The sequence below is a fragment of the Mesorhizobium sp. CNPSo 4661 genome (genome assembly GCF_057784215.1).
This window is the reverse complement of sequence record NZ_JBWGIO010000007.1, coordinates 166,686-219,877: the sequence shown is the minus strand read 5'-3', so window position 1 is coordinate 219,877 and position 53,192 is coordinate 166,686. Positions and strand designations below refer to the sequence as shown.

Sequence of the window (53,192 nt, the reverse complement as noted above, 5' to 3'; positions counted from 1 at the left end):
AGGAAGAGGTGATGGATGGGACGCGTCGTCTCTTCACCGGTCGCCCGGTTGCGCCAGCGCAACGCTTCCAGATTGCCTTCGCTGCCCTCCAGCGCCGCGACCTCGGTCTCGGTCAGAACCTCGATGTTGGGCTGCGCCGCGATGCGCTCGACCAGATAGCGCGACATGGTGGCGTCGAGGCTGTCGCGGCGCGCCAAGAGCGTCACCTTGCGCACCTGGCTCGCCAGATAGACGGCCGCCTGTCCGGCCGAATTGCCGGCGCCGACCAGCGCCACCTCCTGGCTTTGGCAAAGCCTGGCCTCGATCGGCGAGGCCCAGTAATGCACCGAGGTTCCCTCGAACTGCGCCAGGTTGGCGATGTCGAGGCGGCGGTAGCGCGCGCCGCTGGCGATCACCACCGCGCGGGAGCGCACCGTTTCGCCGTCGCCGATGGCAAGCTGGTAGGGGGCGCCGTCGCCGGCGTCGTCGAGCAGCTTTGCCTCGTCGGGGATGACCATTTCGACGCCGAATTTCTGCGCCTGGTTATAGGCGCGCGCCATCAGCGCCATGCCGGTGATGCCGGTCGGGAAGCCGAGATAGTTTTCGATGCGAGCCGAGGCGCCCGCCTGGCCGCCGAAGGCGCGGCAATCGAGCACGATGGTCGACAGCCCTTCCGAGGCGGCATAGACCGCCGCAGCCAGCCCCGCCGGTCCGGCGCCGACGATCGCCACGTCATAGACCTTATCGGCATCGATCGGCCGCAGCAGCCCGACGCAGCGGGCAAGCTCGGTCTCGCCCGGATTGTGCATCAGCTTGCCGTTCGGGCAGAGCACGATCGGCAGATGGTGCGGATCGACATGGAACCGCTCGATCAGCGTTTTCGCGCAAGGGTCGGTGTCGGAATCGAGCGCCCGGTGCGGCAGCCCGCTGCGCCGCAGAAACCCTTGCAGTCGCAGCACGTCGCCATTGCCGGGCGGGCCGATGACGACCGGCCCGCTGGCGCCGCTTTCGAGCAGGCCGACGCGGCGCAGGATCAGCGCCCGCATGATGCGCTCGCCGAGGTTCGCCTCCTGCACCATCAGGTCGCGCAGCCGCTGCGAGGGGATGACGATCGCCTCGACCGGCGAGGCCGCCTCGGCATTGACCAGTGACGGCCGGTTCGACAACTGCGCCAGCTCGCCGACGAAATTGCCCGCGCCATAGCTGATGATCGGCTCGCGCGGCCCGATCCCTCCGGCCTGGGTGATGTCGACCTTGCCCGACAGGATGAGGATCACGCCTGGCGAAACCGCACCAGCCGTGACGATATGATCGCCGGCGGCATAGGCGCGCGCCTCGCCGAAGCGGCGCATGCGCTCGATATCCGCGTCGGTCAGGATGGGAAACATCTGGTCGCGGCGCGCGGCAATGGTCGGGCTGACGGAAGGGGCCATGGGCGGACCGTAGCGTCCGGGGCGGCGGGTTTGAAGCGGTTTGTTGGGGGACTGGCCGGAAGGGGAGGTGGTGAACCGCCTTCGTACTTCGTCATTCTAGGGCGAAGCGACGCGAAGCGGCGCGCAGACCCTGGAATCCATGCCGTTGCGCCAAGGCGTTGCTGCGTTTCAGAATTCTGCACCGTTGCACTCTGCGGCAGAGGTCACGGCATGGATACTCGGGTCAAGCCCGAGTATGACGACGTCGCGGGGGGCTACGGCTAATCGCGAACGTCGTAAATCTGGGAAGCGCTATCCCGTTGGCAGTCGGGATGAATGGCGACCCCTTCGCTCTTGGAACTTCGGGATGGCCTGCCATCCGAAGCTCGAAGAGCGAAGGATGGTGCCCAGAAGAGGACTCGAACCTCCACTCCTTGCGGAACACGGACCTGAACCGTGCGCGTCTACCAATTCCGCCATCTGGGCTGGTGCGGGCTCATGTAAGCGGGCAAACGATATGTGTCAACGCGCTTTTTTCGTCGGCGCCGATGCTGGATAGCCGGGGCTCCGGTTCTGGCTTTGAGCCCGGACGAGTTAGTCGCGGAAGCTGGCGCTGCCCCTCATCCGCCTGCCGGCACCTTCTCCCCGTATAGTGACGGGGAGAAGGAAGCTTTGCCTCACCCCTCGAGCACGTCCTTCGACGCCACGGTGGAATCGGCATTAAGCTTGTAGATGACCGGCACGCCGGTGCCGAGCTCGAGCTTGACGATCTCCTCGCCGCTCTTGCCGTCCAGCGCCATGATCAGCGCGCGCAGCGAATTGCCGTGCGCGGCGACCAGCACCGTCTCGCCGCGCAGCACATGCGGCTGCACGTCATGCAGGTAATAGGGCCACACGCGCGCGCCGGTGTCTTTCAGGCTTTCGCCGCCGGGCGGCGCGATGTCGTAGGAGCGGCGCCAGATATGCACCTGCTCCTCGCCCCATTTCTTGCGCGCGTCGTCCTTGTTGAGGCCGGAGAGGTCGCCATAGTCGCGCTCGTTGAGCGCCTGGTCGCGGATCGTCTTAAGGCCGCTCTGGCCGACCACGTCGAGGATGTGCTGGCAGGTCACCTGCGCCCGCTTCAGCGCCGAGGTGTAGGCGATGTCGAATTTCAGGCCGCGCGCCTTAAGCTTTTCGCCGGCCGCGAGCGCTTCCGCCGTGCCCTGTTCGGTCAGGTCGACGTCGCGCCAGCCGGTGAACAGGTTCTTCAGGTTCCATTCGCTCTGGCCGTGGCGCACGAGCACGAGAGTTCCCGACATGTCAGCTCCTCTAGGGGTTGGGCAATTCCAACGGTTTCGTCCGGAACTGCCTAAGAAGGAAATACTTCAGGCTTGTGTCAGGAAAGTCCGAGCACATCCCGCATGGAATAGAGGCCCGGCTTCTTCGCGCGAGCCCAAAGCGCTGCCTTCACCGCGCCGCGCGCGAAAATCGCCCGGTCCTCGGCATGATGGGAAAGCGTGATGCGCTCGCCGGTGCCGGCAAGGATCACGCTGTGGTCGCCGACCACCGAGCCGCCGCGCAGCGCCGCGAAGCCGATGGAGCCGGTCTTGCGCACGCCGGTGTGGCCGTCGCGCACCCGCACGCTGTTGTCCGCAAGATCGATCCCACGTCCCTTCGCCGCCGCTTCGCCGAGCAGCAGCGCCGTGCCGGACGGCGCATCGACCTTGTGCCGGTGATGCATCTCAAGGATCTCGATGTCGAAATCCTCCGGGTCGAGCGCCTTGGCGGCCTGCTCGACGAGCACGGCAAGCAGGTTGACGCCGAGGCTCATATTGCCGGATTTGACGATCGTGGCATGGCGCGCGGCGGCGCCGATCCTGGCATTGTCGTCGGCCGAGCAGCCGGTGGTGCCGATGACATGGACGATGCGCGCCTGCGCCGCATAGCCGGCGAATTCGACGCTCGCGCTTGGAGCCGTGAAATCGAGCACGCCGTTGGCCTTGGCGAAGGCCGGCAGCGGATCGTCGACGATCGGCACGTTGATGATGCCGATGCCGGCAAGCTCGCCGGCATCCTTGCCGAGATGGGCCGAGTCCGGCCGCTCGATCGCGGCGGCGACGCGCGCGCCGGGCATGGTGTGGATGGCGCGGATCAGCGTCTGGCCCATGCGGCCGGCGGCGCCCACCACCACCAGGCCCATATCGCCGGCTTCACTCATGCGCTTCTCCTGACGGTCTTCTTGGCGCGGCTGCGCGGCGCCGGAGTTTGGGCCGAAGTTTGGCTTGCCTTGACGTCGTCGACAAGCCCCAAGCCTTTCTTGCCCTGGATCCGGTGGAAACGGGCATAGATGCTGTGCGGGTCGGCCATCAGCATTGCATGCGTGCCTTCCTCGACCAGCCGGCCCTCTTCCAGCACGATGATGTGGTCGGCATTGACCACCGTCGAAAGCCGGTGCGCGATCACGATGGTCGTGCGCCCTTCCATCACATGGGTCAGCGCTTCCTGGACGCGCGCCTCTGCCTCGTTGTCGAGCGCCGAGGTCGCCTCGTCGAGCAACAGGATCGGCGCCTGGCGCACGATGGCGCGCGCGATTGAAACGCGCTGGCGCTGGCCGCCGGAAAGGGTCGAGCCGCCTTCGCCGACCGGCGTGTCGTAGCCTTGCGGCTGCTGGCGGATGAACTCGTCGGCCGCCGCCTGTTTCGCCGCCTGCTCGATCTCGGCGTCGGTGGCCGACAGCCGGCCGTAGCGGATATTGTCGCGGATCGTGCCTTCGAAGAGATAAGGCGCCTGCGCCACATAGGCGATCGATTGGCGCAGCGAATGCTTGGTCACCTTAGCAATATCCTGGCCATCGACCTCGATCGAGCCCCTGTCGACGTCGTAGAAGCGCTGCAGCAGCGCCACCATCGTCGACTTGCCGGCGCCCGAGGCGCCGACCACCGCCGTCACCTTGCCGGCGGCGGCGGTAAAGCTCAGGTCCCGCAGCACCGGCGTGTCGGCGTTGTAGCCGAAGGTCACATTGTTGAAGCGCACCTCGCCGGTGGTGATCTTCGCCTCGACGGCGTCGGGGGCGTCGCCCTGCTTCGGCTCGAGGTCGAGCAACTCGTAGATCATGCGCGCGTTGACCAGGGCGCGTTCCATGCCGACCTGCGTGCGCGCCAGGCGTCTTGCCGGGTCATAGGCCAGGATCAGCGCCGTGATGAAGGAAAACACCGCGCCCGGCGGCTGCCCAAGCACCAGCGCCCGATAGCCGGAATAGGCGAGCACGGCGGTAACGGCGAGGCCGCCGAGGATTTCGGAAATCGGCGACAGCCGCTCCGCGACGCGGGCGATCTTGTTGTTACGCTGCTCGGCCGTGTCGGCCATGATGCCGATGCGGCGCGCCAGCTCGTCCTCCAGGGTGAAGGCCTTGACGATGGCGATGCCTTGCGTGGCCTCCTGCACCGACCCGTTCAGCCGCGAGTTGATCAGCACGGATTCGCGGTTGATCTTGCGCAGGCGGCGGGTGATGTAGATGACGGCCCAGATCAGCGGCGGCCCGATCAGCAGCGAGCTGAGCGACAACACCGGATCCTGGTAGATCATCACCCCGACGAGGGCGACGAGCGAGACCGCGTCGCGGCTGATGGAGGTCAGCGTCAGCGACAAGAGGTCACGGATGCCGCCGACATTCTCGTTCACCTGTGCCGCCAGCCGGCCGGAACGGGTCTCGTTGAAGAAGTTGACGCCGAGCTTCATCAGATGGTCGAAGCTGCGCTTCTGGTAGCGGGCGACCAGGTTGTTGCCTATCCTGGCCAGCGCCACCGCCTGGCCATAGCCGGCGAAGCCGCGCAGCACGGAGGCGCCCATGAAACCGGCGCAGATCCAGACGATCATGTCGCTGCGCCGTTCGTAGAAGATCTGGTTGATCATCGGGGCCATGATCCACGCCGTGAAGGCGGTGGTGCCGGAAACGATCAGCAGGCATACGACGGCGACGACATAGGTCCAGCGATATTCCTTGCCGTTTTCGGCCAGGATGCGGCGCAGCACCGCACTGACCTCGGTAGGCTGGACTTTCAGTTTGAGGGAACTTTGAACAGTCAAATCGGGGGCGCTTCGTGGTTTTCCGCGTGCAGGATGGGCCGCATTTCGGCATCCTCTTAGAGCAATTCCAGGAAAAGTGTGAGCGGTTTTCCGTCCGGAATTGCGTCAAAACAAAGGGATAGCCCCGGCTACGGCTTGCCTATGGCGAAACTTCGTCGCGGCGGCCGATCGCTACCCCCAAAGCCGGCGCGATCACGCCCGCCAGTGGCGTCCCGCCGTGTTCACGCCGAACAGCGACGGCGTCCTGGCATAGGCGGCAAGCCCGAGCAGCGCCGCCAGCGGATGGGTGATGACATAGACCGGCATTTCGCGCATCAGCGCGCTGTGCGGCGCCTTGTCCTCGAAGGCGGCGCGGAAATTGCCCGCTTTCAGCGCCGGCACGATCTTTTGCGCGATGCCGCCCGTCAGGAACACGCCGCCGCGGCCCATGAACACCAGCGCCAGGTCGCCCGCGGTGCGGCCGAGGCAGGTGACGAAGAGCGTCAGCGCTTCTTCAGCCACCGGATCGGATTTCGAAAGTGCGGCCGCAGTGACCTCGGCCGGCGTCGTCAAAGGCGTCGGCTTGCCGTCGGTCCTGGCCACGGCCCGATAGACGTTGACCAGCCCGCGTCCGCACAGGATCTGCTCGCCCGAGATGCGGCCTTCGAGCTTGTCGATATGCGGGAACACCTCGAAGTCGCGCGGCGTGCGCGGGCCGATGTCCATATGCCCGCCCTCGCCCGGCACCGGGATCCAGTGGTTGAGCGCATAGATCAGCCCGGCGACACCAAGACCCGTTCCGGGGCCGAGCACGACCCGGCTCGCATTGGGCTCCGGCGTGCCGCCGCCGATCTTTTCCATATGCTCCTCGCCGAGCGCCACCACGGCCAGCGCCTGCGCCTCGAAATCGTTGAGCACGACGACCTCGCTCAGGCCCAGATTGGCGAACATCTGCCGGGGCTTCACCACCCAGGGGCAGTTGGTGAGCGGGATCTCGTCGCCGTCGACCGGCCCGGCGATCGCCAGCACCGCCGAATTCGGCTGGATGGACGAGCGGTCGAGCACCGCCGCCTGGATCGCCTCGTCGATGGTCGTGAAATTGGCGGTCTGGACGATCTGCGGCTCGGTCGCTTCCGAATTGGCGTCGAGCACGATCGAGAAGCGCGCATTGGTGCCGCCAATATCGCCGATCAGGACCGGGAACCGCAGCCCCGTCTCGTTCTCGCCTGACATGCTCTTGATCGTCCTCGTTGCGGCGCCACTGCGCCGTTTCAATCGATTGACTAGCGCATGGCCCCGGAAAGGGGAAGCCCGCTTGCGCGTCAGTTCCCGGGCCGTGGGCGCGGCAGCGGGATGCCGATCTTTGGCGTCGGCGCGAAGGCGCTCGCCGCCGACGGCATCGCGGCGTTGCCGCTGGAGATCGTTTCCGCCGGCTCGCTCGGCTGCGGCTCGGCCACGGCCACCGCGGCGGCGGCGCCGCCGTGATAGGTCACCGCCTCCAGCGAGGGCGCGTCCGGCGCGCCGAGCACGTCCTGGCATTGCTTCGGCAGATTGGCCATCGTCATCAGGTCGCGCGCCTTGGGCGCGTCGGGGTTCTTGTTCGGCCGCCAGGGCTCCTCGGTGAACCACCAGGCCAGCGGCTTGCCGCAGCCATCGTCGTCCGGCGTCGTCTCCTGCGCCTTGCAGAAGGGCGAGCCCGGCTGGCAGCCGATGCGCATATGGAAATGATAGTCGTGGCCCCAGAATGGCCGGACCTTGCGCAGCCAGGAGCGGTCGCCGGTAACGGTGTCGCAGAGCTTCTTCTTGATGCCGGGATTGACCAGGATGCGCTCGACCTCCGGATAGCTTGCCGCGCGCTTGAGCAGCCTGGTGTGGGCCGGCGTCCACAGCGCGTCCTTCACCAGATGCGTCTTCTCGTCGACCATCAGCGTCGCGCTCATCGATTCGCGCTGCGCCATGCTCAGCGGCCGCTTCGGCATCGGCGTCAGCCAGATGTCGGCGTCGAGACCGATCTGGTGCGAGGCGTGGCCGGTCATCATCGGGCCGCCACGCGGTTGCGAGACGTCGCCGACCAGAAGGCCCGGCCAGCCATCGGCCTGGGCGTCGCGCGCCAGTTTTTCGATCAGCGCGATCATGGCCGGATGGCCCCAGCGCCGATTGCGCGACGGGCGCATCACTTCCCAGCCCGGACCCTCCATCGGCAGCGCCACGCCGCCGGTGAAGCAGCCCTTGGAGTAGAAGCCGAAGGATTGCGCGGGCGCCACGGCCGGCAGTTTTCGCGCACCGAACAGGTCCTTCGCTCGGGGTCCGGCCGAGATGGCGACAGCCGCCAGCGCGGCCAGCGTCACCAGCGCCAGGGCTGCGGTCAGGAACGGTTTGCGGTCAGGCAGAGATCGCAAATTCATCAGGCTGGGGCCCCTCTCCAGTCTATCCGTTTTGCCGCGCGGTCAGGCGAACCTGATCGGGAACGAATCATACCACGCCGCGCGTCCCGCATCGATCATGCGGCTTCAATCAAGGAAGGGTGATGCCGAAAACCGCTTCACATTTTTCGGCATCATCCTCTCATCGGGCTGCGCGGCGCGCCGTCCCGCCAGTTGCCCTCGGCCCACATCCGCTCCAGCGCCACCCGGTAGTTCGGGAACCGGAAGCGATAGCCAGCGGCCTTGATCGCCTGATTCGCGACGCGCTTGTTCTCGCCATAGAAAGACCGCGCCATGGGCGAAAGTTGGGCGGTCTCGAAAGGAATTTCGGGCGGCGGTGTGAGGCCCATCAGCCCGGCGGCATAGGTAACGACGTCCTGCGGCGGCGCCGGCTCGTCGTCGGTGACGTTGAAAATCCCGCCGAGATTGTTTTCAGCCAGAAGCCAAAGCGCGCCTGCGATGTCGTCGCAATGGATGCGGTTGAACACCTGGTCCGGCTTGACCAGCCGCCGCGCCGTGCCGTCCTCGAGATTGGCCAGCGCGTTGCGGCCCGGCCCGTAGATCCCGGAAAGCCGCAGGATCGCCACCGGCTTGCCGATCTCGCGGCCAAGCGTCAGCCATTCCTGTTCGGCCGCCACCCGCATCACCGAGCGCTTCGACACCGGCCGGCAGTCGCTGGTCTCGTCCACCCAGGCGCCGCCATGGTCGCCATAGACGCCGACGGTCGAGAGATAGCCGATCCACTCAAGCGCCGGCATCTTATTCCGCAGCGCATCGCCGGCGGCGTTGAGCACCGGGTCGCCGGCCTCGTCGGGAGCGACCGACACGATGAGATGCGTGGTCTTGGCGAGCGCATCGCCGAGCTCGGGCGGCAGCGCGCCGTCGAATTGCAGCGGTTCGATGCCGGCCGATCGCAGCGCCTCGAACTTTTCCGGCGCCCGGGTCGTGCCGGAGATCGGCTCGTGGTGCGCGTTGGCCCGCGCGAAAGCCCTGGCCGAATAGCCGGCGCCGAAGATGAAGAAGCGTCTTTCGCTCATCGATGAACCTCCTTCAATCGGCCTTTGCCGGATGTGCCGGTGCCGCCAGCCATTCCTCGCGGACCATCGCATCCGCCTCGGTCTTCGAGGCTTTGGCGGCAAGCTCGCCAAATTCGCGCTCGGAGAGCAGCCGCGACAGGGCCCAGATTGCCGCACCCCGCACCAGCGGCGCGGCGTCGTCGAGCAGACCGCGCACAATGGCGGCCAGCGACGCATCGCCGGAATTGCCGGCGGCGATCAGCACGTTGCGGATGAAACGGTCCCGGCCGATGCGCTTGACCGGCGAGCCCGAGAAGAAAGCGCGAAACGCCGGATCGTCGAGCGCGAGCAGCTGCGAAAGCTTCGGCTCACGCAGATCGGCGCGCGCGGCAAGCTTCACCTCCGAAGCCACCCGAGCGAATTTGTTCCATGGACAGGCGGCCAGGCAATCGTCGCAGCCATAGATGCGGTTGCCGATCGCCTCGCGGAACTCGCGTGGGATCGGCCCCTTGTTCTCGATGGTCAGGTAGGAAATGCAGCGCCGCGCGTCGAGCCGGTAGGGCGCCGGGAAAGCGTCCGTTGGGCAGGCGTCCAGGCAGGCGCGGCAGGAGCCGCAATGGTCGATCTCGGCCTGGTCCGGCTCCAGCTCGGCCGTGGTGAAGATCGTGCCGAGGAACAGCCACGAGCCATGCGCGCGGCTGACCAGGTTGGTGTGCTTGCCCTGCCAGCCGAGCCCGGCCGCTTCCGCCAGCGGCTTCTCCATCACCGGCGCGGTATCGACGAACACCCTCACGTCGCCGCCTGCCTTGGCCACGATCTTGCCGGCGATCTCCTTCAGCCGGCCCTTCATCACATCGTGATAGTCGCGGTTTTGCGCATAGACCGAGATCGCCCCGCGGTCGGGCTTGGCGAGGATATCGCGCGGGTCGCGGTCCGGGCCGTAATTCATGGCGAGCACGATGATCGAGCGGACTTCCGGCCACAGCGTCGAGGGCTCGGCGCGCCGCTGAAGCGTCTCGGCGATCCAGTCCATCGAGCCGTGGAAACCGTCGGATACGAATTCGGCGAGCCTTGCCGGCGCCAGCGGGATCGCATCCGGCCGGGTCACGGCGACGGCCTCGAAGCCGGCGCGGCGCGCCTCCGCCTCGATCAGCGCGCGTAAGGTTTCAGAAATCGAGGTCCGCATAATGCGATACCGGCGACAAGCCGCGCACCCGGTCGGAGAGCAGCGGCCGGAATGACGGCCGCGATTTCACCCGCGTGTACCATTCGCGCGCGGCCGCATGTTCGCGCCAGTCGATCTCGCCCAGATAATCGAGCACCGACAGCGTCGCCGCCGCCGCGAGGTCGGCATAGGTCACCTTGCTGCCGGCCAGCCAATGGCGGGTGCCGGCCAGCCAGTTGGTGTATTTCATGTGCTGGCGGATGTTGGCGCGCGCGGCGCGGATCGCCGCCGAATCCGGCGAGCCGCCGCCGGCGGTTTCCGGCATCACCGGCTTCAGCACCCGCTCGCGCACCAGATGCCGCGTCACTTCGCTTTCGGCCTTGCTGAGATACCAGTCGGTCAGCCGACGAATCTCGGCGCGCTGCATCGGGTCCTCGGCGAACAGCCGCTTGTCGCGCTTCAGCACCCCGCGCGTCTCGTCGAGATATTCGGCGATAACCATGGCGCCGACGATCGGCACGTCGCCTTCGGCCAGCAGGATCGGCAGCGTGCCGGCCGGGTTCAGCGCCAGGAACTCCTTGCGCCGCGTCCACGGCTTTTCCTCGATCAGCGCCAACTCCTCGCCATACTCGCCGAAGGCGAGGCGGACGAACCGGCAGGTGGCGAACATGGGATGATGGAAAAGCGTCAGCATGGTTCCGCGATGATAGGGCGCACTGGCGAATCGTTACCCGCGCCGGTAAGTCTTGGCGGCCCGTCATGCGGCCGTCACGGTGTTGCGACCTATAGGGGGACTTCCGCGCCGTGACAAGCAAGCCGTTGTCCCCATCTATCCCCGAAATCCTGAGGTTGCCATGGAAAGCCAGACCATCGTCGAAGCGCTGCTGCTTGGGCTTTTGGAGGGCCTGACCGAGTTCATCCCGGTGTCCTCGACCGGCCACATCCTGCTTGCCGGCCATTTCCTCGGCTTTCATTCCACCGGCAAGGCCTTCGAGATCCTGATCCAGCTCGGCGCGATCCTGGCCATCCTCAGCGTTTATTTCAGCAAGCTCTGGCAGATGCTGATCAAGCTGCCCAGCGATCCGCAGACCCGGCATTTCGTCATCGGCATCCTGATTGCCTTCCTGCCGGCGGCGGTCATCGGCGCGCTGGCACATGATTTCATCAAGACCATCCTGTTCGAATCGCCCAGGCTGATCTGCATCATGCTGATCATCGGCGGCGTCGTGCTGCTTGTCGTCGACCGCATCAATTTCAAGCCGGTGCATCACGACGTCGAGCGCTTCCCGTTGAGCGTCTATCTCAAGATCGGCCTGTTCCAGTGCCTGTCGCTGATCCCCGGCACCTCGCGCTCCGGCTCGACCATCGTCGGCGCGCTGCTGATGGGCGTCGACAAGCGCGCGGCAGCCGAGTTCTCCTTCTTCCTCGCCATGCCCACCATGGTCGGCGCCTTCGCCTTCGACCTGTTCAAGAACCGCAACGTGCTGACCTCGGCCGACCTGCCGATCATTTCCGTCGGCTTCATCGCGGCCTTCGTCACCGCGCTCATCGTGGTGCGCTTCCTGCTCGATTACGTCTCGCGCAACGGCTACGCGCTGTTCGGCTGGTGGCGGCTTGTGGTGGGTGGCGTCGGGCTGGTGGCGTTGATGGTCTGGGGGTGAGGCGGGCTTCGCCCACACCGCTTTGTCGAGTTCCCGCCAACCCCCCTCTGGCCTGCCGGCCATCTCCCCCGCAAGGGGGGAGATCAGACGCCATCGCGGCTTTCGCCAATTATCGACGTCGAAGAAGGGCGCGGCGCCTAACTGCCAATCTCCCCCCTTGCGGGGGAGATGTCCGGCAGGACAGAGGGGGGTGCTGTCCCGCCGACGCCCAAAGTAACCCTCAATTCCGTCCATAAAACGCGTTCTCGACATGCACCGGCCAGCGCCAGGGCAGCACCGCCACCATGTCGAAACGCATCGAAAGCCTGCCGTAATCCGGCTGGCGCGACAGCCACAAATCCGCGGCGCCCTCGATGCGGCGCTCCGATTCACGGCCGATTGCCTCCATCGCCTCGATCAGCGTGCGGCGCGTCTTGACCTCGACGAACAGCACGAGGTCGCCGCGCCTGGCGATCAGGTCGATCTCACCGAGCCTAGTGCGGTGGCGGCGGGCAAGGATGCGATAGCCTTTCAGCATCAGCGCCAGCGCCGCCAGCCATTCGCCGCGATGGCCGCGCCGATAGGCTTTTCGCCGGTGGCCGGCCGTGCGCTCAGCCATCTTTTTGTTTGACCCTGATCTTTTCCAAAAACCGGTTTCCACTTTTTGGGATCATGGTCTGTCCCTAAGCTCCAGGAGCCGCCGGTAAAGCGCCTGCTTCTGCCCGCCGGTCATCTTCGCCGCTTCCGCCGCCGCCTTGGAGGCCGGCATTTCGGCGGCGAGCGACAACAACAGCCGGTCGATGTCGGCCGGCTGGTCTGCCACGGCCTCCGCCGGACCGACGCAGATGACGATCTCGCCCTTGGGCGTGTCGGCGGCCGCATAATGGTCCGCCAACTCGGCCAGCGTTCCGGTGCGCACCTCCTCGAAGGCCTTGGTCAGCTCGCGGCCGATCGCGGCTTGCCGTTCGCCACCCAGCGCCTCGACCATGGCGGTGAGCGTCTCGGCCAGCCGTCTGGGCGACTCGAAGAAGATCAGTGTTGCCGGCACCTGCTTGAACGTTTCCAGCTTGGTCAGCCGCTGCCCGGTCTTCACGGGCAGGAAGCCGGCGAACAGGAAGGCGTCGGAGGGCAGGCCGGAAGCGGTCAGCGCCGCGAGCGCGGCCGAAGGCCCCGGGATCGGCACGACGCGAATGCCACGCTCCAGCGCCTCGCCGACCAGCCGGTAGCCCGGATCGGAGACCAGCGGCGTGCCGGCGTCGGAGATCAGCGCCACGCTCTGTCCGGCCGCCAGCGCCTCGATCAGCTTCGGTCCGGCCTCGCTCGCATTGTGCTCGTGATAGGCGGTGGTGCGCCGCCGGATGCCGTAGCGTTCGAGCAGCACGCGCGAGACGCGCGTGTCTTCGCAGGCGACGATGTCGGCGGCGGCAAGCGTCTCCAGCGCGCGCAGCGTGATGTCGGCCAGATTGCCGATCGGCGTCGCCACCAGATAGAGCGCCGGCTGAAGCGCCCGCGCCGCGATCTCGGTCTGTCCGATCAGATAGCTGCGTTTGTCGCCGGTCACCGAATGCCCCTCATTCGAGCAATTCCAGGAAAAGTGTGAGCGGTTAGGCTCGGCGACTTCGCCGTAGCCTTCCGTCCGGAATTGCGAAAGAACCAAATCTGTTTCGCATGGCTGACGCCCCGTTGCAAAACGTGAGGTCGGCATAAAGGAAATCGCCATGCCTTTGCCACAGTGCGGAACGAAACCCACATCGGCGAATTTAACCCCTGATTCCCCGGGAGGAGGCAGGACCGAACGATGCCCAATCGCTTCGACATTTTTATCAGCCGACTTGAAAGCAAAACCGCCCGCGAGGGCATGGCCCCACATTCGATCGCCGCCCAGCCCGGCGCGCGCCGCGACAAGGCCGACCAGAAGCAGGCTCGCAACGGCGAGGCGCATGGCGAGAAGACCCGCGGCAAGCACCGCCAGAAGCACGACGCTTAGAGAAATTCCAGGAAAAGTGTGAGCGGTTTTCCGTCCGGAACTGCGTAAAAACAAAGAGATAGGTCGTTGATTAATGCATATCGTTGCCGCAAAACCGAGGTCACTTTTGCGCGACATGCATTAGAGGTATCGTGCCGCCAGAGTCACCGCGAAAGCGCAGAACCATGTGACGCCGGTCGCCGTTCGAAACGGTTGCACCGGACGTGCGCCGACAGGGAATGATGCCAGCCCGCTGGCCACGCCGCGCCTGCTAACCCACCTTCGCGTAGCCGCTCAGAATTTATAGTTCACCTTGGCAATAACGCTGTTTTCGGTCTCATTGAACCTGATCGAGGGTGGCGAAATGCCCCCGTCGCCAGTCTTCTTCCCGAAATCGTAATACTTCCACTCCACGCCTGCCGTGATGTGGTCCGAAAAGGCATACTCAGCACCAAGGCCAGCTGTCCAGCCGGTACGTGAGCCGCCATTCCATGACTGATCAAGTAAGACGGTCTGATCAAACTTATATTTCGTGAAGGCGACGCCGCCAGTCCCATATATCAGCAACCGATCGAAGGCATAGCCAGCGCGCCCGCGAACCGAGGCAAGCCAGTCCTGCTTCGTTCTGCAAACACTTCCAGCTGTCGTCGAGCACTGATTATCACCTTTGACGGATGATCCGTCGAAATCAGCTTCTACGCCCAGCACGAATTGTTGGATTTGGTAGTTGTATCCGATTTGGCCGCCATAAACGACACCGCTGCCGTTCGTGTTGAACTCCGGGCCCCCAAAATCGGTCCACTTGCTGTCATTCCACGCTCCCCCGACATTGGCACCGACGTAAAAGCCGGTCCAGCTGTAGGATGCAGGCTCGGCCGTTTGGGCGGCAAGATCGGCAGCGAACGCCGGAGTTGCGAAAACAAGCGACGCCAGGATGGCAAAATTGGAAGCTCGCATGGAAGTTCCCTAAACGACAGGCGCTCTGATCCGGTAATCGGCAGTCTTGAGAATATCTCCGATGTGACCGCAAAGATGTTACTTTTCGGTCACAGGAGCGGACGAAAGAGTTAGCTCAATATCGGTGTCCCGTATCAAATGTTGAACCGACAACGCCACTTTCTAACGCTATCGACAACCATGCCCCGGATGCGATGGGAGAAGTCAGGATCGTGTTGATGATCTCGCGGACGCGGCATTCAGATATCTTGGGACCCTCACTTCAAGCAGCCGCACCAGTTCCGGGTCCATGAATTCGTAGTCGTCTGGAATATCCAGGCAGATCACCCTGGCGCCCTTCAGGCTCGCCCGGAAGTTCTTCTGCAGCTTGGCGCGATGCGCCTTTTCCATGACGAAGATGACGTCGGCCCAGGCGACAAGCTCATGCGTCAGCGGGTTGTCGGCATCATGATTGGTGCCGGCCGATTCGACCTCGATGTCGGGGCGCCTGGAAAACACCTGCTCGGCGGTGGGGCTGCGCAGGCGGTTTTGGCTGCAGACGAAGAGGATTTTCTTCAAGCAGCTACCTGGCCAAATCGGCAACCACCGCATCCAGCACGATCATGCCGGCGCTCGTGGCACGCAGCCTCGCATTGCCGACCGGCGCCACCAGACCTTCCTCCTGCAGCACCGAAAGCCTTGCGGTCGAAAGGCTGCGCCCGGCAAACGTCTCGTAGCGCTGCAGGTCGATGCCTTCGGCAAGCCTTAACCCCATCAGCAGGAACTCATCGGCTTCCTCGGCGCGGGTCAGGATTTCGCCGCCGGTGACGCCGTGCCCTTTGGCCTCGACCAGATTGGCCCAGGTCTCCGGCATCCTTTCCGCTATCGTCACCGTGCGGCGGCCGTTCTCGACGAAACGGCCATGCGCCCCCGGTCCGACGCCGACATACTCGCCATAGCGCCAATAGGTGAGATTGTGCCGGCTTTCCGCGCCCGGCCGGGCGTGGTTGGAAATCTCATAGGCCGGCAGGCCGTGCGCCGCCGTCACTTCCTGCGTCAGCGCATAGAGGTCGGCGGCGTGGTCGTTGTCGGGCAGCGTGAATTTGCGCGCCGCGTAAAGCGCATGGAAGGGCGTGCCCTCCTCGATGGTGAGCTGGTAGAGCGACAGGTGGTCGACGGTATAGCCGATCGCCTGCTCCAGCTCCGCCCCCCACGCCTCCGGCGTCTGGCCGGGTCGCGCATAGATCAGGTCGAAGGAAAGCCGCGGAAAAATCTCTCGGGCGAGGCCGATGGCATGCAGCGCCTCCTCGACATTGTGCAGCCGGCCGAGGAAGCGCAAATCCTTGTCGTTCAGCGCCTGCACGCCGAGCGAGACGCGGTTGACGCCGGCGGCACGATAGCCGCGAAAGCGCTCGGCCTCGACCGAGGACGGATTGGCCTCCAGCGTCACCTCGATGCCTGCCGGCACGGTCCAGTTCTTCGCCACAGCCTCCAGCACCGCGCCGACCGTTTCCGGCTTCATCAGCGACGGTGTGCCGCCGCCGAGGAAGATGCTGGTCACCTCGCGCGGGCCAGTGCGGTCGCGCATGGTCGCGAGCTCGGTTTCGAAGGCGCGGGCAAAACGCTCCTGGTCGACCGGCTGGTGGCGGACATGGCTGTTGAAGTCGCAATAAGGGCACTTGGCCGCGCAGAACGGCCAGTGGATATAGACGCCGAAGCCGGGGCTCCGGTCGAGCGGTATCGTCACTGCGCTCATGCGGGTCCTGATCGCGCCAAATCCAGGCGTGCCAGATCCAGGCGTGCCTGCGCGAATTTCTGGAAGGCGCGGGCGCGGTGCGAAAGCGCCGTCGCCTGGCCGGGCTTCCAGCCATGCTTTTCTTCCGCGCTCATCTCGCCAAAAGTCTTGTCGAAACCATTGGGCAGGAACACCGGATCGTAGCCGAAGCCGAGCGTGCCGCGCGGCGGCCACACCAGCCTGCCTTCGGCCTCGCCGCGATAATATTCGGCCTCGCCGTCGGGAAAGGCCAGGCAGATGACGGCGACGAAGCGGCCGGTGCGCTGGGAAGGGTCGGTCGCGCCGGCCTCCTCGAGCGCCGTTTCGGTCTTTTGCATGGCAATGCCGAAATCCCGGCTGCCATCTGGCTTCTCGGCCCAGTTGGCGGTGTAGACGCCGGGCGCGCCGTCCAGCGCGTCGACGCAAAGGCCTGAATCGTCCGACAGCGCCGGCAGGCCGGTCGCCTTGGCGGCCGCGTAGGCCTTGATGTAGGCGTTCTCCTCGAAGGTGGTGCCGGTCTCGTCGGGTTCGGCCAGGCCGTATTCCTTGGCCGACTTCGCCTCGAAGCCGAACGGCGCCATCAGGTCGGCGAATTCGCGCAGCTTGCCTTCATTGTGGCTGGCGATGACGATTTTCTGTCCGTTGAGGGAATGCATCAAAAACCCCAGATCCTTGGCTCGGCGAATTCGATCGAATTGCCCGATGGGTCCCGGATATAGATCGAATGCCCGCCCTGCGGCCACTCGAAATCGCTTTCGATGGCGATGCTCCTGGCCGTGAGATGCTTGCGCCATGCGGCGATCTCATCGGCGCTTGCGGCGAAGCAGAGATGTCCCTCGCCGGCCGTGCCATGCGGCGGCACTTTCAGGCGAGCGTCGGGCGCCGGCGGGATCCTCGTCGCCTCGGCGTTGAAGAGAAGCAGCACGCCATTGCCGCAGCGGAAGAAGACATGGCGGCCTTCGACCTTGCCGAGCGCCTCGAGGCCGATGATGTCGCGATAGAAGGCTTCCGCCGCGGTCAGATCGGTGACGTAGAGGGCGGATTCGAGGATTGCGGAGGGTATCACGAGGCCCCCCTCTCTGCCCTGCCGGGCATCTCCCCCTCAAGGGGGGAGATTAGCAGCTTCGATGCCGCCGCGCGTTCTGCAACGCTGGAGATTGGCGAAAGTCGGTGTGACATCCAATCTCCCCCCTCGAGGGGGGTGAGGAGCGGTCCGCGCAGCGGACGCAAAGCCAATTGCTTGGCTTTGCGAACGACGAACGCCCGGAGCGACAGCGAAGGGCCGGCGCCGGCAGGCCAGAGAGGGGGGCCCAGGCTCGGCATCCGAAAACCTACGCCACCGCCATCTGCTGCAGGCTAACCAGCCGCGAAATGCCCTTCTTCGCCAAGCCCATCAGCGCCGCGAACTGCTCCTCGGAGAAGGGCTCGCCCTCGGCGGTGCCCTGGATCTCGACGATGCCGCCCTTGCCGGTCATGACGAAATTGGCGTCGGTGCCGGCCGAGGAATCCTCAATGTAATCGAGATCGATGACCGGCTGGCCGTCATGGATGCCGCAGGAAATCGCCGCGACATGGTCCTTCAGCACCTTGGCGACGCTCACCATCTGGCGCGCTTCCATCCAGCGCAGGCAATCGTAGAGCGCCACCCAGCCGCCGGTGATCGAGGCCGTGCGGGTGCCGCCATCGGCCTGGATGACGTCGCAGTCGACGGTGATCTGCTGCTCGCCCAGCGCCTGCAGGTCGACCACGGCGCGCAGCGAGCGGCCGATCAGCCGCTGGATCTCCAGCGTGCGGCCGCCCTGCTTGCCGGCGGAGGCCTCGCGCCGCATGCGCTCACCGGTCGAGCGCGGCAGCATGCCGTATTCGGCCGTCACCCATCCCTTGCCGGAATTGCGCATCCAGGCCGGCACCTTTTCCTCCAGGCTCGCCGTGCACAGCACATGCGTGTCGCCGAACTTCACCAGGCACGAGCCTTCGGCGTGCTTGGAGACGCCGCGCTCGAAAGAGATGGCGCGCATTTCGTCGGCTTGGCGTTTGGAAGGACGCATCGAGGCCTCTTGTCTTTCTTCTTATTTCGGAATCGTGGCCGGCTTGTAGACGCATGCGGCGCAAGTCGCAAAGGAAAATGGGGTCGCAAAGGAAAACGGGCCGGTTGACCCCAAACGCAGCACCGTGGCCGCAAACGCGGCACTGTGACCGCAACGCGGCACTGGGTTGCGCCGGTGTGGCTTAAGTCTATATCTTTCAACAGGAGGTTTCTCGCCGGTATGAACAAACCAGTCGATCCGACGTCCCAGAGTCCCGGGTTTCAGTCGCCGGTCCTTCAGTCACTCGACATGCGCTCGCGCGATATTTTCCGGCGGATTGTCGATTCCTATCTGCGCGACGGCGAGCCGGTCGGCTCGCGCAGCCTGTCGCGCATCCTGCCCTCCTCGCTGTCGCCCGCCACCATCCGCAACGTGATGAGCGACCTCGAGCATCTCGGCCTGATCTACGCGCCCCATGTTTCCGCCGGGCGGCTGCCGACTCAGACCGGCCTGCGCTTCTTCGTCGACGCCTTCATGGAGCTCGGCGACCTTTCCGACGAGGAGCGCCGCGTCATCGAGGCGCAGGTGCGCGCCTCCGGCTCGGGCGCGACGCTGGAGCATATGCTGACCGAGGCCAGCCAGATGCTGTCCGGCATGTCGCGCGGCGCCGGCCTCGTGCTCGCCTCCAAGAACGAGGTGGCGCTGAAGCACATCGAATTCATCCAGCTCGAGCCCACCAAGGCGCTCGCCGTGCTGGTGTCGCAGAACGGCGATGTCGAGAACCGCGTCGTCGACCTGCCGGCCGGCACCACCGTGTCGCAGCTGCACGAGGCCTCGAATTTCCTCAACGCCCACATCCGCGGCCGAACACTGGCCGAGGCACGGGCGGAAATCGCCCGCATCAAGGACGAGACCAGGGCGGCCCTCGACACGCTGTCGCAGGATCTGGTCGAGAAGGGCCTCGCGGTCTGGGCCGGCGCCGAAAGCGGCCTGCCGGCGCGGCTCATCGTGCGCGGCCGCGCCAACCTCCTGGAAAACGTCACCGCCCAGGCGGACATCGAATTGCTTCGCCACCTGTTCGAGGACCTGGAAACCCAGGACGGACTGCTGCAGCTGCTCGACCTCGCCGAGGAAGGGCCGGGCGTGCGCATCTTCATCGGCTCGGAGAACAAGCTGTTTTCGCTGTCCGGCTCGTCGCTGGTCGTCGCCCCCTATCGCGACAAGGACGCCCGCGTCGTCGGCGCGCTTGGCGTCATCGGCCCGACCAGGCTGAACTACGCCCGCATCGTGCCGATGGTCGACTATACGGCACAGCTGATTTCGCGCATGCTGCGCTAGGTGTATCGATATCCAGGTGAGGCCGGCCTGACCTGAATCTCGACGCGGCTGAGGGCGCAAAGGAGAAAAACATGGCGCTGGAATCGCTCAAGGCCCAGATCGACCTTCTGCTTCAGGAAATGATCAATCAGCCCGAGGACGAGCACGAGATCCAGGAACAGTTGCGCGAGAAATTGCGGGAGCTGCGCGCCATGGGCCTGCCCTTGCCGGCCGACCTCGTCGAGCTGGAAAAGCGGCTCGACGACGACCTGGATGCCGAGGAGGCCTGAGCCCGGCGCCTCGTCAAATCCGCGTGCGCGAGCTTCTCTTCTAGATCGGGCGCCCAATATGTCCTGGGTCCGGGCGCCTGATCGATTGAGGCGTGTTGGCGGACGACGGAGAACAGCATGATGCGGATCGCCGGCCTTGCGGGCCTCGCGCTGGTCCTTGCCACCGGCGCCTTCGCGCAGCAGGCCGATCAACCCTTGCTCAGCGGTGAAAAGGCCTTCGGCGACTGGAAGGCCGACCGTCCGGGCGTGCGCCGGCTGCTGAAGCCTCAGGACCTGCAGAAACCCTATGTGACGGAGTCCGCCTCGAACGGCGGCGGCGTCATCGATCGCCCCGAAGGCGCCAAGCCGAGACTTCCGCCGGGCTTCTCGGCCGAGCTGGTCGCTTCCGGCATCGACAGTCCGCGCGTCGTGCGCGTGGCGCCGAACGGCGACCTCTTCGTGGCCGACAGCCGGGCGAACCAGGTCCGTGTCTACCGTCTGGCCGAGGGCAGCGCCAAGCCTGCCGAGGCGTCGATCTTCGCCAAGGGCCTGACCCGGCCCTACGGCATCGCCTTCTACCCGCAGGGCGACAAGCCGCAGTGGGTCTATGTCGCCAACAGCGACAGCGTCGTGCGCTTCCCCTACCGCGACGGCGACCTCGAGGCTTCGGGGAAGCCGGAGACCATCGTCGCCAAGATCCCGGCCAATCATCACTGGACGCGCGACATCGCCTTTTCGCCAGACGGCAAGACGCTCTATCTGTCGGTCGGCTCCGGCTCCAACATCGCCGAGGATATGGGCGCGAAGCCGAAGGGCGGTGTCGAGGCGTGGGCGAAATCGCAGCCGCTGGGCGCGGCCTGGGGCTCGGAGGAAGGCCGCGCCGACGTGCTGGCCTTCGACCCCGACGGCAAGAACCGCAGGACCGTCGCCACCGGCCTGCGCAACTGTTCCGGCATGACCGTGCAGCCGGCGACGGGCGCGCTTTGGTGCGTCGTCAACGAGCGTGACGAGCTTGGCGACAATACCCCCTTCGAATACGCCACCGCCGTGAAGGACGGCGCCTTCTATGGCTGGCCCTGGTATTATATCGGCGACAACGAGGACCCGCGCCACAAGGGCGCGCGCCCCGACCTCGCCGGCAAGGTCACGGTGCCCGACGTGCTGATGCAGGCCCATTCGGCGCCGCTCAACATCGCTTTCTACGAGGGTGACAATTTCCCTGCCGACTACAAGGGGGACGCCTTCGTCGCCTTGCACGGCTCCTGGAACCGCAATGTCCGCACCGGCTACAAACTGGTGCGGCTGAGATTCAAGGACGGCAGGCCGACCGGCGAATACGAGGATTTCGCCACCGGCTTCGTCATTTCCGACGACGCGGTCTGGGGCCGGCCGGTGGGCATCGCAGTGGCCAAGGACGGCGCCCTGATCCTCACCGAGGACGGCAACGGCACGATTTGGCGCATTAGCTATGGTGGGTAGCTGTTTGGGATGACTGCCGTTGTCGAGCGGCAAGGCATTCACCGCTCATTTCCATGAAATCAGCGCAAACGCTGGCGATTTGCCGAAGCCTCCCCAACCTCGTCATTCTAGGGCGGAGCAAGGAGCGAAGCGACGCGCGCAGACCCTAGAATCCATGCCGTTACCTTGGCCGAAGGATGCAAACGGCGTAGAAATCTGCACCATTGCGGCGCGTCGAAGTCACGGCATGGATCCTCGGGTCTGCGCGCGTCGCTTCGCTCCTTGCTCCGCCCGTGGATGACGACTGGGTGGGCGTCTCGGCCAATCTCCAAGCTATGCCACCACCCCACCAACGCAGACATAGCCGACCGGTCAAAATTCTTCTCGCTGCGGAAACCAACTCCTTACATCGCTGGCGCAACGAATCCCGCCGTGAGGGAATTACCGTCGAACCGACATCATGATAAAAGCCCGGCTCTAAATCGGTTCCTACGGCCAGTTTCCAAAACCATGACACTCACCGGATTCCTCGCTTACAGCGCCGCGCTCGGCGTCGCCGCCGCCATTCCGGGGCCGGGCGTCACGGCGCTGGTCGCCCGCGCTCTCGGCTCCGGCTTCCGCTCGTCGCTGGCCATGTCGTTCGGCCTGATGCTCGGCGACCTCACCTATCTCACCGCCGTCGTGCTCGGGCTCGCCTTCGTCGCGCAGACCTTCGGCATGGTCTTCCTCGCCATAAAATGGGCCGGCGTCGCCTATCTCGCCTTTCTCGCCTGGCGCTTCTGGACCAGCGGCATCACGCCTGAGACCGTCGAGGCGCGGAAGGCCAAGGGCGGGCTGGTGTCGAGCTTCATTGCCGGGCTGACGGTGACGCTCGGCAACCCCAAGACGATGATCTTCTATCTCGCCATCACGCCGACCATCGTCGACCTGAAGACGATCACGCTTGCCGACTACGCCATCCTTGCGATGATCACCGTGGTGGTGCTGTTCGTGGTGCTGGTGCCTTATCTGGTTTTGGCCGCCAAGGCGCGCTGGTTCCTGAAATCGCCGCGCGCGCTGAAGGTTCTGAACCGTACGGCCGCCGGCTTTATGATGGGCGCGGCCGCGGCAATCGCGGCGCGCCAATAGGCTCCAATCTCAACCCGTCCCGATCTCGGCCAAGCCATTCCGAAATCGGGCCATTTCGGAAAATGCATTTCCGGTCACGGGCGCTTTTGAGCAATCGCCCCACTCGGATATTTTCGGGCGCCGGCCTATCTTGCGCGGCTGAAAACCCTATTCTGTCTGCCTGTGCCTTTGCCTTGGGAGTGAAACCAATGAACAAGCCCGTCTCTTCCGCGCGCGTGCCCGGCCGCGGCCGCGTCTTCAATTCGATCACGGAGACGATTGGCGACACGCCGCTGGTCAGGCTGGACAAGTTCGCCAAGGAGAAGGGCATCGTCGCCAACCTCATGGCCAAGCTCGAATTCTTCAACCCGATCGCTTCGGTCAAGGACCGCATCGGCGTCGCCATGATCGAGGCGCTGGAGGAAGCCGGCAAGATCGCGCCCGGCAAGACCACGCTGATCGAGCCGACCTCCGGCAACACCGGCATCGCGCTCGCCTTCGCCGCCGCCGCCAAGGGCTACAAGCTGATCCTCACCATGCCGGAGACCATGTCGGTCGAGCGCCGCAAGATGCTGGCGCTGCTCGGCGCCGAGCTGGTGCTGACCGAAGGCCCGAAAGGCATGAAGGGCGCCATCGCCAAGGCCGACGAGCTCGCCGCCACGCTGCCCAATGCCATCATCCCGCAGCAGTTCGAGAATCCGGCCAATCCCGAGATCCACCGCCGCACCACGGCCGAGGAGATCTGGAATGACACCAATGGCGAGGTCGACATCTTCGTTTCCGCCATCGGCACCGGCGGCACCATCACCGGCGTCGGCCAGGTGCTGAAGAAGCGCAAGCCTTCGCTGCAGGTCGTGGCGGTCGAGCCAGAGGCCTCGCCGGTTCTGTCGGGCGGCCAGCCCGGCCCGCACAAGATCCAGGGCATCGGCGCCGGCTTCGCCCCGAAAATCCTCGACACCTCGATCTATGACGAGGTCGTCAGGGTCTCGAACGAGGATTCGGTCGCCAATGCCCGTCTGGTCGCCCGCCTCGAAGGCGTGCCGGTCGGCATCTCGTCGGGCGCCGCGCTCCAGGCGGCCATCGTCGTCGGCTCGCGGCCCGAGAACAAGGGCAAGAACCTCGTCGTCATCATCCCCTCCTTCGCCGAGCGCTATCTCTCGACCATCCTGTTCGACGGGCTGGGCGCTTAGGCGCGCATACCTCGGAGAGTGACTGCAACGGCCCTCACGGTCGTCATCCCAGGGCGAAGCAGGAGCGAAGCTCCGTCGCGTAGACCCTGGGATCCAGTCCGTGACCGTGGCCAGGGAATACCACGGTCCAGAATGGATACCGTCTGTCGCCACAGTTTGCGGACACTAGCGGAGCTGCTGTTCGTCACAGAAAGATTCGCAACGCTGTGACGCCGAGACGTCACGGCATGGATCCTCGGGTCTGCGCGCGTCGCTTCGCTCCTTGCTCCGCCCGTGGATGACGAAGTCGGGGACTCCTCGGTCAATCCCAAGAGCTTGCGGACAAGCGGCACTCTCCGGATGATCCCTGGCTGGACTGTTCAAAAAGAACCCGTGGCCGGCGCTGCCCGGCTTGAGGCGGGCGCGGCTTCCGGCTCATATCGCCGCCGCCCCAATCGGCCGGCGGGAGGATTTCTCATGTACAAGCTTTATACGCGCCCGGGCAGCGGCGGCTTCGTCGTCGAGGCGGCGCTTGCCATGGCCGGCCTGCCCTTCGAGCACATCGATGTGCCGAAGAAAGATCCGCCCGATCCGGCCTTCCTCGCCATCAGTCCGCTGAACCAGGTGCCCGTGCTGACGCTGCCCGATGGTCATTCGCTGACCGAATCGGCGGCAATCTGCATCCTGCTCGCCGAACGTCATCCGCGGGCCGGTCTCGCGCCGGAAGCGGGCTCGCCCGGCCGCGCCGATTTCCTGCGCTGGCTGGCCTTCATGTCGTCGGTGCTCTATCCGGCGGTCCTGCGGCTCTATTACGCGCACCGCTACACCGCCGATGGCGAAGGCCTGCAGCCGGTGAAGCAGGCGGCGGTCGCCGAGATGGATCGCGGCTTTGCCATTGTCGACCAGGCGCTGGCCGGCCGCGACTGGCTGGCCGGCGAGACGCTGTCGCTGGCCGACATCTACCTGGTCATGCTGGTGGCCTGGCATCCCGATATCGAGAAAGCGCGGGCCGCCTGGCCGAACATCGAACGCCTGTGGGCGAGGCTGCGCCAGCACGAGCTGATGCGCAAACTGAACGCAACGCATGAGATGTGGGCCTAAAAAAAGAGCGCGGCGGTCTGGCTCGACAGGTCGCACGCCTTGGAGATTGGCCGGAACGCCCATCACCTCGTCATCCGCGGGCGGAGCAAGGAGCGAAGCGACGCGCGCAGACCCGAGGATCCATGCCGCGACTTCGAGGCACCGCAACGGTGCGGAATTCTGCTCCGCTGCGGTCTACGATCAAGGTCACGGAATGGATTCCAGGGTCTCCGCGCGTCGCTTCGCGGCTGCTCCGCCCTGGAATGACGAGGTTGGGAGGCGCCAATCCCCAGCCGAAACGCCAATCGCGGTCGTCATCCACGGGCGGAGCAAGGAGCGAAGCGACGCGCGCAGACCCGAGGATCCATTCCGTAACTTCAGAGCGCCGCTGCGCTGCAGAATTCTGCTCCGCTGCATTACACGGCTCAGGTCACGGAATGGATTCCAGGGTCTCCGCGACGCCGCTTCGCGGCTGCTCCGCCCAGGAATGACGAGGCTGGGAGGCTTCCGCCAATCCCCTCAATTCCCAACAAGCCTCGCCTTCTCGCCCTGCAGGAAACGCCGCAGCGCCGGGTCGCGCTCGAGGCCGATGGCCCGGTCGTAGGACTGGGCCGCGTGCTTCGTATTGCCCAGCCTGGCCAACAGCCCGGCGCGAGCGGCCCAATAGGGCTGGTAGTCCTGCAGCCGCTTGTCCTCGCCCAGCACGTAGAGCGCCGCCAATCCGGCCGTTGCGCCCTCGGTCTCGGCGATCGCCACCGCGCGGTTGATCGCCACCACGGGCGAGCCGGCCACAGCCTGCAGCGCGTCGTAAAGCTGGCGGATCGCCGCCCAGTCGGTGCCGCCGCCGCGCCGGCGCGCCGTATGGGCGGACTGCACGGCGGCCTCCAGCTGGTAGCGGCCGATGATGCCCCTTTGCGCGGCGCGCACCAGCAGGGCTTCCGCCTCGTCGATCAGGCCGTCGTCCCAGAGCGCGACATCCTGCTCGGCCAAGGGCACGAAATCCCCTTGCGGGCCGCGCCGCGCCGAGCGGCGCGCCTCGGCGAACAGCATCAGCGCCAGCAGTCCCAGCGCCTCCGGCTCGTCCGGCATCAGCGAGGCGACCAGCCGTCCAAGCCAGATGCCTTCGGTGGCGAGGTTGCGGCGCCTCGTATCGGTGCCGGTCGCATCGGACCAGCCTTCGGCGAAGGTGGCGTAGATCGCCTCCAGCACGGCGCCCAGCCGGTCGCCGAGCTCCGCCTGCTCCGGCACGCGGAACGGAATTCCGGTCTCGCGGATGCGCGCCTTGGCCCGCACCAGCCGCTGCCCCATCGTCGCCGGCGAAACCAGGAAGGCCGAGGCGATCGTCGCAGCGTCGAAACCGAGGATGGTCTGCAGGATCAGCGGCGCGCGCACGCCGGCTTCGATCGCCGGATGGGCGCAGGCGAACATCAGCCGCAGCCGGTCGTCGGGCAGCTCCTCGCCGCTCATGCGCGCCTCCATCTCCTCGGCAATCAGCTGCAGATGATCGCGGGCCGCCTCGCCGGTCAGCCGCCGCCGCACCGCGTCCACGTCGCGCCGGCGCGCCACCGAAAGCAGCCAGGCCTCCGGCTGCGCCGGCACGCCGGTCCGCGGCCAGCGTTCGAGCGCCGCCGCGAAGGCGTCGGCCAGCGCGTCCTCGGCGCCGGCAACGTCGCGCGTGCGCGCCGCCAGCCAGGCGACCAGCTTGCCGTAGCTGCGCCGGGCGGCCGCCTCGGCCGCCGCCCGCGCGATCTCCGAGCGATCGTCCATCACAAGGTTCGCTATGCGGCGGCTATGTACTCGGCCATTTCCCATATGGGCCGCACCTCGACCGTGCCGCTGCTGGACGCGGGGCAGCGCGCACCCCATTCGATGGCCGTGTCGATGTCGGCTGCCTCGATCATGTAGAAACCTGCCAATTGCTCCTTGGTGTCGGCATAGGGGCCGTCGAGCACATTGGTCTTGCCGTTCGCCATCCGCACCGCGGTGGCCGCCTGGGTCGGACGCAGCCGCTCGCCGGCGATGTAGGCACCGGATGTCTTCAGCGCCTCGGTATAGGCGCCATAGGCCGCGAGCACCTGCTGGGTCTGCTCCTTCGGAGCGTTCGCCATCGCGGCTTCGTCATTATAGATCAAAAGCATGTATCGCATGGTCTTCTCCCGTTTCTTGAAGGCCGCATCGTCGCGTGCCGGTCTATGTCGTGCGGCCGCGGCCGATTTCGACAGGCGTCGGAAAAATCTTCTTCTTCATCGCGCGATTCCGCAAGAACCAGGCTCTCCGGGCAACCACGGCCGATCGCGGAATGCTTGAGCAATTGGCAGCGCCGCCGCTCGGCACTATCCTTTTCTCTGGGTCGGGACGGATCGCGCGCGAGACGGGAAAAAGACCATGGAACTTGTGACCCACAAGAAATTCAAGAACGGCCGGCTGATGCCTTGGGGAAAAGGAACGGTCGTCAGCGGAGCGAAGGGGACCGTCTATCTGTGCGGAAACACGGCGACGTCGGACGACTACGATCCAATGGGCAAGGCCGGTGGTGGCTTCGTCGGCGATGCGGCGGCGCAATGGTGCGCCGTGCTCGGCAACATCAAATCCGATCTGGAGGAACTCGGCAGCGGCCTCGAACATCTCATCAGGCTGACTTTCTTCGTCAGGGGGCCGTTTCCCGATGGCGGCGTTCTCGGTTCGCCCAATTTTCGCCTGGACGTGCTGGACGAGTTCTTCGCCGAGCATTGTCCCAAGCACTGCAGCTACAACAATCCGCCGCCCTCGGAGGTGATCGGGGTTGCGGCACTTGCTCAAGCCGATATCGTCATCGAAATCGTCGCGGTCGCGGCGCTGCCGGATTGAGCTTCGCGACAGCCAGCTGCCGGCACAGACTCGAGCCAGCCGCGATAGCGCACGATCAGTCCGGCGAGCGGGTGCGATATCTCGACATGGAAGCGGAAGCGGCCGTCCTCCACGGTTTCGTATGCGTTCGAGCGCGGGCAAAGCCACATCGGCAATGGCAGGCCGAGAAGGCTCCAGCGGCGCAGCACGAGCGACAGGCGGTTCTCCCCGGCCACCAGCGCCATGGCAAAGGTCAGCGGGCCGAAACCTTCGCAAAGCAGCTGCTCCGAACGGCCGCGCCCGGCGAATTGCCGGCTCGAAAAGCCGTGCGTTCCAAAAGTCCGCGTCCAGGTCTCGCCATCCGCGTCGATGTCGAAGCGCACCTTGACCGCAACATCCGTCCCGGCGGCGGGGAAGCCGATCAGCCGCGCGACAAGCCGGCTAAGCATGCCATCGTCGCGCTCCACGCTGGCGCGCCCTTGCGCCATAACCGCGCCCTCATGCATGGCCCGGACCTCGGCCGGAAGGTTTTTCCACGCATCGCCGAGCAGATCGGGATAGAGCGCCTTTCCCTTGCCGGTATCGTCCCTGAAGCCGCTATGGATCGTCTTGCCGGCGAAGAGCGCTTCATAGTCCTCCAGCTCGACGTCGCTCACCGCCGCCCGCGCACCCGGCGCCGGCATGCGGCCGTCGAGCGCCTTGCGGACGATCGCCGCGACCGCCATGGACGGGATCAGCGGCCCGTCATCGCCCTCGGCCAAAAGGTGCCAGGACCGCTTGATCGGCTTGCCGGCTTCGTCCGCGCCTTCGGCCGCGACGAACATGCCGCCGCGATGCTCGCCCCATGACAGCCGGTTGGTCGCCCAATGCATCAGCGGCGCCAGCGGCGACAGCGAGCGGATGAGGCCAGTACGCGCCAGCCATGCCAGGCCGATCAGCGCCCGGTGCAGCACCTCGGGCACCGGCCCGGCGCCCATCCAGATCGTGCTCGCTTCCGGCCACAGCGCCTGCAGCGCGCGCAAATCTGGCACGTCGACCAGCGAAAACAGCGTGTTCCTCACCGGCACGCGTCCGGGCGGCGCGATCGTGTAGCGCATCTGCTCGGTGAGAGGGTAGCCCTCGGCCGGCCTGCCGTCGCGCAGCAGCCGCACCGGCCGGCCGGCATAGCTCGCGATGGCGCGGATGACGTTTTCGCCGACGCCGGCGAAAGGCGACGGCGCGATGCCACCGCGGATCGTGTCGACGCGCGCCATGCCGGCCGAAAGGCGCCGCACCACCGCTGCCGTCAGCACCGGGAAGCTCGACACGCCCGAGAGCACAAGGATACCGGCCGCCCTGGCCGCCGCATCGAAGCCGGCAACGCCGGCGACGAACTCCGAACCGTCGGCAAGGTCGAGATAATGGATGCGCGCTTCGATACAGGCTTCGATCAGCCGGTAGCGACCCTCGCCATAGGCCTGGAATGGGCCGCTGGCGTCGACGACAATGTCGGGCGCCAAGGCGAGTTGCGCGCCGAGGTCGCCGTCGCGGTCGAACGCCGCCGGCGCCAGCCGCGCCTTGGTATCGCCTCGACCCTTGCAATAGGCCGCTGCCTTGGCGAGCGACCGGCCGGCGATGATGAGCTCGAGGCGAGGCTCGTTCTCCAGGAGCTGGACGATGCGTCCGCCGAAGGTGCCGTAGCCGCCGACGATGAGAAGCTTCATAGCCTTGCCCCCAAGCCAGTCCTGCCGCAATTCCGGACGGAAAACCGTTTCACACTTTTCTGGAATTGCTTTAGCCGATCAGCCGCTCCCGCAACTCGGCCGAAGGAATGTCGCAACTGTCCTTGCGGCCGAACAGCGCGTAGCGGTTCTTGGCGATGCGGTCGTAGAGCCAGTCGCGCAGCGGCCGCGGCAGGATGAGCAGCGTGTTGGTCGCGCGCCATGGCCAGCCGAGCGTGGACATGACCGCGACGAAACTGTCGAGCTTCGTGAAGGCCGCGCCGTCGATAATGGCAAGGTTGCTGTCGTAATCGTCGGTCGGCAGGCCGTGCTGGCGAAACAGCGCCTCGCCGAGCGGCGATTGCGCCGTGGCGAAGCGGAAGCGTTTTTCCCGGTCGAGCCTGAGGATAAGCTGGACGAAGCCCGAGCAGAACACGCAGACGCCGTCGAAGACGATCAGCGGCAGGCTTGCGTCATAGGCCTGGCTTGGAGAGGCGGGACGGTTCGGTTCGGGCAGGTCGGTCATGGCGGCCCCGGCTGCTTGTGTCCCTAAAGCAATTCCAGGAAAAGTGTGAGCGGTTTTCCGTCCGGAATTGCGTCAAACTAGGGGGAGACACTAAGCCAGCCGGCGGCGGCGTCAAAGCCGCGGCGTTGTCGCACGCCAGTTGGCGGCGAGCGTCAGGCGCTCGGCGCGATAGGTGGTGGCGCGCTGGTCGGCGGCAGGCCGGCAGATGCGGCTGTGGTGGGCGCGTTCGCGAGTCATGATCAGTTCGCGCTGACGCCCAGCGAGTTGCCGCGGCGCGCGCAAGCCGGGCCCGGGCCGCGCATGTAATAGCGCTCCGGCCGATAGGTCGGCGCGACGAATTCGCGAATGGCGGCGGCGTAGCCGGCGATGTGATTCCAGAAGTTCATTTTCCTTGGTCCCTGTCCCGCTTTCGGATGTCCCGTCCGAATTGATCGAGAGCATAGCGTCGAGGCGTGAATAGTCGGTGAACGTGATGTTAATTTCTGGTCCGAAAGTCGTTGCATCGTGGCCGGATTGCGGCTGATTCGGGGTCTTTCGGTGCCTTTCGTCGCGATTCCGTTCCGTGTGACTTTTGCATCACATATGTTTCGTTCCGATGTCGCTTGGACGCGCTTGTGTTTCACGTTCGTGCGGCGCGGGGAAGTTTCCTTTCGCGCGGCCCGATGGGCTGGAACCTGTCAAAGAAGACAACGTTGACCTCGCAAGGCCGGGGCGAACCTGGCCATGTTGACGGCTGTCCGCCGCGCAACTTTCCCACAACGCGAAACATGGAAGGCAACCGCCATGGGCTTCTTTTCGAAAGACATCAAGACGCTGGACGACCTCTTCATCCACACGCTGCGCGATATCTATTATGCCGAGAAGCAGATCGAGAAATCGCTGCCGAAGATGATCGACAAGGCGACCGATCCCCAATTGAAGGCCGGCTTCGAGAAGCATCTCGCGCAGACCAAGGGCCACATCGAGCGGGTCGAGCAGGTGTTCGAACTGCACGGTGTCAAGGCCAAGACTGTCAACTGCCCGGCCATCGACGGCATCCTTGCAGAGGCTGACGAAGTCAGCGGCGATGTCGACGACAAGGAAGTTCTGGATGCAGCGCTGATCGCCTCCGCCCAGGCCGTCGAACATTATGAGATAACGCGCTACGGCACGCTGATCGCCTGGGCCAGGCAGCTCGGCCGCAGCGACTGCGCCAACGTGCTGGCCAAGAACCTCAAGGAAGAAGAGGCGACCGACCGCAAGCTCACCGAGATCGCCGAAAGCAAGGTCAACCTGCAGGCCGCCGAATAACAGGCCGCGTGGCCAGCCTCCCCGGAACCCAAGCGAACCCCTGTCCGTTGCGGTTGAAACCGCATCGCGCAGGAGTTCGCAATGGCACCACGTCCGGCCTGGAAGGGCTATCTCAAGCTGTCGCTGGTCACATGTGCCATCGAGCTGACCAACGTCGTGACCCATGCCGAGAAAGTCTCGTTCCGCATCCTCAACCGAAAGACCGGCAACACCGTCAAACGCATCTATGTCGATGCCGGGACCGGCAAGCCGCTCGAAGAGGGCGACGAGATCAAGGGTTATGAGGTGAGCGACGGCGATTTCATTCATATCGAGGAGGACGAGATCGAGGCGGTGCAGATCGAATCCTCGCACACGATGAGCCTCGACGGTTTCGTCGAGAAATCGTCGATAGAGCAGATATATCTCGACACGCCCTATTATGTCTCTCCGGCCGACAAGGTCTCGGAAGAAGCCTTCGCCGTCATCCGCGACGCCATGGCGGCGAGGAAAATGGCCGGCCTCGCGCGCATCGTGCTCTACCAGCGCGAGCGCCCGGTGGTGATCGAGCCGCTCGGCAAGGGCATGGTGCTGACCACCTTGCGCTATGACGACACCGTGCGCCGGCCGGCGACGGTGTTCGAGGACATAGCGGCGGCGAAGACCGACAAGGAGATGATCGACCTCGCCCAGCATATCATCGACGGCAAGAAGACGAAGTTCGATCCGTCGAAATTCGAGGACCGCTACGAGGACGCGTTGCTCGAGCTGATCCGCGCCAAGAAGGCGGGCAAGAAGGCGCCCAAGGCCAAGGCGCCGCCGAAGCCCTCCAATGTGGTCAACCTGTTCGACGCGCTGAAGAAAAGCCTCAACGCGGAAGGCGGCGGCAAAGCCACATCGAAAGCGGCGGCCGGGAAAAGCAAGAGCAAGCCCGCGCCGAAACGTAAATCCGCATAGGAGAATGGCGCCATGGCCGGCCTCGAGCAATATCACGCCAAGCGCGATTTCAGGAAAACCGCCGAGCCGGCCGGCAAGGTAACGCGCGGCAAGCAGGCGGGCGGCATCTTCGTCGTCCAGAAGCATGCCGCCACACGGCTTCACTATGATTTCCGGCTGGAGCATGACGGCGTCTTGTGGAGCTGGGCGGTGACGCGCGGGCCGAGCCTCGATCCGCATGAGAAGCGGCTGGCCGTTCATGTCGAGGATCACCCGATCGACTATGCTTCCTTCGAAGGCACCATTCCGAAGGGCCAGTATGGCGGCGGCTCGGTCATCGTCTGGGACGAAGGCAGGTGGACGCCGGACGGCGATCCGGCCCAGGGCATGAAGAAGGGCCATATCGACTTCGAGCTCGAAGGCCACAAGCTCAACGGCCGCTGGCATCTGGTCAGGCTGAGGCCGCGCCCCGGCGAGAAGCGCGACAACTGGCTGCTGATCAAATCCGACGATGCCGCTGCCCGTCCCGGCGAGGATGTTCTTGCGGACGAGCCGAAATCGGTGAAGTCGGGCCTGACCATCGAGGAGGTCGGCGAAGGCAAAGCCGCCAAGGGCGAGAAGCCGAAGGTGTGGCAATCCAACAGGCCTGCCGCCGGCAAGGCCAAGGCCGGGCATGGCAAGCGTCTCGAATTCATTGAGCCGCAGCTGGCGACGCTGGAGAAGGATGCGCCTGCCGGCGAAGACTGGCTGCATGAAGTGAAGTTCGACGGCTACCGCATGCAGGCGCAGATCGAAGGCAGCGACGTCAGGCTGCTCACTCGCGCCGGCCTCGACTGGACCGGAAAGTTCGACGGTCCGGTGACGGCAGCGCTTGCCAAGCTGAAATGCCGCGACGCCATCATCGACGGCGAAGTCGTGGTACTGGCCGACAGCGGCGTGTCGTCCTTCCCGTTGCTGCAGGCGGACTTGTCGGCCCGCCGCGCCGACCGCTTCGTCTATTATGTCTTCGACCTGATGCGGCTCGACGGCAGGGATTTGCGCCGCGAGCCGCTGGTCGAGCGCAAGCAGGCGCTGGCCGAGCTGCTCGGCAAGCAGCCCGAAAATTCGGCGCTGCGCTTCAGCGATCACTTTCATGAGCCGGGCAAGGTCATGCTGCAGCATGTCTGCCGCATGGGCCTGGAAGGCGTGGTGTCGAAGCGGGCCGACGCGCCCTACCGCAGCGGGAGGGGGCTCTCCTGGATCAAGTCGAAATGCACGCTCAGGCAGGAATTCGTGATCGGCGGCTATCTGCCTTCCGACAAGACGGGACGCGGCGTGCGCTCGCTGCTGGTCGGCTTCAACGAGGGCGGCAAGCTGCATTATGCCGGCCGCGTCGGCACCGGCTTTTCCGGCAAAGTGTTGACGGATTTGAAAAAGAAGCTCGACGGGCTCACGGCGAAGACGTCGCCCTTTTCGGCCGCCGTGCCGAAGGGCAAGGGGCTCACCTTCGTCAAGCCGGAACTTGTCGGCGAGGTGGAGTTCCGCAGTTGGACATCCGACCGTATAATCCGCCACGCCTCGTTCCAGGGGCTTCGCGAGGACAAGCCGCCGGAGGAAGTCGTGCAGGAACAACCGAAGAAAGCCGAGACCGGGGCCAAAACGAGCGTGAAGACCGCGCCGAAATCATCGGCAGGAACGGCCAGGACGTCGATAAAGCTCTCGCATCCCGAGAAGCTGCTATGGCCCGACGAGAAGGTTTCGAAACAGGACCTGCTCGATCACTATGCGCTGGTCTGGCCGCGCATGGAGCCATTCGTCGTCAACCGGCCGCTGAGCCTGGTGCGCGCGCCGGACGGCATCCACGGCCAGCGCTTCTTCCAGAAACACGCCTCGCCCGGCATGAGCGACAAGATCGCCAGGATGAAGGATCCGACCGATGGCGAGGAGATCCTGTTCATCAAGGATTTCGACGGCCTTGCCGCGCTTGTCCAGTATGGCGTGGTCGAGGTGCATATCTGGGGCTGCACGCTCGATGCGTTGGAAAAGCCGGACCAGATCATCTTCGACCTCGATCCGGACGAAGGTGTCGATGTCTCCAAGGTGCGCGAGGCAGCGCTCGACATCCGCAAGCAGCTCGACGAGCTGTCGCTGCCGAACCTGGTCAAGACCTCCGGCGGCAAGGGCTATCACGTGCTGGTGCCGCTGAAACCGTCGGCGGAGTGGGACGCGGTCAAGGATTTCGCGCATGATTTCGCCCGCGCGCTGGAGCAGGCGGCACCCGATCGCTACACGGCGACGCTGTCGAAGAAGGCGCGCACCGGGAAAATCTTCGTCGACTACCTGCGCAACGGTCGCGGCTCGACGACGGTCGCGCCCTATTCCTCGCGCGCCAAGAAGGGCGCGACGGTATCGATGCCGGTGACGTGGGCGGAGCTCGAGAAGGGCTTGGCGCCGAATGCTTTCCCGCTTGGCGATGCTTCCACGCTGGCACAGCTGAAGAAGGCTGATCCGTGGAAGGAGTTCTTCAAGCTGGGGAAGGTGTTGAAGCGGGGGTGAGCGTGTGCCGGGGAGGAAGGCCACGCCGCGATCCTTCGCGCCCCCCTCTGTCCTGCCGGACATCTCCCCCTCAAGGGGGGAGATCAGCTGTCACGCCAGGTTTCGCCAATCGCCGGCGTTGCAGGAGAGGCGCCTACGCCCAAGCTGCCAATCTCCCCCCTTGAGGGGGAGATGCCCGGCAGGGCAGAGGGGGGTGCCTCGCGCCGACATTGCGAGGTTATCGTTGCACCCGCCCTACGCCAGAAACACCCGCTCAAACTCCCGCCTTCCCCCTGGCGAGAACACCACGGCGCGACTGTCTTTCTCGCGTCGCGCCCATTTTTCGGCAATGATCTTGTCGAGGATGGCGGCGCCCAGCGTGCCGGCGAGATGCGAGCGCCGCACGCTCCAGTCGAGGCAGGCGCGGCACACCGGCCGCCGCGCCTTGGCATGGGTCTCGATGCCGAGCGCGGAAAAATGCGAGGCGCCGGATGACGAGAGCCTGATCTCATTGTCGTCGCGCAGCAAAAGCTTCCTGTCGAAGAGCCGGTCGAGCATCGCCACGGCCTGCTCGCCGGCGAGGTGGTCGTAGCAGACCCGCGCCACGCGCATGGCCGCATCGCGCGGTCCGGGCCGCACGCGCTTCGGGCCAACCGCCTCGGCGACGCCGATGATCGCCTCGATCATGCCGGCCACCTGCGCGCTGGCCAAGCCGTAGTAGCGATGCCGGCCCTGGCTGGCCAAGGTCAGCAACCCGCCATCCATCAGCTTCGACAGATGCGAGGAAGCGGTGGGCAGCGACACCCCGGCCTCCAGCGCCAGCTCCGACGCCGTCAGCGCCGTGCCGCCCATCAGGGCGTTCAGCATATTGGCGCGGGCCGGGTCGCCGACCAGGCTGGCGATGCGGGCGATGTCGGGTCCTTCACGCATGGTTCGATCCTCATCGAAGCATTCCCGTCAGGGAAGCACTATTCTGCGGTCATCTCAAGCAGCGCGGCAAACTCTCCTGACACGAAGATGCCTAGCACAATGACGCAAGCGATGTTTCGACCGGGATCGAACCGTCGTCGTCGAAAACCAACCAGACGAGGAGACCGACAATGACCATCACCTGCTTCATCCGCTATGAGATTGACCCGTTCGGCAAGGCGGCCTTCGAGCAATATGCGCGGGCCTGGGGCCAGGCCATTCCGCGTTGCGGCGCCGATCTGATCGGCTACTACGCCCCGCATGAAGGCTCTGCCACCACGGCCTACGCCGCCTACAACATCGAGAGCCTTGCGGCCTACGAAGCCTATCGTGCGCGGCTTGCCGCCGACCCTGCCGGCAAGGCAAATTACGAGTTCGCGCGGCGCGAGAAATTCATCCTCAAGGAGGATCGCGTCTTCCTGAAGCTGGTGTCCGGACCGCACGGCCCGAGGCAGCTGTTCCAGACGAACGTGGTGGTGAACGAAGGGATCGAGGCATGATCGCAGTCATCTTCGAGGTGGAGCCGGCGGAGGGAAAGCGCGATGCCTATCTCGGCATCGCCGCCAATCTCCGGCCGCTGCTCGACGGCATCGACGGCTTCATCTCGGTAGAGCGCTTCCAGAGCCTTGCCGATCCGAAGCGCGTGCTGTCGCTGTCATTCTGGCGCGACGAGGAAGCGGTGAAGGCCTGGCGCAACACCGAGGAGCACCGGCAGGCGCAGCAGGCCGGCCGTGGCGGAATCTTTGCCGGCTACCGTCTGCGCATCGCCCATGTCGTGCGCGACTATGGGCTGACGGAGAGGCAAGAGGCGCCGGCGGACAGCAAGGCGGTGAATGGGTAGCGCGATTCTTCCTTCTCCCCCTTGTGGGAGAAGGTGGACGGCGCTTTAGCGCCGAGACGGATGAGGGGTGCTCCAGCGGCGTGAGACGCTGGTGGCATCTGGAACACCCCTCACCCGTCGCCTTCGGCGACATCTTCTCCCACAAGGGGAGAAGGGGACGCCGGCCCTCACGCATTCCCGATCAGCACGCCCGCGCCAAACACCAGCGCGCCGCCCAGCACCACCTGGAAGGCGGCGCGCCAGAAGGGGGTCTGCATGTAGCGGTTCTGGATGAAGGCGATCGCCCAGAGCTCGAAGAACACCACGACCGCGGCGACGATCGTAGCCGTCCAGAAATAGGGGATGAGATAGGGCAGCGCGTGGCCGAGGCCGCCCAGTGTCGTCATGACGCCGACCGTCAGTCCGCGTTTGATCGGCGAGCCGCGCCCCGAAAGCTTGCCGTCGTCGGACGCCACCTCGGTGAAGCCCATGGAGATGCCGGCGCCGATCGATGCCGCGAGGCCGACGAGGAAAGTCTGGAATGTCGCATGCGTGGCGAAGGCGGCTGCGAAGATCGGCGCCAGCGTCGACACCGACCCGTCCATCAGCCCGGCCAGCCCGGGCTGCACGTAGGTGAGGATGAACTGGCGCTGCTCGGCGCTCGCCTCCTCGACCTGGACCGTCCCCGGCACGTGCTCCTGCTGCAAGTCATGCGCCGAGCTCTCATGGCCCTGTTCGGCCACGGCGAGATCGTCGAGCAGTTTTCGCGTCGAGGCGTCGGTGGTGCGCTTGGCCGCCTCGACATAGAAGCGATAGGCCTGTTGCTCCATCGCCTCGGCCTGTCGCCGCACATGCTCGATGCCGAGCGGCTTCACCAGCCAGTCGGGCTTGCGCTCGAAATAGCCTTTCACATGCTCGCGCCGGATCAGCGGGATGCGCTCGCCGAAGCGCCTGCGGTAAAGCTCGATGAGCGAATCGCGATGCCCGTCCTCCTCCTCGGCCATCGCCTCGAACACTTTTGCCGATTGCGGAAAGTCCTGCGCCAGGCCATCGGCATAGGCGCGGTAGATGCGCCCGTCATCCTCCTCGGAAGAGATCGCCAGCGCCAGGATCTCCTGCTCCGACAGTGAATCGAACGAACGGCGGCCGAAGCCGAAAACACGGGAAAGCATGATGGGATCACTCTAGTTTAGAATAATTCTAAACTAGAGTCTTGGCCGTCGAACGTCAATTGTGAACGGCACGGCTGCGCGCGCGAAAGAGTGATCCAGCGGAGCCGCGCCGCCTCTTCATTATCACCAAATGTTAGCCTATATAGTCAGCAACAGCCGAAATTGAAGGAACCAAAGGAATGACGCACAAGAAGCCTCCGCACGGATTCGATGCGAAGCCCGTTCTCGATCTCATCGCCAGCATCGAGGCCGACCTGCAGCGCCTGAAGGGCCTTGTCGAGGAGCAGCTCGAAAAATTCGACCCGGCCAACCCGCACAACAAGACGCCGGACGGCAAGCTGACCGAGGAAGGCGCCGAGTGCTGCTACCGCATGTTCGACGAGGGCAAGTCGCGCTACACGGTTTCCCAGCAGATGAAGATATCCTTCGCTGCCGCCACCCACCGCTTCAACTCCTGGCGCAAGCTCGGCGGCAGCAAAAGGACGAAGACGCTGCTGGGGTGAGCCTCAGCCGTCACCGCCGCCAAGCAGGTCATCAGGGCGCCGGCCGAAGCTGCTAACCTCCCCCTTGGGCGGGCAGGGCAATCGCATCTGACAGCGTCAGCCCCCTGGGGACGTCGCCAAGGCGACAGAGGGGCATTGCGCGCGAGTGGCGCCCTATTCTTCGTCATTCTAGGGCGGAGCAAGGAGCGAAGCGACGCGCGCAGACCCTAGAATCCATGCCGTGACATTGGCCGTAGAATGCAACGGTTGAGAATAGCCGTTGGCAATGGTGCCAACTGAGATCGCCACATGACAGGCTATGTTTACATGACCGCAAGCCAGAAAGGCGGCACGATCTATATCGGCGTCACCAACGATCTTGCTCGTCGGATGCCCGAGCACAAGACCGGCCAAGGCTCCAGCTTCACCAGCCGTTACGGTGTGCAGCGTCTCGTCTGGTATGAAGAGTATTTCGACATCACCGACGCCATCCAGCGTGAGACGTCATTGAAGCGCTGGCCACGGCAATGGAAGATCGAGCTCATCGAGAAGACCAATCCGGAGTGGTTCGAGCTGTTTCGCGGAATTGGCTGGTGAGCGTTTTGCACCGTGGCGGCGCTCAACCGTCACGGCATGGATTCTAGGGTCTGCGCGCGTCGCTTCGCTCCTTGCTCCGCCCTAGAATGACGAAGGACAGGCCGGCGGGACAGCACCCCCTCTGGCCTGCCGGCCATCTCCCCCCTTGCGGGGGAGATCAGCACTTCGCCGCAGTTGCCACCATCGCCAACCTTGTCTCCATCACATTTTTTCGTTGGCGCGACGCCTCGATTTGCGTGCACCATGCCGGGATCCATCCTGCGAGGCCCGCCATGACCACCCTCCCCGGCATCTCCGACATCCGCGCCGCCGCCGCGCGGCTTTCCGGCCTGACCGTCGAAACGCCGCTGATCGAATCGCCCGAGCTCAACAAGCGCTATGGCGGCCGCATCCTGTTCAAGCCCGAGACGCTGCAGCGCACCGGCTCCTTCAAGATCCGCGGCGCCTACAACAAGCTGTCGAGCTTGAGCGAGGAGGAGCGCGGCCGTGGCGTCGTGGCCTTCTCCTCCGGCAACCACGCGCAAGGCGTGGCGGCCTCGGCCGCCATGTTCGGCGTCAAGGCGGTGATCGCCATGCCGGCCGACGCGCCCGCGCTCAAAGTCGGCAATGTCCGCAAGATGGGCGCCGAAGTGGTGCCGTTCGACCGTTTCAAGGACGACCGCATGGCGGTCGTACGCCCCTATGTCGAGAGGGGCATGGTGCTGGTGCCGCCCTTCGACGATCCCGCCATCATTGCCGGCCAGGGCACGATCGGCCTGGAACTGATGAAGCAGGCGAAAGCGCTCGGCGTGGCGCTCGACGCCGTCGTCGTGCCTTGCGGCGGCGGCGGCCTGTCGAGCGGCATTTCCGTCGCCGTCAAGGACGCTTCGCCGCAAACCGCCGTCTGGGCCGTCGAGCCCGAGCATTTCGACGATACGCGCCGCTCGCTGGCCAAGGGCGAGCGGGTCTCGAACGAGCCGGGCCGTAGCTCGATCTGCGATGCGCTGCTGACCGCCGAACCCGGCGCCATCACCTTCGAGATCAACCGCCGCAATCTCGCCGGCGCCATCGCCGTTTCCGACGAGGCCGCCGCCCAGGCGATGCGCGACGCCATGGCCTATCTCAAGCTTGTGGTCGAGCCTGGCGGCTGCGTCGCTTTTGCCGCGCTCTCCACCGGCGAGATCGACCTCGCCGGTAAATGCGTTGCCGTCGTCCTGTCAGGCGGCAATGTCGATTTCGGCACCTATGCGCGGATCATGGCTGCTGCGTAGAAGTGGCGATTGGTATCGCGGCACCCGGAGGCGAATGCCTAGACCACTCTATCTCCTTGTTTTGACGCAATTCCAGAGGGAAGGCTACGGCGAAGTCGCCGAGCATAACCGCTCACACTTTTCCTTAATCAGCTGCTCACTCACCGGCCGGGAGGAAGGCCGGATTGTGCAGGATTTCCCAGAGATGACCGTCGGGATCCTGAAAATAACCGGCATAGCCGCCCCAAAAGGTCTTGCGCGCTGGTATCGTGATACGCGCTCCCGCAGTTTCGGCCTGCGCCATCACTCGATCGACCTCGGCTTCGCTGGACACGTTGTGACCAATGCTGAATTCGGTGGGGCTGCGTGGTGTAGGATCGATGCCCGCGTCGAGCCCGAGGTCGCTGCGCGGAAACAGGCTAAGCACCATGCCGCCCTCCAGATGGAAGATGGCGATCGCTCCGTGCTCAAACTCTTGCCCGACGATGCCCTCCGTGGGCAATCCAAGGCCATCGCGGTAAAACTTCAGCGACCGCTCAAGATCGTCCACGCCGAGCGTCAATATTCCAAATCGCGCTCTCATTGCACTTCTCCTTTATTGTGTTCGTTTTGCGCTCGCTGACCGCGACCCGGTCGCGGCGCGGGCCATATGTCGTCAAGATATCGAATGCGGGCTGTGCGGCGATTGAACGAATCGGCCAATCAAGCCCAAACCGGCAGTGTGATTTGGGCGCGAACAAGCGCTGGAGCTGCTATCTCGGCTGGTAAGCTTCTTGCTTGTCTATGAAAGCGATCAGTCCAGCGTCCGCCTGAACCGCACCAGCGCCACGCCGGCAAACAGCGCCACGAACACCACCAGCCAGCCGATCTCCGTCGCCACCGCCGGCAGCGCCGCGCCCTTCAGCATGACCGCGCGGGTGATGCGCAGGAAATGCGTCAGTGGGAAGATCTCGCCGAAAGTCTGCGCCCAGCCCGGCATGCCGCGATAGGGGAACATGAAGCCGGAGAGCAGCAGCGATGGCAGGAAGAAGAAGAAGGTCAGCTGCATCGCCTGCATCTGGGAGCGGGCCATGGTCGAGATCGTATAGCCGAGCAGCACCAGCGAAAGCACGAAGACCAGCACCGAGGAGAGCAGCAGCGTCAGGCTGCCGACGAAGGGGATGCCGAACAGGAGCTTCGCCGCCACCAGCACCACCACCACCTGCACGGCGCCGACGACGAGGAAAGGCAGCACCTTGCCCAGCATGATCTCGGCGGGACTGGACGGCATGGCGAGCAGGTTCTCCATGGTGCCGCGCTCGGTTTCGCGGGTCAGCGCCATCGCCGTCATCATCACCATGGTCATCTGCAGGATGACGCCGAGCAGGCCGGGCACGATGTTGTATTGCGAGACGCCTTCCGGATTGTAGCGTCGGTGCACGACGACATCGAGCTGGCCGCGCGCCGCTTCCCTGGCCGCGTCCTGGGTGCCCTGGGCTCTCAGCAGCGCCTGGCCGGCAACGGTGCCGAGCGTGGAGATGGCGCCGCTGGCAACGGACGGGTCGGTGGCGTCGGCCTCGATCAGGATCTGCGGGTTGTCACCGCGCTCCACCCGCCGGGCGAAATCGGCGGGAATGGTGACGACGAAAGAGACGTCGCCGCGCGCCATCAGGAACTCGGCTTCCGCCGCACTTTGCGCGACATGGTCGAAGCGGTAGTAGCCGGTGGTCTGCAACGCCGAGACCATGGCGCGCGTGTAGGGATCGCTGCTGGTCGCCACGAGTGCGGCCGGCAGGCTCTTCGGGTCGTTGTTGATCGCAAAGCCGAACAGCACGAGCTGCATCAGCGGCACGCCAAGCATCATGGCGAAGGTGATGCGGTCGCGCCGCATCTGGATGAATTCCTTGATCAGCAGCGCGCCAAGCCTGGCGAAGGAGAAGACCGCGTTCATGCCATGTTGTCCTTCGAGCCGGACATGAACTGGATGAACACATCCTCCAGGCTGGTCTCGCCCGGCGTCACCGTCACGTCCTTGTGCTCCTTCTCGACATCGGCCAGCGCTTTTTCCAGCGCCGCCTTGTCGGAGCCGACGACATGCAGCGTCGCGCCGAACGGCGCCACCTGATCGACGCCGGGCCGACCCTGCAGCGCTTCGGCCACCTGGTCGAGCAGCGGCCCCTGCAGCACGAACGTCGTCAGCCCGGCATTCCTCACCACCTCGTCCACCGTTCCGGTGGCGAGCATCTTGCCGTAGGAGATGTAGCTGATGCGGTGGCAGCGCTCGGCCTCGTCCATGTAATGGGTGGAGACGAGCACGGTCAGCCCGCCGCCGGCCAACCGATGGATCTCGTCCCAGAACTCGCGCCGCGCCTTGGGGTCGACGCCGGCCGTGGGCTCGTCGAGCAGCAGCAGCTTCGGCTTGTGCATGATGCAGGCGGCCAGCGCCAGCCGCTGCTTCCAGCCGCCGGAAAGCGTGCCGGCCAGCTGGTTGCGGCGGCTCGCCAGGCCGAGCTCTTCCAGCGTCCTCGCCACGTACTGCTCGACCGGCCTCAGCTGGTAGAGCCGCGCCACGAATTCGAGGTTCTCGCCGATCGTCAGGTCCTCGTAGAACGAGAATTTTTGCGTCATGTAGCCGACTTCGCGCTTGATCTTGAGCGCGTCGGTGCGGATGTCGAAGCCCAGCACCGTGCCGTCGCCTTCATCCGGCGTCAGAAGCCCGCACATGATGCGGATCGTCGTCGTCTTGCCCGAGCCGTTCGGCCCGAGGAAGCCGACGATCTCGCCTTCGGCGACCGTCATCGTCACGTGGTCGACGACGGTCTTGTCGCCGAAGCGCTTGACCAGGCCGCGGACGTCGATGACGTTCATTGCCCGAGATCCGCGAGATCGACATCGACGATCTGGCCGGGCTGCAGCGGTCCCGCATTGCCCTCCGGTCGCGCCTCGACGAGATAGACCAGCTTCTGCCGGTTCTCGAGGGAATAGATCACCGGCGGCGTGAACTCGGGATCGGGCGAGACATAGCTGACGCGCGCTTTCAATCCTGCCCCGCAACCGTCGCAATGGACGTTGAGCTCGGTGCCGACCTTGACCGCCGAGAACGCCCTTTCCGGCACATAGACGCTGAGCTTCACGGCGCCGTCCGGCAGCATCGAGATCACCGGCGCGGTCGGCCCGGCGGTGTCGCCGGGGTTGCGGATGACGTCGTTGACGCGGCCGGGCGAGGGCGCCGTCAGCACCCGCTTCGACAGCCGCCACCGGGCCTGCTCCAGGCTCGATTGCGCCTGCTTGACCTGGTTGTCGGCGGCCTTGATGGTCTCGGGCCGCGCCGGCAGGTTGCCGACGGCGAGATTGGCTTCCGCCTGCCCGACCTGGGCGTTGGCCGTCTCCAGCGAAGCCGAGGCGGTGTCGTAGTCGGCCTGGGTGCCGGTGCCGCGTTTGTAGAGGTCGCTGGCGCGGTCATATTTGCGCTTGGCGTCGGCGGCCTGGGCTTTCGCCATGTCGACCTCGGCCTTGAGCACGGCGATTTCCTCGGGGCGCTTGCCGACCTGCAAATCGGCGAGCTGGGCCTGCGCCTGCGCCAGCGCGGCCTCAGCCTGCGCCACCTCGATCTTGGCGTCGGCGTCCTCGAGCGTCGCCATCGCCGCGCCGGTCTCGACGCGGTCGCCGCGCTTGACCGTCACCGTCGCCACCTGGGCCACTTCGATCGGCGCCATCAGCACATATTCGCCTTCGACATAGCCGACGGCCAAAGGTGCTGTCGGCGCGCAGGCGCCGAACAGTTGCGCCGCGAGCGGCAGCGAACAGAGGAAACTCATGATTTGCCCTTCTTGCCGGCGGCCGGCCCGCGCGCCGCCAGCATTGCCCTGAGGTTGTCGGTCGTGACCGCCACCACCTTGGCGGCCTCTTCATTGCCGATCCCGCGCCATCCCATCCGGCGCATCACCGCCTCGCGGCCGATGCGGAAATAGATGACCTGGCCGATCATGGTGAAGACGGTGAGCTTGGTCGCCTCGCTCTCGGCCGGTTCGCCGGTCGCCTGTTCCCAGATCTGGCACAGCCGTCGGTGCGTCGGCTCGAACACGCCGGCATAGATGCGGTCGAGCGCGGCGGTCGGATGCGAGAGCTCGCGAAGTACGAATTGTACGATCTCGCCGGCCTGCGGACTGGCCACGACGAAACCCACCATCCGCTCGAGCGCCGCGAAAAGCTGGGCCCGGGCCGCCTCGGGGTCGAGGGGTGCGGCTGCCTGCGCGCCGCCCAGCGCCTGGCCGGCGACCCCCTGGATGGTGTCGACGATAAAGTCGGCGGCGGCCGCGCGCAGGCCTTCCTTGCCGCCGAAATGATAGGCGATCGAGCCGATATTGGCCTTGGCCTCGGCCGCGATCTCCCGCGTAGAGGTGCCGTCGAAACCCTGCCGTCCGAACAGCTTGAGCGCGGCGTGCACCAGCGCCGTTCGCGTTTGCTCCGCGGTGGTGGCCTCGCGCTGCTGCCCTTTTATGCCTGGTTGCCTGTTCATGCTTCAACTTTAATCAATCGATTGATTAAAGTCAAATTTGACCTCTGAGTCGGCTTGCCTTCTCGGCCGTCACAGGCTTTAGTGCCCCGCCATGGGCAAGGAAGTCGAGCGTAAGTTCCTGGTCTCCAGTTCGGCCTGGCGCGACGGGATCGAGGCGGAAATCCGCATTCGCCAGTTCTATGTCGCCGCCCAGCCCGGCCGCACCGTGCGCGTGCGCATCAGCGACGGGCGCTCCGCCAGGCTGACGCTGAAGTTCGGCGACAGGGCGCGCGAGCGCGACGAGTTCGAATATTCGATCCCGCTTGCCGAGGCCGAGGAATTGACGGCGTTTGCCATCGGACGTGTCATAGAGAAGACACGCCACCATGTTAGACACCGCGGCTATCTCTATGAAGTCGATGTTTTCGGCGGCAAGCTCGCGGGGTTGGTGATCGCGGAGCTGGAGACGCCGGAGGACGTATCTGACGAAATGCTGCCCGACTGGCTCGGTCGCGAGGTCACCGGCGAGTCGAGATTCTACAACGCGTCGCTGGCCCTCGGGGGGATTCCGGAGATCGCCGCATGAGCTTCCGCATCGATCCGCGCTTGCCGCTGACCGGCGAGGTCAGGCGCATTTTGGCCGACGAGATCGGCAAGGCAATCGCCCATCTCGAGATGGCGCGCGAGAAGCCGGAGCAGGGGCTGCACAAATGCCGCAAGCGGCTGAAAAGCGTGCGCGCCTTGCTGCGCCTGGTTCGTTCCGGGGACGAACCGTTCTGCCAGACCGAGAACGAATGTTATAAGCAGGTGTCGGCGCTGTTGGCCGGCCCGCGCGAGGCGACCGCCTTGATCGAGACCGTCGACCGCTTGGCCGATGCCTTTCCGGAACAATCCGCGGGCGGCGGCCTCGACCCCGTGCGCGAGCGGCTGGTGCTGCGCCAGCATGAGCTCCATGCCGGTCCCGGCCTCGACGCCGCCATCAATGCGGCGATAGCTGCTTGCCGGGAGGGCCTGGAGCGCATCGACAGGCTGGCCCTGCCCGACCAGCCCGAGCAGGCAGCCGACATCCTCGCCGACGGCGCCCGCGCCACCTTGCGGCGGGCGAAGAAGGCGCTGGACAAGGCGGAGGCGCGCGGCGAGGACGAGGATTTTCACGATTTGCGCAAGGCGGCCAAGACGCATTCCATGCATCTGTCGCTGCTCGGCCGCTTGTGGCCGACGCCGATCAAGGCGCGCCGCAAGGCGGTCGACAGGCTCGGCGAACAGCTCGGCGAATTGCACGACGTCTTCGTCATGCGCGCGCTGCTCGATGCCGAAGGCGAGCCGCTCAGCCACGCCGACGACACGAAGCTGCTGCGCAAGCTGCTGAAGCGCTCCGAAAAGAGCCTGACCAAGGCCTGCCTTGCCGAGGCCGCCGACCTGTTCGGCGACAGCCCCAAGCGCTCGGCCAAGAGGCTCGCCCGCAAGGCGCGCGACGACCTCGCGGGATCCCAGGAAGAAGCGAAAGCGGCGTGACGCCCTTACCTTCTCCCCTTGTGGGAGAAGGTGGATCGGCGCGCAGCGCCGAGACGGATGAGGGGTGCTCCAGCTTGGCCAGCGCGCTCGTCTAGAGTTGCAATCGCCAGCGTCTCATTCCCTGGAACACCCCTCATCCGTCGCCTTCGGCGACACCTTCTCCCACAGGGGGAGAAGGAAAAGGCGCTCTGCTACGCCGGCAGCGGCCGTTTCCCCTTCGCAGGTCCGTTCGCCACCCGCGCCCCCGCATCCCTCGGGTGCGGGCCGATCGGCATGATCGCCGGAAACGGCGTCGCTCCAAAAGCAAAGGTCCATTTGTAACCGGTGAGCTGGTCCTCCGGCGTGGTGTGCTGGTCGTGGTGGGCGAGCAGCCTGGCGCGTTCGGCGAGCTCGTCGGCTTCGCGCCGCAGCATTTCCGCGGTTTGCGGCCGCATGCGCCTGGAAAAGCTGATGAAGGTCGCGGCATCTTCCATATGGCCGATCGCCCAGCCGATGAAGTTCTTGTTGGTCATCTCGAAATGCGGCTTCAGCGGCCCCTCGAAATCCCACTGGATCGGCGTGTCGATCAGCAGCCTTGCCGCCAGGCCGCGGCCCAGCGCCACCAGCCCGAGCTCCTCGAGATCGCGCAGATAGAGGAACATCGAGGCTTCGCTCAAGCCCTGCGAGCGCATGATGCCCTCGGCCGTGAATTTCTCCGACAGCATGATGAAGACGAAAAGCAGCGCCGGCCGCGTCGCCAGGCGGCGCTCGATCTCCGGCCCGACGCGGTTGGCCGGGCCTGGCCCCCGGTTCATCGCGCCGAGCACGTTCTCCAGCTCGACATCGGCCGCGGCGCAGATCTCCATCAGCCGGTCGAGCTTGCAGTTCTGCTCATGGAAGATGCGCTTCACCGTCGGCTCGGAAACGCCCATGCGCTCGGCCAGCGTCCGGTAGGTCAGGCCCTTGGCCTTCAGCGTCCGTTTCAGCGCCTCGAAGATCGGACCGTTCATGGAATGCGCCTCGTTCATCCGATTTGGTATCGAAGACCGATACTAGTCTCGTTCCACCTTCCAGGAAAGTATCGGAAATCCTAGCTCTCCGGCGTCATCACAGGAGAGCACCATGAAACATCTCATCGCTTCAACCGTCTTCGCCGCCATCGCCGCGGTGTCCGCCGCGCAGGCCGGCGAACTCTGGCGCGCCACCGGCTTCGAGCAGCCGGAATCGGCCCTTGTCGATGCCGCCCACGACCGCATCGTCGTCTCCAACATCGTCGGCAATCCCGGCGCGGCGGACGGCAATGGCTACCTGTCGCTCCTGTCGATGGACGGCAAGGTCATCTCGAGCCACTGGGTCGACGGCATGGACGCGCCCAAGGGCATGGCGATTTCCGGAGACAGGCTCTATGCCGCCGACATCACCAAGGTGCGCGTCGTCGATCTCGCCAGCGGCAAGCTGGTCGAGACCATCGACGTGCCCGGCGCCGTGTTTCTCAACGATATGACGCAGGACAGCGCCGGCAAGGTCTATGTCAGCGACATGCTGGCCGACGCGATCTACAGCATCGACGGCGACAGACCGGAGCTGTTCGTCAAGGACGCGCTGCTGGCCTCGCCCAACGGCGTCTTCGCCGATGGCGACAGGTTGATCGTCGCGTCCTGGGGCAAGGGCATCAACAAGACCGACTTCAGCACCGCGGAGCCCGGCGGCCTGCTGTCGGTCGACCTCGCCACAAAGAAGGTTACGCCGCTGCCCGGTGCCCAAAAATTTGCCGACCTCGACGGCGTCATCGCCATTGGCGACACCATCTACGCCACCGCTTACATGACCGGCACGCTCTACAGCTACAAGTCCGGCGGCGCGCCGACGGCGGTGGCGCACTTCAAGCCCGGCAGCGCCGACATCGGCACCGACGGCAAGCACATCTTCGTGCCGCTGATGGGCGAGGGCGAGGTCGCGGCGCTGGCGCTGAATTGAGAGGTGCAGCTGCGAATGTCAGAAAAGTGCTTAGGAGAACCGGCAAGGGTGCAGGCGACGGTCGCGCATCGTCCTCGACCACAGACGGGCAAGACGGGCCGCAGCCGCAATCGCTCTGAGCCATCGCTGATTGAAAGGTGGCGTTGGGCACGGCCTTCCGGCGCGAGAGAAGATAAAGCCCACCCGCGGCGACAACCACCAAAGCCAAGCCAAGCCGGCCGATCGATGCCAAGCCAACACCGACGGCCGCGAGGGCGGCGGTGATCGGCAGCGCAATCAGGGCCCCACAGCAAACTGCGCAGGCCACCAGAACAAGGCCGGTGCCTGCTGTCGTCTTGCCAATATTCATTGCGTGTCTTTCTCCATTCCTGGACCGGAAGCGGCCTGCCAGGCCAGCACGGCCAGGATAACGACCGCAGCGTGAGCAAGCGCCGTCAGCCCGGCGAGGCCGGAGACGCTTGCGTTGCCCCGAGCGAGTTGCAGGAAGACCTCGCGGCCGTCGAGAATTGCAGCAACACCCGCCAGCAGGATGGCCAGCAAGAGCGCCGCGTTGCCAAGCCGTGCAATGGACCCAAACCGGCTGACGGCGGCGGCGAGTAAGATTGAGACGCCGACGAACCCCCATACCAGCCAGGGGTTTTCGAGGTTGATGCCAAGGATCGTTTCTTCGGTGCGGCTGTCGGGTTCTCCAGCCTCAGCGTGACTACCCGTTTCACCGGCCTCAGCGCTCTTACGAGCTTGGTCCTCAGTAGGGCCTTCGGCCGCTTCATCATGGCCGCCCTGTTCCTGGGCTTTCACGCCCTCCTTTTGCGCGGCGATGCTCGCGGGCTCCCGATGCTCGCCCCCTTCCATCAAGACGGCGGCGGCAAATAGGAGCGCCGAGATGGCCAGCATTGCCGCCGTCCAACGGACGAGGACGACACGATTTCCGAAAAAGCCCATCAGCGAACTTTCCTCTCGCATCACCTTGAAGGCAGCGTACTCCTTCAAGTAACTTTAGGTTCAAGGAGTATTTTTGCGATGAATCTTCACGTCCGCGTGTTCACCATCGGGGCGCTTGCCAAGGCCACTGGCGTCACCACACCCACCATCCGCTACTATGAGGAGATCGGATTGCTGCCTCCGGCACCACGCACGGCAGGAGGTCAACGCACCTATGACGATGATGATCTGGGGCGGCTGACCTTCATCAAGCAATGCCGAGATTTCGGCTTCGGGATCGATCAGGTCAGGGTTTTGCTGGACCTGTCGATCAGCAGCAGGCGCGATTGCGTGGAGACGCGCGACATCGCCCAGGCCCACCTCGACGAAGTCCGCCAGAAACTCAACGAACTTCGTTTGCTTGAACGGCGGCTGGAGAGCTTCGTAACACGGTGCAACGCCGCGTGCGCAGGAGGACCCGGCCAAGACTGCGTGATCTTCAAGGATATGGCGACGTCGGCCAAAGGTGGCGGCTGCTGCGGACAGTAGCTAGCTGGCTGCAGGGATGCTGATATACGTCGTCACGGCGGCAACGACGCCGATCGGGATTGGACCGGCATATCCTCCCAGACTGCCTCTGGTCTCGCCGCTTGCGCCGGAATATGCGGCGGCAGATGAACCAAGCCGTGAAGACATCCAGCCTGAACGGCGCCGTTTCGCCGATGATCCCCGTGCTCATATGCGCGCTGGCGATATTCCTGCTGTCCGGCATGGATGCGGCAATGAAGTCTCTGGCCATCGCGGTCGGCGTTTATAACACGCTGCTGTGGCGCAGCGTGGTCGCCACAATGGTCGCCGGCGCGGCATGGTCGGCGGGGTCGCGTTCCAAGCCGGCCCTTCCGGTGCTGGGCCTGCATGCGCTGCGCGCCGCGATTGTCGGCATCGTCCTGGTCTTGTTCTTTTGGGGGCTGGCCAGGCTGCCGCTCGCCGAGGCGATCGGGCTCAGCTTCGTCGCGCCGCTGTTTGCGCTTTTGCTCGCGGCATTGCTGCTGGGCGAACGCATAAGGCGGCAGGCGGTCTGGGCGTCGCTGGCCGGCATGGCGGGCGTCGCGATCATATTGGCCGGCCAGTTCGGGGCGGCCAGCCATTCGCAGGATGCCCTGCTCGGCACGGTCGCGGTGCTCGTCTCTACGGCGTTCTATGCCTACAATCTGATCCTCTCCCGGCAACAGGCGCTGCTGGCCAGGCCGGTCGAGATCATGCTGTTCCAGAACCTCTTCGTCGCGATCATCCTTGGTCTCGCGGCACCTTGGCTCGCCGTTGCGCTGCCGAGCGATCTCTGGCTTCCCCTGGCGGGGGTGGCGCTGCTGTCGCTCGCCGGGCAATTTTTGATGAGCTGGTCCTACGCCCGTGCCGAAGCGCAATATCTGATCCCGACCGAATACTCGGCCTTCATCTGGGCGATCGCGCTTGGCTGGTTCTTCTTCGGCGAGAAAGTGGCCTGGACCACGCTGACAGGGGCATGCCTCATCGTCGCCGGCTGCCTGATCGCCGCGCGCGCCAATCCGAAGCTTGCCGAGCCGATCGAAGCGGCGGTGTGAAGGATGCCGCTTAGACTAGCCTTGCGGGCTCTGCGCCGCGGTCGCCTTGAGGCGCACGCCCCTGCCGCCGCGCTCGCTGGCCTGGTTCTCGCCGATCAGCTCGACGCCGACCCCGTCGAGCGCCTGGATGACCTTCATCAGCGTGTCGACCACGCCCCGGACGACGCCGTCGCTCGCTTCCATGCGCTGGATCGTCGGCAGCGAGACCCCGGCGCGCTCGGCGAGCGTCTTCTGGTCGATGCCGGTCAACGCCCGCGCGGCGCGCATCTGTGCGGCAGTGATCATCAGCCGGAACCTGTTTTTGAAGCTATGGAAGATGTATATTGTAAATATTACAATGTCTAAAGCGTCAATTTACATGCGTCAACCATCGGTCAATCGCTGTCGGCCACCACTTTGCGCCGCTGCAGCATGCGCGCCGCGAGCCAGCACAGCATGGCCCAGGCAAAGCCCGCGCACCAGCCGGCAAGCACGTCGGACGGCCAGTGCACGCCGAGATAGACGCGGCTGGTGCCGACCAGCACCGTGGTGAGGACGGCAAGGCCAAGCACGAAGACTTTCGACCTGCGGTCCGGCAGGAAGCGGGCCGCCAGCGAGCCGAGGGTCAGATAGGTCACCGCCGACAGCATGGCGTGCCCGCTTGGAAAGGACAGCGACGTCTCGGTGACGAGATGCGAGACGAGGTCGGGGCGCGGCCGGTCGACCTCGAGCTTGAGCAGGCTGGAAAGCACCTGCCCGCCCGCTACGGCCGCGAACATGAACAGGGCTGTCGCCGGTCTGCGGATCAAGAGCAGATAGACGATCGTCGCCGTTGTGATCAGCACCAGCACAACGGTGCTGCCCAGCGCGGTGATGTCGCGCACCGCGCCCTCCAGCCAGGGCGGGCCGATCGGGCTGTCCGGCTGCCCGGCGTGGCGGAAGGCAAGCAGGATTTCCGTATCGAAGGCATGCGGGGTCGTGGCGCGCGCCACTTCCATCAATTCCTCGAAGCCCCACAGACAGCCGGCGATGACCAGCCCGGCCAAGAGCAGGGGGAATTCTATCTTTGCAAGCAGCGCGCCGGAGGATGATTTCATCGGAGGCTCAAACGTCAGAGCTTCTGCATATAGGGCCCGAGCGTGATCAGGGCGACGGCGGCGATCGCCAGCACCATGCCGGTTGCCTGCAAAGCGTTTAGCCGTTCGCCGAAAAAAGCGAGCGCCACGACATTGACCGCGACAAGCTGGATCACCGCCGACAGGCTGAACGACACCGACATGCCGAACTCGCGCACTAGCCGCAGCATGATCAGATTGCCGGCCGTGTAGAGCGCCAATGTCAAAAGCAATTTGGCAAGGCTCGGTGCCATCCCCCATTGCTTGGCCGCCATCGCCGCCAGCAGGAACATCACCGTCGAAATGCCGAGCTGCGCCAGTCCCCAGAAACTCACTTGCCGTCCCTTCTTGAACGCCGTCGCCGCGCCGGCCGCCGCCCTTGTTTCCGAAGCGGGCGAAGCCGTCAAGCTGATCGCGGCGAAGCCTCCTTCTCCCGTATAGTGACGGCGAGAAAGCGGCCGGCATCGACAGCTTGGCAAATCACGGCCATGTCACGAAAATGTGATCGGCGCGCTTTAGGGGTCGAAAGGTCAAATCCCCAGCCACCTCAAGAAGCCAGAGGAACAACATGACCGTGACCCCTGAGACCCGTTTCCGCACCAGCCAGCTCGAGGAAAATGACGGCCCGCCCGTCAACCCGACCGACAACCGCACCATGGGCGAGATCATCGCCGCGCGTTTCTCGCGCCGCGGCTTCCTCATGGGTTCGCTGGCCGTCTCGGCCATCGCCGCCACCGTCAGCCCGCTGGCCCTGGTCGCCGCCGACGAGGCGCGCGCTGCCGAAGGCTCGGCCTTCAAATTCGACGAGCTCGAGGCCGGCATCGACGACAAGCACCATGTCGCGCCGGGCTATGACGCCGACGTGCTGTTGCGCTGGGGCGATCCGCTCTTCGCCGACTCGCCGGAGTTCGATCCGACAAAACAGTCGGCCGAGGCACAGGCCAGGCAGTTCGGCTACAACAACGACTATGTCGGCTATATCCCGATCGACGGCTCGGCCGAGCACGGCCTTTTGGTCGTCAACCACGAATACACCAACCCGCATCTGATGTTCCCCGGCATCGTTTCGGTCGTCGAGAAGGACGGGAAGAAGAAGGCCGAGGTCGCACCGCTTTCGAAGCAGCAGGTCGATGTCGAGATGGCCGCGCATGGCGGCACCATCGTCGAGATCCGCAAGCAGGACGGCAAGTGGCAGGTGGTGCGCGACGGCAAGCTCAACCGCCGCATCACCTCCAACACCGAAATGGCGCTGTCGGGCCCGGCCGCCGGGCACGAGCGCCTCAAGACCAATGCCGATCCGTCCGGCGCCAAGGTGATCGGCACGCTCAACAATTGCGCCGGCGGCGTCACGCCCTGGGGCACCTATGTGATGGCCGAGGAGAACATCCACGGCTACTTTTCCGGCGACCTGCCAGCGGGCCACAAGGAGGCCGCCAACTACAAGCGCCTCGGCATTCCGGAAGGCGCTTACGAGTGGGGCGCGCATTACGATCGCTTCAACCTCGCCAGGGAGCCGAACGAGCCGAACCGGTTCGGCTGGATCGTCGAGGTCGACGTCAACGATCCCAACTCCGTGCCGCGGAAGCGCACCGCCATGGGCCGTTTCAAGCATGAGGGCGCCGAATCGATCGTCGCCAGGGACGGCCGCGTCGTCTTCTATCTCGGCGACGACGAGCGCTTCGACTATGTCTACAAATTCGTCACCGCCGGTAAGTTCAATCCCGATGACCGCGCGGCTAACATGAACCTGCTCGACGACGGCACGCTGCATGTGGCGAAGTTCGCCGAGGACGGTTCGGTCGAATG

The 53,192-nt window shown here is 65.2% G+C and carries 58 protein-coding genes and 1 tRNA gene (2 of these 59 cut by a window edge); 23 read left to right on the top strand and 36 right to left on the bottom strand.

Going from position 1 to position 53,192, the window contains the following annotated elements:
- From AC0YKC_RS12775 to AC0YKC_RS12730, 10 genes are all read right to left on the bottom strand, one after another.
- Positions 1–1,412, bottom strand: partial view of an FAD-dependent oxidoreductase gene (locus AC0YKC_RS12775; protein ID WP_488511283.1) — the 5' portion only. Its footprint begins 262 nt before the window's first position; the window shows 1,412 of its 1,674 coding nt (coding positions 1–1,412); its start codon is at positions 1,410–1,412; its stop codon lies beyond the left edge, outside the window.
- A 380-nt stretch (positions 1,413–1,792) separates the two neighbouring features.
- Positions 1,793–1,877 (bottom strand) — tRNA-Leu (locus AC0YKC_RS12770).
- 191 nt (positions 1,878–2,068) lie between these two features.
- Complete coding sequence (locus tag AC0YKC_RS12765) at positions 2,069–2,689, bottom strand: 2,3-bisphosphoglycerate-dependent phosphoglycerate mutase (protein WP_488511282.1); 621 nt, start codon at positions 2,687–2,689, stop codon at positions 2,069–2,071.
- Between the two features lie 77 nt (positions 2,690–2,766).
- Positions 2,767–3,588, bottom strand: a complete 822-nt coding sequence (gene dapB, locus AC0YKC_RS12760; RefSeq protein ID WP_488511281.1) for a 4-hydroxy-tetrahydrodipicolinate reductase — start codon at positions 3,586–3,588, stop codon at positions 2,767–2,769.
- Entirely contained in the window at positions 3,585–5,456 is a 1,872-nt protein-coding gene (locus tag AC0YKC_RS12755; RefSeq protein ID WP_488511280.1) for an ABC transporter ATP-binding protein, read from the bottom strand. Before AC0YKC_RS12755 ends, dapB begins: the two co-directional genes overlap by 4 nt.
- Positions 5,457–5,648: 192 nt before the next feature.
- Positions 5,649–6,668 (bottom strand): glucokinase, encoded by a 1,020-nt coding sequence (locus AC0YKC_RS12750; protein WP_488511279.1) that lies wholly within the window; start codon positions 6,666–6,668, stop codon positions 5,649–5,651.
- Between the two features lie 89 nt (positions 6,669–6,757).
- Positions 6,758–7,840, bottom strand: a complete 1,083-nt coding sequence (gene mepA, locus AC0YKC_RS12745) for a penicillin-insensitive murein endopeptidase (RefSeq protein WP_488511278.1) — start codon at positions 7,838–7,840, stop codon at positions 6,758–6,760.
- A gap of 152 nt (positions 7,841–7,992) precedes the next feature.
- Positions 7,993–8,895, bottom strand: coding sequence for an SDR family oxidoreductase (locus tag AC0YKC_RS12740; RefSeq protein WP_488511277.1), 903 nt, complete (start codon positions 8,893–8,895; stop codon positions 7,993–7,995).
- 13 nt (positions 8,896–8,908) lie between these two features.
- Complete coding sequence (gene queG / locus AC0YKC_RS12735) at positions 8,909–10,060, bottom strand: tRNA epoxyqueuosine(34) reductase QueG (protein ID WP_488511276.1); 1,152 nt, start codon at positions 10,058–10,060, stop codon at positions 8,909–8,911.
- The gene (locus tag AC0YKC_RS12730) at positions 10,041–10,733 is read right to left on the bottom strand and encodes a glutathione S-transferase family protein (RefSeq protein WP_320293796.1); all 693 of its coding nucleotides are present in this window, start codon (positions 10,731–10,733) and stop codon (positions 10,041–10,043) included. Before AC0YKC_RS12730 ends, queG begins: the two co-directional genes overlap by 20 nt.
- Before the next feature lie 160 nt (positions 10,734–10,893).
- Here AC0YKC_RS12730 and AC0YKC_RS12725 point away from each other — a divergent pair, with 160 nt between their 5' ends.
- Positions 10,894–11,700 carry an undecaprenyl-diphosphate phosphatase gene (locus AC0YKC_RS12725; RefSeq protein WP_488511275.1) on the top strand — a complete coding sequence of 269 codons (807 nt, stop codon included), beginning with the start codon at positions 10,894–10,896 and terminating at the stop codon, positions 11,698–11,700.
- A gap of 220 nt (positions 11,701–11,920) precedes the next feature.
- Here the strand turns inward: AC0YKC_RS12725 and AC0YKC_RS12720 are convergent, their stop codons facing one another.
- Both AC0YKC_RS12720 and rsmI read right to left on the bottom strand, forming a co-directional pair.
- Positions 11,921–12,298 carry a YraN family protein gene (locus AC0YKC_RS12720; protein ID WP_488511274.1) on the bottom strand — a complete coding sequence of 126 codons (378 nt, stop codon included), beginning with the start codon at positions 12,296–12,298 and terminating at the stop codon, positions 11,921–11,923.
- 51 nt (positions 12,299–12,349) lie between these two features.
- Positions 12,350–13,240 (bottom strand): 16S rRNA (cytidine(1402)-2'-O)-methyltransferase, encoded by an 891-nt coding sequence (gene rsmI / locus AC0YKC_RS12715; RefSeq protein ID WP_488511272.1) that lies wholly within the window; start codon positions 13,238–13,240, stop codon positions 12,350–12,352.
- A 237-nt stretch (positions 13,241–13,477) separates the two neighbouring features.
- Here rsmI and AC0YKC_RS12710 point away from each other — a divergent pair, with 237 nt between their 5' ends.
- Entirely contained in the window at positions 13,478–13,666 is a 189-nt protein-coding gene (locus AC0YKC_RS12710; protein ID WP_488511271.1) for a hypothetical protein, read from the top strand.
- A gap of 273 nt (positions 13,667–13,939) precedes the next feature.
- Here AC0YKC_RS12710 and AC0YKC_RS12705 read toward each other — a convergent pair whose 3' ends face one another.
- The 6 genes from AC0YKC_RS12705 to rph form a co-directional block, all read right to left on the bottom strand.
- Positions 13,940–14,602: an outer membrane protein gene (locus AC0YKC_RS12705; RefSeq protein ID WP_488511270.1), complete on the bottom strand. Its 663-nt coding sequence runs from the start codon at positions 14,600–14,602 to the stop codon at positions 13,940–13,942.
- Positions 14,603–14,806: 204 nt separating this feature from the next.
- Positions 14,807–15,160 carry a low molecular weight protein tyrosine phosphatase family protein gene (locus tag AC0YKC_RS12700; RefSeq protein ID WP_488511269.1) on the bottom strand — a complete coding sequence of 118 codons (354 nt, stop codon included), beginning with the start codon at positions 15,158–15,160 and terminating at the stop codon, positions 14,807–14,809.
- 4 nt (positions 15,161–15,164) lie between these two features.
- Complete coding sequence (hemW, locus tag AC0YKC_RS12695) at positions 15,165–16,337, bottom strand: radical SAM family heme chaperone HemW (protein ID WP_488511268.1); 1,173 nt, start codon at positions 16,335–16,337, stop codon at positions 15,165–15,167.
- On the bottom strand, positions 16,334–17,011 hold the full coding sequence (gene rdgB, locus AC0YKC_RS12690; RefSeq protein WP_488511267.1) for an RdgB/HAM1 family non-canonical purine NTP pyrophosphatase: 678 nt from the start codon (positions 17,009–17,011) through the stop codon (positions 16,334–16,336). The genes hemW and rdgB overlap by 4 nt, the downstream gene beginning before the upstream one ends.
- Positions 17,011–17,421, bottom strand: a complete 411-nt coding sequence (locus AC0YKC_RS12685) for a VOC family protein (RefSeq protein WP_488511266.1) — start codon at positions 17,419–17,421, stop codon at positions 17,011–17,013. Before AC0YKC_RS12685 ends, rdgB begins: the two co-directional genes overlap by 1 nt.
- 265 nt (positions 17,422–17,686) lie before the next feature.
- Entirely contained in the window at positions 17,687–18,403 is a 717-nt protein-coding gene (gene rph / locus AC0YKC_RS12680) for a ribonuclease PH (RefSeq protein WP_488511265.1), read from the bottom strand.
- A 219-nt stretch (positions 18,404–18,622) separates the two neighbouring features.
- On the opposite strand from rph, the gene hrcA reads away from it, so the two are divergent.
- The 6 genes from hrcA (at position 18,623) to AC0YKC_RS12650 (ending at position 24,803) form a co-directional block, all read left to right on the top strand.
- Positions 18,623–19,720 (top strand): heat-inducible transcriptional repressor HrcA, encoded by a 1,098-nt coding sequence (gene hrcA / locus AC0YKC_RS12675; protein WP_434724644.1) that lies wholly within the window; start codon positions 18,623–18,625, stop codon positions 19,718–19,720.
- 71 nt (positions 19,721–19,791) lie between these two features.
- Positions 19,792–19,989 carry a hypothetical protein gene (locus tag AC0YKC_RS12670; protein WP_488511264.1) on the top strand — a complete coding sequence of 66 codons (198 nt, stop codon included), beginning with the start codon at positions 19,792–19,794 and terminating at the stop codon, positions 19,987–19,989.
- Between the two features lie 117 nt (positions 19,990–20,106).
- On the top strand, positions 20,107–21,447 hold the full coding sequence (locus AC0YKC_RS12665; RefSeq protein WP_488511263.1) for a PQQ-dependent sugar dehydrogenase: 1,341 nt from the start codon (positions 20,107–20,109) through the stop codon (positions 21,445–21,447).
- 489 nt (positions 21,448–21,936) lie between these two features.
- The gene (locus tag AC0YKC_RS12660) at positions 21,937–22,554 is read left to right on the top strand and encodes a LysE family translocator (protein WP_488511262.1); all 618 of its coding nucleotides are present in this window, start codon (positions 21,937–21,939) and stop codon (positions 22,552–22,554) included.
- A gap of 188 nt (positions 22,555–22,742) precedes the next feature.
- On the top strand, positions 22,743–23,723 hold the full coding sequence (gene cysK / locus AC0YKC_RS12655; RefSeq protein WP_320293809.1) for a cysteine synthase A: 981 nt from the start codon (positions 22,743–22,745) through the stop codon (positions 23,721–23,723).
- Between the two features lie 456 nt (positions 23,724–24,179).
- Positions 24,180–24,803 carry a glutathione S-transferase family protein gene (locus AC0YKC_RS12650; protein ID WP_488511261.1) on the top strand — a complete coding sequence of 208 codons (624 nt, stop codon included), beginning with the start codon at positions 24,180–24,182 and terminating at the stop codon, positions 24,801–24,803.
- A 498-nt stretch (positions 24,804–25,301) separates the two neighbouring features.
- On the opposite strand, the gene AC0YKC_RS12645 is transcribed toward AC0YKC_RS12650, so the two are convergent.
- Positions 25,302–26,549 (bottom strand): RNA polymerase sigma factor, encoded by a 1,248-nt coding sequence (locus AC0YKC_RS12645; RefSeq protein WP_488511260.1) that lies wholly within the window; start codon positions 26,547–26,549, stop codon positions 25,302–25,304.
- Positions 26,550–26,560: 11 nt separating this feature from the next.
- A complete protein-coding gene (locus AC0YKC_RS12640) occupies positions 26,561–26,929 on the bottom strand; it encodes a YciI family protein (protein ID WP_320293812.1) in 369 nt (122 codons plus the stop codon).
- 238 nt (positions 26,930–27,167) lie between these two features.
- On the opposite strand from AC0YKC_RS12640, the gene AC0YKC_RS12635 reads away from it, so the two are divergent.
- Positions 27,168–27,629 (top strand): RidA family protein, encoded by a 462-nt coding sequence (locus AC0YKC_RS12635; protein ID WP_488511259.1) that lies wholly within the window; start codon positions 27,168–27,170, stop codon positions 27,627–27,629.
- Here AC0YKC_RS12635 and AC0YKC_RS12630 read toward each other — a convergent pair.
- The 4 genes from AC0YKC_RS12630 to AC0YKC_RS12615 form a co-directional block, all read right to left on the bottom strand.
- Positions 27,578–29,311, bottom strand: a complete 1,734-nt coding sequence (locus AC0YKC_RS12630; RefSeq protein ID WP_488511258.1) for a saccharopine dehydrogenase family protein — start codon at positions 29,309–29,311, stop codon at positions 27,578–27,580. The genes AC0YKC_RS12635 and AC0YKC_RS12630 overlap by 52 nt on opposite strands.
- A 70-nt stretch (positions 29,312–29,381) precedes the next feature.
- A complete protein-coding gene (locus AC0YKC_RS12625) occupies positions 29,382–29,834 on the bottom strand; it encodes a thiol-disulfide oxidoreductase DCC family protein (RefSeq protein ID WP_320293815.1) in 453 nt (150 codons plus the stop codon).
- Between the two features lie 111 nt (positions 29,835–29,945).
- Complete coding sequence (locus AC0YKC_RS12620) at positions 29,946–30,071, bottom strand: hypothetical protein (protein ID WP_263498209.1); 126 nt, start codon at positions 30,069–30,071, stop codon at positions 29,946–29,948.
- A gap of 2 nt (positions 30,072–30,073) precedes the next feature.
- A complete protein-coding gene (locus tag AC0YKC_RS12615) occupies positions 30,074–30,220 on the bottom strand; it encodes a hypothetical protein (protein WP_108702809.1) in 147 nt (48 codons plus the stop codon).
- Positions 30,221–30,617: 397 nt separating this feature from the next.
- On the opposite strand from AC0YKC_RS12615, the gene AC0YKC_RS12610 reads away from it, so the two are divergent.
- From AC0YKC_RS12610 to ligD, 3 genes are all read left to right on the top strand, one after another.
- Positions 30,618–31,124 (top strand): YciE/YciF ferroxidase family protein, encoded by a 507-nt coding sequence (locus tag AC0YKC_RS12610; RefSeq protein WP_140545781.1) that lies wholly within the window; start codon positions 30,618–30,620, stop codon positions 31,122–31,124.
- Between the two features lie 81 nt (positions 31,125–31,205).
- Complete coding sequence (gene ku, locus AC0YKC_RS12605) at positions 31,206–32,060, top strand: non-homologous end joining protein Ku (RefSeq protein WP_434724652.1); 855 nt, start codon at positions 31,206–31,208, stop codon at positions 32,058–32,060.
- A gap of 12 nt (positions 32,061–32,072) precedes the next feature.
- A complete protein-coding gene (gene ligD, locus AC0YKC_RS12600) occupies positions 32,073–34,574 on the top strand; it encodes a DNA ligase D (RefSeq protein WP_488511257.1) in 2,502 nt (833 codons plus the stop codon).
- 234 nt (positions 34,575–34,808) lie between these two features.
- On the opposite strand, the gene AC0YKC_RS12595 is transcribed toward ligD, so the two are convergent.
- Positions 34,809–35,483 (bottom strand): ArsR/SmtB family transcription factor, encoded by a 675-nt coding sequence (locus AC0YKC_RS12595; RefSeq protein ID WP_488511256.1) that lies wholly within the window; start codon positions 35,481–35,483, stop codon positions 34,809–34,811.
- Between the two features lie 170 nt (positions 35,484–35,653).
- On the opposite strand from AC0YKC_RS12595, the gene AC0YKC_RS12590 reads away from it, so the two are divergent.
- A complete protein-coding gene (locus tag AC0YKC_RS12590) occupies positions 35,654–36,022 on the top strand; it encodes an NIPSNAP family protein (protein WP_488511255.1) in 369 nt (122 codons plus the stop codon).
- Entirely contained in the window at positions 36,019–36,363 is a 345-nt protein-coding gene (locus AC0YKC_RS12585; protein ID WP_488511254.1) for an antibiotic biosynthesis monooxygenase family protein, read from the top strand. The genes AC0YKC_RS12590 and AC0YKC_RS12585 overlap by 4 nt, the downstream gene beginning before the upstream one ends.
- Positions 36,364–36,530: 167 nt before the next feature.
- Here the strand turns inward: AC0YKC_RS12585 and mbfA are convergent, their stop codons facing one another.
- The gene (gene mbfA, locus AC0YKC_RS12580; protein ID WP_488511253.1) at positions 36,531–37,514 is read right to left on the bottom strand and encodes an iron exporter MbfA; all 984 of its coding nucleotides are present in this window, start codon (positions 37,512–37,514) and stop codon (positions 36,531–36,533) included.
- A gap of 179 nt (positions 37,515–37,693) precedes the next feature.
- Here mbfA and AC0YKC_RS12575 point away from each other — a divergent pair, with 179 nt between their 5' ends.
- From AC0YKC_RS12575 to AC0YKC_RS12565, 3 genes are all read left to right on the top strand, one after another.
- Positions 37,694–38,017, top strand: coding sequence for a hypothetical protein (locus AC0YKC_RS12575; RefSeq protein WP_320293823.1), 324 nt, complete (start codon positions 37,694–37,696; stop codon positions 38,015–38,017).
- A gap of 288 nt (positions 38,018–38,305) precedes the next feature.
- Entirely contained in the window at positions 38,306–38,593 is a 288-nt protein-coding gene (locus tag AC0YKC_RS12570) for a GIY-YIG nuclease family protein (protein ID WP_320293824.1), read from the top strand.
- Positions 38,594–38,865: 272 nt separating this feature from the next.
- The gene (locus tag AC0YKC_RS12565; protein ID WP_488511252.1) at positions 38,866–39,843 is read left to right on the top strand and encodes a threonine/serine dehydratase family protein; all 978 of its coding nucleotides are present in this window, start codon (positions 38,866–38,868) and stop codon (positions 39,841–39,843) included.
- Between the two features lie 136 nt (positions 39,844–39,979).
- Here AC0YKC_RS12565 and AC0YKC_RS12560 read toward each other — a convergent pair whose 3' ends face one another.
- The 5 genes from AC0YKC_RS12560 to AC0YKC_RS12540 all read right to left on the bottom strand — a co-directional run bounded on the left by AC0YKC_RS12560 (position 39,980) and on the right by AC0YKC_RS12540 (position 44,320).
- Entirely contained in the window at positions 39,980–40,405 is a 426-nt protein-coding gene (locus AC0YKC_RS12560) for a VOC family protein (RefSeq protein WP_488511251.1), read from the bottom strand.
- 210 nt (positions 40,406–40,615) lie between these two features.
- The gene (locus AC0YKC_RS12555; RefSeq protein ID WP_320293827.1) at positions 40,616–41,752 is read right to left on the bottom strand and encodes an ABC transporter permease; all 1,137 of its coding nucleotides are present in this window, start codon (positions 41,750–41,752) and stop codon (positions 40,616–40,618) included.
- Entirely contained in the window at positions 41,749–42,669 is a 921-nt protein-coding gene (locus tag AC0YKC_RS12550) for an ABC transporter ATP-binding protein (protein ID WP_488511250.1), read from the bottom strand. Before AC0YKC_RS12550 ends, AC0YKC_RS12555 begins: the two co-directional genes overlap by 4 nt.
- Entirely contained in the window at positions 42,666–43,619 is a 954-nt protein-coding gene (locus AC0YKC_RS12545) for an HlyD family secretion protein (RefSeq protein WP_488511249.1), read from the bottom strand. The genes AC0YKC_RS12550 and AC0YKC_RS12545 overlap by 4 nt, the downstream gene beginning before the upstream one ends.
- Complete coding sequence (locus AC0YKC_RS12540) at positions 43,616–44,320, bottom strand: DUF1956 domain-containing protein (RefSeq protein ID WP_488511248.1); 705 nt, start codon at positions 44,318–44,320, stop codon at positions 43,616–43,618. Before AC0YKC_RS12540 ends, AC0YKC_RS12545 begins: the two co-directional genes overlap by 4 nt.
- A 91-nt stretch (positions 44,321–44,411) precedes the next feature.
- Here AC0YKC_RS12540 and AC0YKC_RS12535 point away from each other — a divergent pair, with 91 nt between their 5' ends.
- A complete protein-coding gene (locus AC0YKC_RS12535; protein ID WP_320293831.1) occupies positions 44,412–44,885 on the top strand; it encodes a CYTH domain-containing protein in 474 nt (157 codons plus the stop codon).
- A complete protein-coding gene (locus AC0YKC_RS12530) occupies positions 44,882–45,814 on the top strand; it encodes a CHAD domain-containing protein (RefSeq protein ID WP_320293832.1) in 933 nt (310 codons plus the stop codon). Before AC0YKC_RS12535 ends, AC0YKC_RS12530 begins: the two co-directional genes overlap by 4 nt.
- Before the next feature lie 191 nt (positions 45,815–46,005).
- Here the strand turns inward: AC0YKC_RS12530 and AC0YKC_RS12525 are convergent, their stop codons facing one another.
- Positions 46,006–46,803, bottom strand: a complete 798-nt coding sequence (locus tag AC0YKC_RS12525) for a helix-turn-helix domain-containing protein (protein WP_488511247.1) — start codon at positions 46,801–46,803, stop codon at positions 46,006–46,008.
- Positions 46,804–46,915: 112 nt separating this feature from the next.
- Between AC0YKC_RS12525 and AC0YKC_RS12520 the strand changes: the two genes are divergently transcribed.
- Entirely contained in the window at positions 46,916–47,770 is an 855-nt protein-coding gene (locus AC0YKC_RS12520) for an SMP-30/gluconolactonase/LRE family protein (protein ID WP_488511246.1), read from the top strand.
- 345 nt (positions 47,771–48,115) lie between these two features.
- On the opposite strand, the gene AC0YKC_RS12515 is transcribed toward AC0YKC_RS12520, so the two are convergent.
- Positions 48,116–48,760 carry a hypothetical protein gene (locus tag AC0YKC_RS12515; protein ID WP_488511245.1) on the bottom strand — a complete coding sequence of 215 codons (645 nt, stop codon included), beginning with the start codon at positions 48,758–48,760 and terminating at the stop codon, positions 48,116–48,118.
- Positions 48,761–48,790: 30 nt separating this feature from the next.
- Between AC0YKC_RS12515 and AC0YKC_RS12510 the strand changes: the two genes are divergently transcribed.
- Together AC0YKC_RS12510 and AC0YKC_RS12505 are read left to right on the top strand one after the other, a co-directional pair.
- Positions 48,791–49,240 carry a MerR family transcriptional regulator gene (locus AC0YKC_RS12510; RefSeq protein WP_434724669.1) on the top strand — a complete coding sequence of 150 codons (450 nt, stop codon included), beginning with the start codon at positions 48,791–48,793 and terminating at the stop codon, positions 49,238–49,240.
- A gap of 125 nt (positions 49,241–49,365) precedes the next feature.
- The gene (locus tag AC0YKC_RS12505; protein WP_488511244.1) at positions 49,366–50,292 is read left to right on the top strand and encodes a DMT family transporter; all 927 of its coding nucleotides are present in this window, start codon (positions 49,366–49,368) and stop codon (positions 50,290–50,292) included.
- Positions 50,293–50,307: 15 nt separating this feature from the next.
- On the opposite strand, the gene AC0YKC_RS12500 is transcribed toward AC0YKC_RS12505, so the two are convergent.
- From AC0YKC_RS12500 to AC0YKC_RS12490, 3 genes are all read right to left on the bottom strand, one after another.
- Positions 50,308–50,577: a helix-turn-helix domain-containing protein gene (locus tag AC0YKC_RS12500; protein ID WP_488511243.1), complete on the bottom strand. Its 270-nt coding sequence runs from the start codon at positions 50,575–50,577 to the stop codon at positions 50,308–50,310.
- Between the two features lie 89 nt (positions 50,578–50,666).
- Complete coding sequence (locus AC0YKC_RS12495) at positions 50,667–51,368, bottom strand: phosphatase PAP2 family protein (RefSeq protein WP_488511242.1); 702 nt, start codon at positions 51,366–51,368, stop codon at positions 50,667–50,669.
- 14 nt (positions 51,369–51,382) lie between these two features.
- Positions 51,383–51,721, bottom strand: coding sequence for a hypothetical protein (locus AC0YKC_RS12490; RefSeq protein ID WP_320294436.1), 339 nt, complete (start codon positions 51,719–51,721; stop codon positions 51,383–51,385).
- Between the two features lie 233 nt (positions 51,722–51,954).
- On the opposite strand from AC0YKC_RS12490, the gene AC0YKC_RS12485 reads away from it, so the two are divergent.
- Positions 51,955–53,192, top strand: partial view of a PhoX family protein gene (locus tag AC0YKC_RS12485; protein ID WP_488511240.1) — the 5' portion only. 760 nt of this gene lie beyond the right edge of the window; 1,238 of the gene's 1,998 nt are visible here — the first part of the coding sequence; it begins with the start codon at positions 51,955–51,957; the stop codon falls past the right edge of the window.

What these genes read in the sequence shown, in the direction of transcription:
- AC0YKC_RS12765 (WP_488511282.1), bottom strand. Translation starts at nt 2,689, where the DNA reads ATGTCGGGAACTCTCGTGCTCGTGCGCCACGGCCAGAGCGAATGGAAC.
- dapB (WP_488511281.1), bottom strand. Translation starts at nt 3,588, where the DNA reads ATGAGTGAAGCCGGCGATATGGGCCTGGTGGTGGTGGGCGCCGCCGGC.
- AC0YKC_RS12750 (WP_488511279.1), bottom strand. Translation starts at nt 6,668, where the DNA reads ATGTCAGGCGAGAACGAGACGGGGCTGCGGTTCCCGGTCCTGATCGGC.
- mepA (WP_488511278.1), bottom strand. Translation starts at nt 7,840, where the DNA reads ATGAATTTGCGATCTCTGCCTGACCGCAAACCGTTCCTGACCGCAGCC.
- AC0YKC_RS12740 (WP_488511277.1), bottom strand. Translation starts at nt 8,895, where the DNA reads ATGAGCGAAAGACGCTTCTTCATCTTCGGCGCCGGCTATTCGGCCAGG.
- queG (WP_488511276.1), bottom strand. Translation starts at nt 10,060, where the DNA reads ATGCGGACCTCGATTTCTGAAACCTTACGCGCGCTGATCGAGGCGGAG.
- AC0YKC_RS12730 (WP_320293796.1), bottom strand. Translation starts at nt 10,733, where the DNA reads ATGCTGACGCTTTTCCATCATCCCATGTTCGCCACCTGCCGGTTCGTC.
- AC0YKC_RS12725 (WP_488511275.1), top strand. Translation starts at nt 10,894, where the DNA reads ATGGAAAGCCAGACCATCGTCGAAGCGCTGCTGCTTGGGCTTTTGGAG.
- AC0YKC_RS12720 (WP_488511274.1), bottom strand. Translation starts at nt 12,298, where the DNA reads ATGGCTGAGCGCACGGCCGGCCACCGGCGAAAAGCCTATCGGCGCGGC.
- AC0YKC_RS12710 (WP_488511271.1), top strand. Translation starts at nt 13,478, where the DNA reads ATGCCCAATCGCTTCGACATTTTTATCAGCCGACTTGAAAGCAAAACC.
- AC0YKC_RS12705 (WP_488511270.1), bottom strand. Translation starts at nt 14,602, where the DNA reads ATGCGAGCTTCCAATTTTGCCATCCTGGCGTCGCTTGTTTTCGCAACT.
- hemW (WP_488511268.1), bottom strand. Translation starts at nt 16,337, where the DNA reads ATGAGCGCAGTGACGATACCGCTCGACCGGAGCCCCGGCTTCGGCGTC.
- rdgB (WP_488511267.1), bottom strand. Translation starts at nt 17,011, where the DNA reads ATGCATTCCCTCAACGGACAGAAAATCGTCATCGCCAGCCACAATGAA.
- rph (WP_488511265.1), bottom strand. Translation starts at nt 18,403, where the DNA reads ATGCGTCCTTCCAAACGCCAAGCCGACGAAATGCGCGCCATCTCTTTC.
- hrcA (WP_434724644.1), top strand. Translation starts at nt 18,623, where the DNA reads ATGAACAAACCAGTCGATCCGACGTCCCAGAGTCCCGGGTTTCAGTCG.
- AC0YKC_RS12670 (WP_488511264.1), top strand. Translation starts at nt 19,792, where the DNA reads ATGGCGCTGGAATCGCTCAAGGCCCAGATCGACCTTCTGCTTCAGGAA.
- AC0YKC_RS12665 (WP_488511263.1), top strand. Translation starts at nt 20,107, where the DNA reads ATGATGCGGATCGCCGGCCTTGCGGGCCTCGCGCTGGTCCTTGCCACC.
- AC0YKC_RS12660 (WP_488511262.1), top strand. Translation starts at nt 21,937, where the DNA reads ATGACACTCACCGGATTCCTCGCTTACAGCGCCGCGCTCGGCGTCGCC.
- cysK (WP_320293809.1), top strand. Translation starts at nt 22,743, where the DNA reads ATGAACAAGCCCGTCTCTTCCGCGCGCGTGCCCGGCCGCGGCCGCGTC.
- AC0YKC_RS12650 (WP_488511261.1), top strand. Translation starts at nt 24,180, where the DNA reads ATGTACAAGCTTTATACGCGCCCGGGCAGCGGCGGCTTCGTCGTCGAG.
- AC0YKC_RS12645 (WP_488511260.1), bottom strand. Translation starts at nt 26,549, where the DNA reads ATGGACGATCGCTCGGAGATCGCGCGGGCGGCGGCCGAGGCGGCCGCC.
- AC0YKC_RS12640 (WP_320293812.1), bottom strand. Translation starts at nt 26,929, where the DNA reads ATGCGATACATGCTTTTGATCTATAATGACGAAGCCGCGATGGCGAAC.
- AC0YKC_RS12635 (WP_488511259.1), top strand. Translation starts at nt 27,168, where the DNA reads ATGGAACTTGTGACCCACAAGAAATTCAAGAACGGCCGGCTGATGCCT.
- AC0YKC_RS12630 (WP_488511258.1), bottom strand. Translation starts at nt 29,311, where the DNA reads ATGAAGCTTCTCATCGTCGGCGGCTACGGCACCTTCGGCGGACGCATC.
- AC0YKC_RS12625 (WP_320293815.1), bottom strand. Translation starts at nt 29,834, where the DNA reads ATGACCGACCTGCCCGAACCGAACCGTCCCGCCTCTCCAAGCCAGGCC.
- AC0YKC_RS12620 (WP_263498209.1), bottom strand. Translation starts at nt 30,071, where the DNA reads ATGACTCGCGAACGCGCCCACCACAGCCGCATCTGCCGGCCTGCCGCC.
- AC0YKC_RS12615 (WP_108702809.1), bottom strand. Translation starts at nt 30,220, where the DNA reads ATGAACTTCTGGAATCACATCGCCGGCTACGCCGCCGCCATTCGCGAA.
- AC0YKC_RS12610 (WP_140545781.1), top strand. Translation starts at nt 30,618, where the DNA reads ATGGGCTTCTTTTCGAAAGACATCAAGACGCTGGACGACCTCTTCATC.
- ku (WP_434724652.1), top strand. Translation starts at nt 31,206, where the DNA reads ATGGCACCACGTCCGGCCTGGAAGGGCTATCTCAAGCTGTCGCTGGTC.
- ligD (WP_488511257.1), top strand. Translation starts at nt 32,073, where the DNA reads ATGGCCGGCCTCGAGCAATATCACGCCAAGCGCGATTTCAGGAAAACC.
- AC0YKC_RS12595 (WP_488511256.1), bottom strand. Translation starts at nt 35,483, where the DNA reads ATGCGTGAAGGACCCGACATCGCCCGCATCGCCAGCCTGGTCGGCGAC.
- AC0YKC_RS12590 (WP_488511255.1), top strand. Translation starts at nt 35,654, where the DNA reads ATGACCATCACCTGCTTCATCCGCTATGAGATTGACCCGTTCGGCAAG.
- AC0YKC_RS12585 (WP_488511254.1), top strand. Translation starts at nt 36,019, where the DNA reads ATGATCGCAGTCATCTTCGAGGTGGAGCCGGCGGAGGGAAAGCGCGAT.
- mbfA (WP_488511253.1), bottom strand. Translation starts at nt 37,514, where the DNA reads ATGCTTTCCCGTGTTTTCGGCTTCGGCCGCCGTTCGTTCGATTCACTG.
- AC0YKC_RS12575 (WP_320293823.1), top strand. Translation starts at nt 37,694, where the DNA reads ATGACGCACAAGAAGCCTCCGCACGGATTCGATGCGAAGCCCGTTCTC.
- AC0YKC_RS12570 (WP_320293824.1), top strand. Translation starts at nt 38,306, where the DNA reads ATGACAGGCTATGTTTACATGACCGCAAGCCAGAAAGGCGGCACGATC.
- AC0YKC_RS12565 (WP_488511252.1), top strand. Translation starts at nt 38,866, where the DNA reads ATGACCACCCTCCCCGGCATCTCCGACATCCGCGCCGCCGCCGCGCGG.
- AC0YKC_RS12560 (WP_488511251.1), bottom strand. Translation starts at nt 40,405, where the DNA reads ATGAGAGCGCGATTTGGAATATTGACGCTCGGCGTGGACGATCTTGAG.
- AC0YKC_RS12555 (WP_320293827.1), bottom strand. Translation starts at nt 41,752, where the DNA reads ATGAACGCGGTCTTCTCCTTCGCCAGGCTTGGCGCGCTGCTGATCAAG.
- AC0YKC_RS12550 (WP_488511250.1), bottom strand. Translation starts at nt 42,669, where the DNA reads ATGAACGTCATCGACGTCCGCGGCCTGGTCAAGCGCTTCGGCGACAAG.
- AC0YKC_RS12545 (WP_488511249.1), bottom strand. Translation starts at nt 43,619, where the DNA reads ATGAGTTTCCTCTGTTCGCTGCCGCTCGCGGCGCAACTGTTCGGCGCC.
- AC0YKC_RS12540 (WP_488511248.1), bottom strand. Translation starts at nt 44,320, where the DNA reads ATGAACAGGCAACCAGGCATAAAAGGGCAGCAGCGCGAGGCCACCACC.
- AC0YKC_RS12535 (WP_320293831.1), top strand. Translation starts at nt 44,412, where the DNA reads ATGGGCAAGGAAGTCGAGCGTAAGTTCCTGGTCTCCAGTTCGGCCTGG.
- AC0YKC_RS12530 (WP_320293832.1), top strand. Translation starts at nt 44,882, where the DNA reads ATGAGCTTCCGCATCGATCCGCGCTTGCCGCTGACCGGCGAGGTCAGG.
- AC0YKC_RS12525 (WP_488511247.1), bottom strand. Translation starts at nt 46,803, where the DNA reads ATGAACGGTCCGATCTTCGAGGCGCTGAAACGGACGCTGAAGGCCAAG.
- AC0YKC_RS12520 (WP_488511246.1), top strand. Translation starts at nt 46,916, where the DNA reads ATGAAACATCTCATCGCTTCAACCGTCTTCGCCGCCATCGCCGCGGTG.
- AC0YKC_RS12510 (WP_434724669.1), top strand. Translation starts at nt 48,791, where the DNA reads ATGAATCTTCACGTCCGCGTGTTCACCATCGGGGCGCTTGCCAAGGCC.
- AC0YKC_RS12505 (WP_488511244.1), top strand. Translation starts at nt 49,366, where the DNA reads ATGAACCAAGCCGTGAAGACATCCAGCCTGAACGGCGCCGTTTCGCCG.
- AC0YKC_RS12500 (WP_488511243.1), bottom strand. Translation starts at nt 50,577, where the DNA reads ATGATCACTGCCGCACAGATGCGCGCCGCGCGGGCGTTGACCGGCATC.
- AC0YKC_RS12495 (WP_488511242.1), bottom strand. Translation starts at nt 51,368, where the DNA reads ATGAAATCATCCTCCGGCGCGCTGCTTGCAAAGATAGAATTCCCCCTG.